Origin of the sequence: Polaribacter sp., from assembly GCF_024639685.1 — a bacterium.
Classification (GTDB): domain Bacteria; phylum Bacteroidota; class Bacteroidia; order Flavobacteriales; family Flavobacteriaceae; genus Polaribacter.
The window spans coordinates 147,339-205,009 of sequence record NZ_JAHEHX010000001.1; the positions used below are offsets into that span (position 1 = coordinate 147,339).

The window sequence follows — 57,671 nt, forward strand, 5'->3', positions numbered from 1 at the left end:
TAAGAAAAATTAAAAGTATCCTCTCCACTAATAGAACTAGAACTATCAAAATAAAATCTAGATCCAGAGTTGCCCCCTGTAGTTGCTAATCTTGTTATTACTATATCTTGTTGTGCATTAAAATCTGCATTAACTTTTATTGTCACAGAAGCATTGGCTGAATTTTCTCCATCAGATACTTCATAAGTAAAATTAACCTCTCCAGAGAAATTTGGAACAGGTGTATAAGTAAAAGTATAATCATTATTTAATGTCAATGTACCCGATTCAGGCCCTTCAATTAAAGAAACTGTTAATTCCTCTCCCTCTAAATCAGCATCGTTAGATCTTACATCAAAAGTTAAAGTTTCATTGTAATTTATAGTAATATAATCATCGTTTGCCAAAACATTTTCTTGTCCTATAAAACTAAAAACGTCTCCAGCTGAAAAGTAACTATTAAATTGATTTGGAAGAAGTATGCTTCCATCTGCAGGAACATTATTAAGAATTTGAGAAATAATGTAATCAGGATTTAATCCTTGATCAAGAAGTGAATTTCCGCCACTCCCTTGCCAACCTATATTACTATAAGAAAAATTAAAAGTATCCTCTCCACTAATAGAACTAGAACTATCAAAATAAAATCTAGATCCAGAGTTGCCCCCTGTAGTTGCTAATCTTGTTATTACTATATCTTGTTGTGCATTAATAATAAAACAAAAAAATAGGGTAAATACTGTAGTAATTTTTTTCATAATAATTTAATTTTAGTAAATATATATATATTAAATAAAAAATTGTGATTTTTTTTGTTAAATAGGTTTTTACCAAAAAATCAAATTTAACACCCTTAAATATCACCAATCTATAGGCTTGTTGGTGGTATGCGAAACACTTGTTACTTTGGGTAATATATAAGGCATTAACTTAATAAGCAACTCAACTCTTTCTTTTGGCTTTAAATTGTCCAAATGCGTTTGTATTTGCTCTAATTCTTGATATAAAACATCTTTAAATACAGACCTTAACTCTTTTGTTAATTTGTTTTGTGTACCCTTCTGTCTTCCTCCATATTTAATCCCTGTTGTATTTGCCATACTATTTAATACTATTATAGATTTATTTATATATAGGTTCTTTTAAATTCTTTTGCATATCTATTAGTTTAATATCCATTAGGTAATAGTAAAACATTACTTTGATGAGGTTTAATAAGGGGTAAGCCATTATAATCCGCTATACCCTCATTATATAACAGTTCCTTTAAAGCGTAGATGTCTATTAGGTTTTGGTAGAAAGAGTTCGAGAATGGAATCGTAAGGGGTACAAATAAAAACCTCAAATAACTGAATACAAGTTAATTGGGGTTTTGTTTTTACATATCTGCACAACTATTGCACAACAAAGCAAAAAAAACGCCAAAAAATCCAATACAACTTCATTTATAAAGACCCCCGGTTACTTTTTAAAAATCACTTTCCTTTTTAGCACTTTTCTGACAAATGTATATATAGTAAAAGAACCGTTAATATTGGGTATTTAATTATGAGTTAACAAAGTTTTTTTGGAAGCTTACAAAAATGACTAGAGAATCGGTAGATAATAAAAAAATGGTCTATTCAGTTTATTTTAATATCTTCAAATAATTATTTTTTAGTGTCATTCCTTTTCAAGTAGATATTATAAATTAAACCAAAAACGATAAGAAATATTCCTAAAAGAGTCCATAAATTATACACTTCACCAAACCAAAAAGCACCTATTACAATCGTTATTACAACTTCTAAATATTTAATTGGGGCTATTAAGTTGGTTTCTTGAGCTTGAAAGGCTTTGGTCATATACAATTGCCCTACATATCCTAATATTCCTGTACTTAAAAACAATACGAATTCTAATAAAGTTGGATTTTGCCAATACCGCACACTCATTAGACCGCCAAAAACAAAGGCCAACACCATAAAATAATTGATAATTACTAAAGGGTGATCTTTATTTCCTATTTTTCGAATAACAACAAAAATTAGCCCCAAAAATACTGCAGAAAATAATACTAAAGTCAATCCTATATAATTAACTTCCGCACCAAAGCCTTTAATAATTAGTACTCCTAAAAATGCAATAACAAACAAAAGCCATTGTACAGGCCTTATTTTTTCTTTTAAAAAAACCAACGCAAAAACAGCTGCAAATATTGGTGCTACATATCTTAAAGAAACTGCTGTGCCTACTGGTAAGTAGTGTAAAGACTGAAAAAAACAAGTTAGAGAAATAACACCAAACACACCCCTTGTAAACAGCAGTTTTCTTTCGTTTCCTAACATGGGTATTTTCTGTTTTAGTAATAAAGGAAGTGTAAAACACAACGTTCCTGTAGACCTAAAAAAAACAATCTGATACACATTAAAATGACTAAGGTACTTTACAAAAGAGCTCATTAACGCAAATGCTAATGCGCTTATAATCATAAATACTATGGGATTGTTTACTTTCAATAGATATTTTGTAATGCACACAAATGTAAATGATTTTTAGGCAAAAAAGAGCAAAAAAAAAGAGCTGATATTATATCGGCTCTTTTTTTGTACAATTTATAAATCCCCCAACTTATAATTGTAATACACTCCAAAGATAATACTTATTTGTTGTTATGTAATTTAAAGTTCGTTTCTTACGATTTATCTGTCGATGAATAACGTTTAAGTATCGATGAGTGGTGAGTCACAATAAGTTTAATTAACTCATTTTAAGGAGTGTAAAAATGGGTCTAAATTATAAGATAACTATAAGTTATTTGAAGAGGTGTTATTAAAATTCTTTAAATGGTTGAATTTTAAAAGTAAGTCGTAAAAAAATTAAATATGAATTTGTCTATTAATTTGCTGATCTAAAGAAATAAAAGTCTCTGTTCTAGAAACTCCTTTTATGTTTTGTATATCTTTATTTAAAAGATGCATTAAATCGTCGTTGTTTTTACAAAGTATTTTTATAAAAATCGCGTAATTACCTGTTGTATAGTGACTTTCAACAATTTCAGGTATTTCATTAAGCCTTTTTATTGCAGAAGAGTATAGACTAGAAGCATCTAAAAAAATACCCACAAAAGCAGTAGTAGTATATCCTAAAGACCTTGGATTTATGACCATTTTATAGCCATCTATAAGTGCTGACTTCTCTAATTTTTTTAATCTTTGATGAATTGCAGCACCAGAAATACCTACTTCTCTTGCAATGCTTAGTATTGGGGTTCTAGCGTCTTCTACTAACCTTTTAATGATAATTTTATCTATGCCATCTATCTTCATAATCATAAATATTTGAGTTAAAGATAAAAAAAAAGAGCTCACCAAATGGCTTGCTCTTTCTTTTATTGTCTTTTCTAAAAAATGAAATGTATTAATTCATCTTAAAATCTTCCATGAATTTGGTGGTATAATTTCCTGAAACATAATCTGGATGATCCATTAGTTGCCTATGAAAAGGAACTGTTGTTTTAACACCTTCTATTACAAACTCGTCTAAAGCTCTTTTCATTTTATTTATTGCTTCTTCTCTCGTTTGTGCAGTTACAATCAATTTAGCAATCATAGAGTCGTAATTTGGCGGTATCATATACCCTGCATACACATGAGTATCTAAACGGATTCCATGACCACCAGGAGTATGTAAAACGGTGATTTTACCGGGTGCTGGTCTAAAATTATTGTAAGGATCTTCAGCATTAATTCTACACTCTATAGAATGCAACTGTGGATAGTAATTCTTACCAGAAATAGGCACACCTGCAGCTACTAAAATTTGCTCACGAATTAAATCGTAGTTTACAACTTCTTCTGTAATTGGGTGCTCTACTTGAATTCTAGTATTCATTTCCATAAAGTAGAAATTTCTGTGCTTGTCTACCAAAAACTCAACAGTTCCTGCACCTTCATATCCAATATATTCTGCAGCTTTTACAGCAGCTTCACCCATTTTTTCTCTTAATTCATCTGTCATGAATGGAGATGGTGTCTCTTCTGTAAGCTTTTGATGACGTCTTTGAACAGAGCAGTCTCTTTCAGACAAATGACATGCTTTACCAAAAGAATCACCAACAATTTGAATTTCGATATGCCTTGGCTCTTCAATGAGTTTTTCCATATACATATCGTTATTCCCAAAGGCAGCTTTACTTTCCTGTCTTGCAGAATCCCAAGCATCTTTTAAGTCCTCTGGTTTCCAAACAGCACGCATTCCTTTACCTCCACCTCCTGCAGAAGCTTTTAACATTACAGGATAACCTGTTTCTACAGCAAGCTTTTCGCACTCTTTGAAGTCTTTAATTACACCTTCAGAGCCAGGTACACAAGGAACTCCTGCAGCTATCATAGTAGATTTTGCATTCGCTTTATCTCCCATTTGGTCTATCATTTTACCAGAAGCACCAATAAATTTAATGTGATGTTCTTCACATAAATTAGAGAATTTTGCGTTTTCTGATAAAAAACCATACCCTGGATGTATAGCATCTGAATTTGTAATTTCTGCAGCTGCAATAATGTTAGACATTTTTAAGTAAGATTCGCTACTTGGAGCAGGTCCAATACAAACTGCTTCATCCGCAAATCTAACATGTAAACTTTCTGCATCTGCCTTAGAATAAACTGCAACAGTTTTTATACCCATTTCTTTACAGGTTCTAATAACACGTAAGGCTATTTCTCCTCTGTTTGCAATTAGTATTTTTTTAAACATCGTATAAGAATTTAAAATGATGAATTTTGGGTGTTAAAATAAATTGGTAACACCAAAAAAGATTCGATATTAAGAAGGATCAACTAAAAATAAAGGTTGATCAAATTCTACTGGTGTCGAATCATCGACTAAAACTTTAACGATTTTACCTGATATTTCAGATTCTATTTCATTAAATAATTTCATTGCTTCAATTACACAAACAGTATCCCCTGTACTAATATCTGTACCAACTTCTACAAAATTTGGTTTGTCTGGCGCTGGTTTTCTGTAAAATGTTCCAATAATTGGAGATTTTACAACAATATACTTGTCTTCATCATTATTAGCTGCAACTGGTGCAGGTGCCTCTGAAACTGGTACTTGTGGCGTAGGCGCTGCAGCTGGCATTTGTGGAATGCCTGCCATTGGCGCAGCTTGTACAATTGTAGTTTCTGGTTTTCCTGAACCTGTTTTAATTGTAATTTTAACATCTTCCATTTCTAACTTTACCTCGCTTGCGCCAGATTTTGCTACAAATTTTATAAGATTTTGAATCTCTTTAATGTCCATGCTTCTTATTTGTTTAGTTGTTGTTATTAAGAATTATACGCCCACTTTAGGTAAATAGCTCCCCATGTGAAGCCACCACCAAAAGCGGCAAAAATTAAGTTATCTCCTTTTTTTAATTGATTTTCATAGTCTGCTAATAAAAGAGGTAAAGTTGCAGATGTGGTATTTCCATATCTATGGATGTTCATCATTACTTTTTCTGAACTAACACCTACTCTATTCGCTGTTGCTTCTATGATTCTTTTATTTGCTTGGTGCGCTACCAACCATTGAATATCTTTTTCTGTAAGGTTATTTCTAGTTAGCATTTTTTCTGAAACACTTGCCATATTAGAAACCGCATATTTAAATACCGTTTTACCTTCTTGGTACACAAAATGTTTATTATTTTTTACGGTATCTTCTGTAGGAGGCATAATAGAGCCACCAGCTTCTATTCTTAAAAAATCTCTCCCCACACCATCACTTCTTAAATATTCGTCTTGTAAACCAAGACCTTCTTCATTTGGCTCAAATAAAGCAGCTCCTGCACCATCTCCAAAGATAATACATGTTGCTCTGTCTGTATAATCTATAATAGAAGACATTTTATCTGCGCCTATCAGTAATACTTTTTTATAGCGACCACTTTCTACGTAACTCGCTGCTGTAGACATTCCATATAAGAAACTAGAACATGCGGCTTGTAAATCGTATGAAAATGCATTTATAGCACCAATATTTGTAGCAACATAAGATGCTGTAGCTGCAACTGGTAAATCTGGTGTAGCTGTAGCTACAATTACTAAGTCAATGTCTTCAGCTTTAGCGTTTGATTTTTGTAGTAAATCTTCGGCAGCTTTAATGGCCATATATGAGGTTCCTAAACCTTCTCCCTTTAGTATTCTTCTTTCTTTAATTCCTGTTCTAGAAGTAATCCATTCGTCATTCGTTTCTACATAGGTTTCTAACTCTTTATTGGTTAGAATATAGTCAGGAACATATTTTCCTACGGCTGTAATTGCTGCAGTTATTTTTGTGATCATTAAGATATATTTCTTAAAATTATAATATTCAAAAGTAGTAAAAAATATTACACTGTTTTACCAAAAAACCATCAAAAAACATAGTTTTTTTGATAAATAACAAAAAAAAACCCTCAAAAATGAGAGTTTTACTGATTGTAAGATAAGCCTATTTTAAGCCTCCGCTGATGCAGACGCTGATTCTAAAACAACTTGACCTCTGTAATATAATTTACCTTCGTGCCAATGTGCTCTGTGGTATAAATGTGCTTCTCCAGTTGTTGGATCTGTAGCTATTTGTTGAGCAGATGCTTTATAATGTGTTCTCCTCTTATCTCTTCTAGTTTTAGATATTTTTCTTTTAGGATGTGCCATTTTATGTCTTTTTTTCTGTTATTAAATTCTTTAATTTATCCCATCTTGGGTCTGTAATTTCTACAGTTTTTTCTTCTTTTATCTCTAGTTCTTTTAATTTATTTAATGCTTCAGACTCCATGGTACCGTCTAATACTTTTGGATGTACTCTTTTGCTTGGAACCGCCAAAACAATCATTTCATAAATAAACTGTGCTACATTAAACTCATAAGCTTCATGAGGTAAAATTAAAATTTCCTCATTATCATCATTAAATTCAGAGCCAAATTTTACAACTAATGGTAATTCTGAATCTATTTCTTGATGATACAATTCGCTTGTAACATCACAAGGGAGCTCTACAGTTCCTTCTGCAATAAATGTAAGCTCAAATAATGTGCTTTTTTTAGTAAAATGTAATGAAACTTTTATGGATGAACTATGATAATCATCAAAATTAAAAGCTTCAAAGAACTTATTATCAATTGTGTAATTAAACTCATGCTTTCCTTCTTTTAATCCTACAAACTGTATGTTGAATTGTTTTAAGTCTTTCATAGTCAAACATCAATTGAGCGTGCAAAGATACAAAAAAATGTATTTCTGTCATGTTTTTATTAAAAAATTAAAAACCTTTTAAATTACTTAGCTTTTAAAGGGTTTTCTGTTAACTCACTATATTCTTTTCTAGATTTATATACCTGAATTGCAGTAAATAAAGCTTCTTTAAATGAAGATGAATTGGCATTGTTTTCTCCTGCAATATCATATCCAGTTCCATGATCTGGTGATGTTCTGATGTGACTTAAACCTGCTGTAAAGTTTACCCCTTTCCCAAAAGATAATGCCTTAAAAGGCGCTAAACCCTGATCATGATAAGTAGCCAAAACACCATCAAACTGTTTATAGGTTTCTGAGCCAAAAAAGCCATCTGCTGCATAAGGCCCAAAAACTAATTTACCCGAATTTGCAATTTCTTTTAGTGTTGGCTTTATAATAGTGTCATCTTCTTCTCCTATAATTCCATTATCTCCACAATGAGGATTTAAAGATAATACTGCTATTTTAGGTTTGTTAATTCCAAAGTCTTGCTGCAAAGAATTGTACATTGTAGCTACCTTACTCTTAATTAAGTTTGGAGTAATCGTTTCTGCTACTTTAGCAATTGGAATATGGCCTGTAATTAAACCAATCCTTAATTCATTTGTCATTAATATCATTAGGCTATTGCCTTCTAGGTTTTCTTCTAAATACTCTGTATGACCAGGTGCTTTAAACGCGTCTGACTGAATATTTTCTTTGTTTATAGGCGCCGTTACCAGTACATCTATCTTATCTTCTTTTAAATGTTTTACTGCAGCTTCTAGAGATTTAAAGGCAAAATTACCAGATTCTTTGGTGGACTTACCTAATTCTATATTAACCTCCTCTTTCCAAATATTTAAAACATTTATTTTGTTATGATTAATTTGGTTTATTGCAGTAATTCCATGAACTGGCATTTGTAAGTTTAATGCTTTTTTATGATAAGAAATAGCCTTTGTAGCACCAAAAAGAACAGGGGTACAAAAATCTAACATTCTTTTATCTTCGAAAGTCTTTAAGATAACCTCTACACCAATCCCATTTAAATCTCCAATTGAGATTCCAACAATTATTTTATCCATTTTATCCATAGTAAACCTTGTAATATGCTTATTTTTGTACTTACAAAAGTAACTAATTTTTAATGATATGTTTACAGGAATAATTGAAACACTTGGTACCGTAAAAAATGTAGTTAAAGAACAAGAAAATGTTCATTTAACCATAGAAAGTGGTATTACTAACGAGTTAAAGGTTGATCAAAGTGTGGCTCATAATGGAGTTTGCTTAACTGTGGTTAATATTAATAACAACGAATATACTGTTACTGCCATTAAAGAAACGTTAGACAAAACCAATATTGGTCAACTAAAAACCTCTGATATTGTAAACCTTGAACGTGCAATGAAATTGGGTGATAGATTAGATGGACATATTGTACAAGGGCACGTAGATGAAACCGGCATTTGTAAAAGTGTTAAAGATGAAAATGGAAGTACTGTATACACGTTTGAGTATATTTCTAATAAAAATAACGTTACTATAGAGAAGGGGTCAATTACAATAAATGGAGTTAGTTTAACAGTCGTGAATTCTACGAAATCTGGGTTTTCTGTAGCTATTATACCTTACACTTGGGAAAATACCACGTTTAAAACTTTACAAGTTGGCGACACTGTTAACTTAGAGTTCGATGTAATTGGCAAATACGTAGCTCGCTTAACAAACTTGTAATAACATTCAATTAGTGGCAGAGTCTAGAGTAAAATACTGTGAAATCTGTAAAAAAGAATTTTCTACTATGTTTAGAATACAATATAAACAACCTAAAAAATGGGTTTTTACTTGTGAACAGTGTTTGTTAAATGTGAAAAAAGATAATCCTCTTTACGTTTATGGAGGCACTTGGAAGAGATAGGGCTATAATTTTTCTTCTTTTTTATGTAAAAATCGAGTTAATTTCATAGAAAGATCTAACAAAATAATTTTAGCATTACCATTTCTCTCTATATGATACATTGCCTCACTGATTTCTTTTTCTATTTCTAGAATATTTTCAGAGTGAACAAATGGTGCAAATTTAGACAACTGAAAGTTGGTTTTTGTTTCCATAAAAACCAAATGCACAGACTTATAGTTCATTAACAACGCTTGCCTAAAGAACTGTAAACAATAGGCTAAAAATTGCTTTTGTGTTTCTCTACCTGTTTTTGCAATAGTATCTGACCAAGAAATTAATTGCTGCACAACTGTAGCATTTCCTTTCGCTTTAAAAGCAGTTCTTATCCAAGCGATAAACCATTCTTCAAAAATTAGATCCGCTGAATCATTATGAAGAATATGAAATGCCTTATTTAAATTCCCCTCTGCCTGTTGTGCAATATTAGCTGCTTTCTTTTCTTCTACTTGATGATTTACAACCAAAGTGTTTGCAATATCTTGTTCCGATAATGCAGGAAAATGTAGCGCTTGGCAACGAGATTTTATGGTATTTATAATCTGCTCTTCGTTTTCTGTTATTAATAAAAAAACGGTTTTTTCTGGTGGCTCTTCAATCAGTTTCAATAATTTATTGGCAGCAGCAATATTCATTTTTTCTGCCATCCAAATTATCATCACTTTAAAGCCGCCTTCATAACTTTTGAGTTTTAATTTTTTTACAACGTCTTCTGCTTCATCAACATTAATTAAACCTTGCTTATTCTCTACTCCTATATGTTGTAACCAATTGAATAAACTCCCATAAGGTTGATGTTCTATAAAATTGCGCCATTCCTCTAAAAACAAATTACTAACAGGGTGTTTCTTTACAACATCGTTAGTCGTTACAGGAAATGCAAAATGCAAGTCTGGATGTTGTAGCTTGTTGCATTTTAAATTACAGGTATCTGCATCTGAAGAAAAATTACACAATAAAAATTGCGCATAAGCAATTGCCATTGGCAGAGTGCCTGAACCTTCTTTACCTACAAATAATTGTGCATGAGGTATTCTACCATTTTCAGCAGATTTTTGAAGGTGATTTTTTATATGTTCCTGACCTATGATTTGGTTGAAAAGCATGAAGCAAATATAGAACTTTAGAAATTTTTTTGGTTGGTTTTTGTTCTTTTAATGTAGTAACTTGTCAAAAAAATAATGATGAAAAAATTATTTCAAATCTTAAATGGACTAGCTTTTGGTGCTGTAATTTTTGTCAACTACCTTTCTAATACTGGCGCAATGGGTGGCAAAACTATTGGTAGTGTGTCAAACAACATACAATCTTTATTTACACCTGCTGGCTATGCTTTTTCTATTTGGGGAATTATTTATTTAGGGTTATTTGGGTTTATTGTTTATCAAGGTAAAGGGTTATTTAGTAAGGTGAAAAACAATGATTTTATTCTTAAAATTGGTCCTTGGTTTATACTATCTTCCATAGCAAATTGTTTGTGGGTTTTTACTTGGATTTATGGATATACAGGACTTTCTTGCCTTTGTATTTTTAGTTTACTTTTTGCATTAATGAAAATTGTTGCACGTTTAAACATTACTGATTTTTTGGTTTTAAAACCTGTAAAAGTGTTAGTGATTTTACCATTTATAATCTACAGTAGCTGGGTAACTGTTGCTAGTGTTGCTAATGTCTCTTCTTATTTGGTAAAAATAAATTGGGATGGCTTTGGTATTAGTTCAATACTTTGGGCCATAATAATGATTGTAGTAGCCAGTTTCATTAATATTATCGTTCTTTTTAAAAAAAATCTAACTGCTTTTCCCTACGTTGGTGCTTGGGCTTTATTCGCAATTGGCATAGCTAATAAATTCAATTATGTAATAGTGGCAAATACCGCGTTTGCATTTGCTGTTCTTCTTCTTATAGCAGGAACATACCATTTATTTCATAAAAATAAACCAATATTTATCAGGGAATAATGACTGCCTGGTTACCTTCGAAAACGATATCTTAACTTTTATAATTTCCACTACTTTAAACTTAAATAAAAAAGTATTTTTGTTTTAAACCGATACAAAACTCATGAAAACCTTAAACGATTTTAATTTTAACAATAAAAAAGCTACAATTAGAGTAGACTTTAATGTCCCATTGAATGCTAATTTTGATGTAACAGATACTACTAGAATACAAGCTGCGAAACATACAATTATAAAAGTTTTAGAAGATGGTGGAAGCTGTATTTTAATGTCTCATTTAGGAAGACCTAAAGGGAAGCAAAATGAATTTTCTTTGCAACATATTATCAAAGATGTTGTAGATGTAATTGGTTGTAATGTGAAATTTGTTGAAGATTGTATAGGTCCCAAAGCAGAGGAAGCTGCAGCTAATTTAGAGCCAGGAGAAATTCTACTTTTAGAAAATTTACGATTTTATGAAGAAGAAAAAAATGGTGATTTAGCCTTTGCAGAGAAACTATCTAAATTGGGAGATATTTATATAAATGATGCTTTTGGAACAGCGCATAGAGCACATGCATCGACTACAATTATTGCTCAATTTTTTGAAGATAAAAAATGTTTTGGAAACTTATTGGCAAGAGAAATTGAAAGTATAGATAAAGTATTAAACAACTCAGAAAAACCAGTTTTAGCAATTTTAGGTGGAGCAAAAGTATCATCTAAAATTACAGTAATCGAAAATATTTTAGACAAAGTAGACCATTTAATTGTTGGTGGTGGTATGACTTTTACTTTTATTAAAGCACAAGGTGGTTCTGTTGGAGATTCTATTTGTGAAGACGATAAAATGGAATTGGCTCTAGAAATTTTAAAACAAGCAAAAGAAAAAGGTGTTGAAGTACATATCCCTGTAGATGTAATTGCCGCAGACGATTTTGATAACAATGCAAATACAAAGGTTGTAGATGTTACTCAAATTCCTGATGGCTGGCAAGGCTTAGATGCTGGCCCAAAATCTCTAGAAAATTTTGACGAAGTTATAAATAAGTGTAAAACTATTTTATGGAACGGCCCTTTAGGTGTTTTTGAAATGGAGTCTTTTGCAAAAGGTACAATTGCACTTGGTAACTCTATAGACAATGCTACTAAAAACGGAGCTTTTTCTTTAGTTGGTGGAGGTGATTCTGTTGCGGCCGTGAAGCAGTTTGGCTTTGCAGATAAGGTAAGCTATGTTTCTACAGGTGGTGGTGCAATGTTAGAAATGTTAGAAGGTAAATCTCTACCAGGTATAGAAGCAATTTTAAAATAATTTTGAAATAAAAATTACATTAAAAGTTGAAAATATAGATTATATTTTCAGCTTTGTTATTCCTAGAATTAACCATTAACATAAAAAAATTCAAATCCGTGAAGTCTTTTTAGTTTTAAAGACGAAATCGAAAAGCAGTGGTTAAAAGTAATTAAGCTTCTTTTCTTATTAGTAAAAACATTTCGTTTTCTATTGCCAAATAGCCCTCATTATAAACATAAAAATAGGTATTTCCTGTTTTAGTCTTATAGATAGATGTAAAGAATTGAAAATCGAAACCTTTGTCATATAATTTGGTTCTAGTTACTTTGATTTTACCTGTAACATTTAAATCAGATAAAATTTTATAATTTTTTCTCAACCTATTATTAATATTTCTAATTAGGTTTTTACTGTCTTTATTTACTTTATTATTATGCGAATTTCTACAATAATCAGAACAGAATTTCTTATCCAATCTACCTTTTATAACTTCTCCACACTCTAAACAACTTCTTTTTTCCATCCAATAAATGTACAACAATTTATTCGATTACAAACGACTACAAATATTTACAACCGAAAGTAAGTGCTTTTAAACCGGTTAAACTTTTGATGGTGTTGCATCTTTGCAGTGTTATAAATGCTAAACGTTTTTTAGTATCTATTTAACAACAAATTAAATTATAACCCTGCATTTAAAAACAGATGCACAAAAACTTATCTTATGAGTACGTTAAGAAACAAATTACAGTTAATTGGAAATTTAGGAAACAACCCAGAAATCATCACTTTAGATAGTGGTAAAAAATTAGCAAAATTCTCTATTGCTACCAATGAAAGTTATAAAAATGCGAATGGTGAAAAAGTAACAGATACTCAATGGCATAATATTGTAGCTTGGAATAAAACTGCAGATATTATAGAAAGGTATCTGCAAAAAGGAAATGAAGTTGCTATAGAAGGTAAACTTACCAGCAGAAACTATGAAACAAAAGAAGGTGAAAAGAGATATGTAACAGAAATTGTCTGCAATGAGTTACTAATGTTAGGCAACAAATAGCTTTATAAAGTCTGGATTTACAATCCAGACTTTTATTTTTTAGAGCTGTAAAAGTTTTACTAACTTCACGTGAAATTTAGCGCACTAAAAATGAAATCTATTCTTAAGCAAAGACTAAAGTACCTCTTATTTTCTTCGTTATCTGTCTTTTTACTTGCATGTCCCACAGAAAAAGAACCTGATACTGATGTTCCCATTTTACCAGATTCTACTAAAAGTGAATTTTATCTTGGTGCAGATTTATCTTATGTAAATGAAATGGAAAACTGTGGAGTAAACTATAAAAATAAATATGGAGATACAGAAGACGTGTTCAAAATTTTTGCTGATGGAGGAAACAATTTAGTTCGTGTTCGTCTATGGCATAAGCCAACTTGGACCAACTACTCTAACTACGAAGATGTAGAAAAAACAATTCAAAGAGCAAAAAACACAAATACAAAAGTACTTTTAGATTTTCATTATTCAGATGATTGGGCAGATCCTGGAAAACAAGAAATACCTAAAGCCTGGTTACCAGTTGTAGACAATTTATCAGTTTTAGGAGATTCTATCTATAATTATACTTATAAAGTTTTAAACAAATTATCACGCAAAAATCTACTGCCAGAAATGGTTCAAGTGGGGAATGAAATTAATTTGATGATACTGCAGAAAGACAATAATGCAAATGCTATGGATTGGTCTAGAAATTCCTATTTAATTAATAAAGGTATAAAAGCAGTAAGAGATTTGTCATTAGCAAAAAACAAGAATATAGAAGTAATGCTGCATATTGCCCAGCCAGAAAATGGAATTTGGTGGTTTAAGGAAGCAAATGAAAATGGAGTTACAGATTTCGATTGGATTGGTTTATCTTATTACCCTAATTGGTCTCAATATACCATTCAAGATGTAACACCTGTTTTAAAAGGATTAATTGACACCTACAATAAAAAATTAATGATTGTAGAAGCAGCCTATCCATTTAGCCTTTTAAATGCAGATAATACAAATAATATTTTAGGAACAGATGCTTTAATTTCTGGGTATGATGCTACTCAAGTTGGGCAATTAAAATATCTTCTAGACTTAAAAACAGCCATAAAAAATTCAGGTGGTTCTGGTTTAGTTTATTGGGAGCCTGCTTGGGTCTCTAACAATTGCTCTACAAGGTGGGGCCAAGGCTCTCATTGGGACAATGCCACTTTATTTGATGCCAATTACAAACCAACCTTAGGTTTCGACTTCTATAGTTCAGAGAATTAAATTATAGAATTGTTAAATTATTTCTGGCATTATTTTCAATTAGAATTTTTTGTAACTTACAAATCAAATTCTAAAAATATTTCCTATGCCAAACTATACGTTAAATATCAATGGAACAAATCAATCTGTTACTACAGATGAAGACACTCCCCTTTTATGGGTTTTAAGAGATGAACTAAATTTAGTAGGCACAAAGTTTGGTTGTGGAATTGCACAATGTGGTGCTTGTACTGTACATTTAGATGGAACAGCTGTAAGAAGTTGTCAAATGAAAGTTTCACTTTTAGATGATGTAAAAATTACAACTATAGAAGGATTATCTGAAGATGGTAAACACCCTGTTCAAGAAGCTTGGAAAGAAATCGATGTTCCACAATGTGGTTATTGTCAATCAGGTCAAATTATGACAGCATCTGCTTTTTTAAACGAAAATAGTAATCCATCTGAAGAAAAAATTAGAGAGGCAATGCATGGTAATATTTGTAGGTGTGCCTCTTATAATAGAATAGAAAAAGCAGTAAAAATAGCTGCAGAAAAAATGTAATCACTAAAGTTTGAAGAACATGAAACTACACAACAAAGATAATTTTAGTAGAAGAAATTTTTTAAAAACCTCAGCTTTAGCGGGTGGTGGTTTACTAATAGGATTTAACTTTTTAACAGCCTGCAAACCAGAAGCAACAATGCCTGTAGATGTGACTAGCTTAAACTTTAACGATTTTAATGCCTTTATTAGAATTTCTGATGAAGGATATGTAACTATTTTTTCTCCAAATCCAGAAATTGGCCAAGGTGTAAAAACAGCAATGCCAATGATTATTGCAGAAGAACTAGATGCAAATTGGAACAAAGTAAGAGTTGAACAAGGTGCTTTAGATACAAAAAAATTTACAAGACAAGTTGCTGGTGGAAGCCAGTCTATTCGTCAAGGATGGGATGCCTTAAGACAAACAGGAGCAACTGCAAGACAAATGCTATTAAATGCTGCAGCCACTAAATGGAATGTAGATGTATCTACTTTAAAAACTTCTAAAGGAATTATTACCAACGCAAATGGAGACGAATTTAATTACGGAGATGTTGTAAAGGAAGCTGCTTTATTGGAGGTTCCAGAAGATGTTAAGCTAAAAGAAACCAAAGACTTTACCATTATTGGTAAAGATGCTATTAATGTAGATATAGATAAAATTATTACAGGGAAACCATTATTTGGTTTAGATTACAAAGCAGATAATATGATGATTGCATCTGTTTTAAGACCACCTGCATTTGGGCAAAAATTAGTAGATTTTGATGATACTAAAGCAAAAGCAGTAAATGGAGTTGTAGATGTCCTAAAGTTTGGTGATAAAATAGCTGTTTTAGCAAATTCTACTTGGTCTGCAATGAAAGGTAAGAAAGCATTATCTGCAAATTGGAAATCTGAAAAACCAGAAAGCACTAAAAATCATGATGAAATTTTAACCAATATTTTAGATGGTAAAAAGTTTAACACAAGAAGAGAAGATGGTAATGTAAAAAAAGCCTTTACTGATGCAGACAAAGTAATTGAAAGAACCTATCATGCTCCTTTTTTACCCCACAACTGTTTAGAACCTATGAATTTTTATGCAGATGTTACTGCAGATAAAGTGCATTTAGTTGGGCCAATTCAAACTCCTCAATGGACAGTGAATAGAGTTGCACAATTATTAAACAGAAAACCAGAAACTATTCATTGCGAAATGACAAGAATGGGTGGTGGTTTTGGTAGGCGCTTGTATGGAGATTTTGCACTAGAAGCAGCAGAAATTTCAGATATTACCAAACAGCCTATTAAAGTAGTCTTCTCTAGAGAAGATGACATGACAGCTGGTACCTATAGACCTGCAAGTAAATACAGAATTAAAGCTTCTTTAAAAAGTGGTAAAGTTTCTGGATATTACTTAAAAGAGGCTGCCATAAACGGAAATATGTATGGTGCTATTACCAACTTTTTCCCTGCAGGTTGTATCCCAAACTATAAAGTAGATACAGAAAGCCATGCAAGTAATATAACTACAGGAGCTTGGAGAGCACCTTACACAAATTTCCTAGCCTTTGCAGAACAAACCTTTTTTGATGAATTGGCAAATGAATTAGGAGTAGATACCATTCAACTAAGATTAGATCTATTACAAAATGTGAAAAATACTACTGATGAAAAGATAGAATATTCTGGTCAAAGAATGGAAGACACCATTAAATTGGTAAGAGAAAAAGCAAATTGGGGTAACACTAAAGAAGGAATTTACCAAGGTTTTGCTGCTTATTACAGCCATAATACACATGTTGCAGAAATTGCTGACATTTCATTAAAGGATGAGTATCCTATTATAGAAAAGGTAACAGTTGCTGTAGACTGTGGAATTTTAGTGAATCCTACAGGTGCTAAAAATCAAGTTGAAGGCGGCGTCTTAGATGGTATTGGACATGCTATGTATGCTGATTTTTCATTTAAAGATGGTAAGCCAGAACATAAAAACTTCGATACTTATAGACTTATTAGAATGCAAGAAGCGCCTAAAGTAGAGGTCTATTTTGTAGAGAATGATAAAAAACCCACAGGTTTAGGAGAACCTGGTTTACCACCTGCAGGTGGTGCTATTGCAAATGCTATTAATGCTGCATTAGGTCAAAGATTATACAGCCAACCTTTTGTTAAAGAATTAAAGAAAAACACTGTTTTAGGATAATATAATGCAACCATTTTTCTTATCCTTTCCAGACTTTAATTTATACAGCACACCATTAATAATACTTGTGTTTCAAGAAAAGAAAAATGGAGTGTTATTACCAAAGTGTACAAAGTAAACAGGATAGGTTTACGAAAACTACTGGTAGAAATAAAAGCAGATAATAAAGATAAGACTGTAAAATTATTTCAATAAAATATTATTTTAAAAGTAAATCTCTTGTGCTAAACGAAACGTATTGGCGTGCGCATCAACAACAATATTAACATCTTTAGAATAACCACCCCCCATAGAACACATAACAGGAATCTGCTTATCAAAACAAGTTTTTAAAACAAACTCATCTCTTGATGCACATCCCTCTAAACTCATACCAAGTTTCCCTAATTTATCTGTAGCTAAAACGTCTACACCACATAAATAATAAATAAAATCTGGTTGTTCTTGGGCAATTAATCTGGGTAAGGTTTCTTTTAAAATCGATAGAAAATCAACATCATTTGTATCATTTTCTAAAGCAATATCTAAATCTGATTTTTCTTTAACAAAAGGATAGTTACTTTTACCATGCATAGAAAAAGTAAAAACAGAAGTGTCATTTTCAAAAATTTCTGCTGTTCCATTTCCTTGATGTACGTCTAAATCTACAATAAGTATTTTGCTTGCTAAATTCTTGTCCTGAAGGTATTTTGCAGCAACAGCTTGGTCATTTAACATACAAAAAGCTTCTCCTCTATTAGAAAAAGCATGGTGTGTGCCTCCTGCTATATTCATGGCAATTCCGTTTTGCAAAGCAAATTCAGAGGCTTTCATGGTACCATCTGCAATTACCATTTCTCTTTCTATGAGTACTTCAGAAAGAGGGAAACCTATTTTTCTGGCTGCTTTTTGATCTAAAGTAATATTTAATAAATCGAAAAAATACTCTGGCTCATGAACTGTAAAAAAATGCTTGTTATCTGGTATTTCTGGTTCAAAAAAATTATCAGCTGTACAAGTGCCTTCGTACAAGAGTTGTTCAGGTAGCAAATCGTATTTTATCATCGGAAAACGATGCCCTTCTTTTAAAAAGTGATGATAAATAGGATGATGCGCTATCTTTAACATTAGCTCACTGCTTGACCGTTTTTAACTGCTTTTTCTGGTGCTACAAAAGCCAATTTACCATCTGGAGTATCTGTCATTAAAATCATTCCTTGACTTTCTGCTCCTCTAATTTTTCTGGGTGCTAAGTTTACCAAAACAGAAACCTGTTGGCCAATAATATCTTGTGGAGAAAAGCTTTCTGCAATACCAGAAACAATGGTTCTTGTATCTACACCCACATCAACCTTAAGTTTCAACAATTTTTTAGTTTTTGCTACTTTTTCAGCCTCTAAAATGGTACCAATTCTAATATCTAATTTGGTAAAATCATCAAACTCTACAGTTTCTTTTTGGGGCTCTACTACTTTGTTTTCTTGTTCATTTGCCAACTTTGTAGCTTGTAGTTTTTCTAACTGAGCATCAATCGTTTTATCTTCTATTTTAGAGAATAACAATTCTCCTTTATGTATTTGATGTGCTGCTTCAATTAGAATGTTTTTATCAGAAATATCATCCCAAGAAATAGAGGTTTCTAAATTTAAAATACCCTTTAACTTTGTTGATGTAAATGGTAAAAATGGCTCTGCAACCACTGCTAATGCTGCAGAAATTTGCAAGGCTACATACATTATTGTTTGTACACGTTCTTCATCCGCCTTAATAACTTTCCAAGGTTCTTCATCTGCCAAATACTTGTTACCCAATCTTGCCAAATTCATTAATTCTTGACTTGCTTCTCTAAATCTGTATCTTTCTACAGATTTGCCAATTACGTTTGGAAACTCTTTTACAGCAGCTAAAACATCTTCATCTACTTCTGTAAAATCATTTGGTGTAGGTACAATTCCTGAATAATATTTGTTAGTTAAAACTACAACTCTGTTAATAAAGTTACCAAAAATGGCAACCAATTCATTGTTATTTTTTGCCTGAAAATCTTTCCAAGTAAAATCGTTGTCTTTGCTTTCTGGTGCGTTTGCAGTTAATGTGTAACGCAAAACATCTTGCTGATTTGGAAAGTCTTCTAAATACTCATGCAACCAAACTGCCCAGTTTTTAGAGGTTGATAATTTATTGCCTTCTAAATTTAAAAATTCATTGGCTGGTACATTATCAGGTAAAACATAATCTCCATGTGCTTTTAACATACTTGGAAAAATAATACAGTGAAAAACAATGTTGTCTTTCCCTATAAAATGTACCAATTTAGTATCATCATTTTTCCAATAATCTTCCCAGTTTTTACCTTCTCTTGCAGCCCATTCTTTAGTTGATGAGATGTATCCAATAGGTGCATCAAACCAAACATAAAGCACTTTACCTTCTGCACCTTCTACAGGCACAGGAATTCCCCAATCTAAATCTCTAGTTACAGCTCTTGGTCTTAAACCATCATCTACCCAAGATTTTACTTGGCCATACACATTTGGTTTCCAATCTTTTTTATGCCCTTCTAAAATCCATTTTCTTAAAAAATCTTCATGCTTATCTAAAGGTAAAAACCAATGTTTTGTTTCTTTTACGGTTGGTACATTACCCGTAATTGCAGATTTAGGGTTAATTAAATCTGTTGCATTATGACTTGTACCACAATTTTCACATTGATCTCCATAACTTTCTTCAAAACCACATTTTGGGCAAGTTCCAACAACAAATCTGTCTGCTAAAAATTGGTGTGCTTCAGCATCATACAATTGTGCAGTAACCTCTTCTACAAAATCACCTTCATTGTACATTTTTACAAAAAAATCTGAAGCAGTTTTATGGTGAATTTCTGCTGATGTTCTTGAGTAGTTATCAAAAGAAATACCAAAATCCTCAAAAGATTTTTTAATAATAGTATGGTACTTATCTATAATATTTTGTGGAGAAACACCCTCTTTTTTTGCTCTCATTGGTATTGCTACTCCATGTTCATCTGAACCAGAAATATAGGCTACGTCTTTACCTTTTAAACGTAAATAACGTGCGTAAATATCTGCAGGTACATAAACCCCTGCTAAATGACCAATATGAATTGGACCATTTGTATAGGGTAAAGCTGCTGTAATTGTATATCTTTTTGGAGCACTCATAGTGTTTCTCTTAATTTTTTGGAATCATTTTTGAAGGTACAAAAGTACGAAAACATGGTTTTAAAAACCATCGAAAATTGATACATTTACATTGGGTGTTTTTTAAACACTGTAATGCATAAATGAATAACGTTTTTAATGTTTAAACAAATACTAATTGTTGCCTTTTTGCTGATTTTTTTATCGGTAAAAGCACAAGAAAATTTAGATAGCTTACGCCTAAAACCAAACCCAATTGTCTTTGGTGATTTTAGTCTAGGTTACTCAAATGGATTTATCAGAGGGTTTGCAATAGGTGGTTCTATAAATTATCAGAACAAGAATAATTTATTCACATTTAGAGCATTACAAGTAATTAACATTAAAAAAATTGATTTCTTTTTAATAATTCCAATCAACATAGAAAGTGAAACCATGACAGAATACTCACTATTATATGGAAAAAGATATATAGAGGACGGATTTTCGTATCATTTTTCTGGCGGAATTTCTTACACTTCTTATGACAGAAGTTTTGAGAATGATAATTTAACCATAGATTATGTTGGTTTTCCTATAGAAACTGGGGTTAGTTGGTTTAAAAATAAAAAAACCGATTTAGAATTTTTTACGGTTTAATCCCTGTTGGTAAACCTACTAGTTTTGCAAGATCTATTGGTTTTAAGCTACATGCAAATATTGCTAAAAGATCATATGTTGGTTTAGGTCTAACTTTTGGTTTGGGTTGGCACAAAATTTATACAAATGAGAAATAAGACTTATATTTTTTTACTTTTAATTAGCTTTGGGTTTACACATGCTCAAGAAAAAATGATTACTCCCCCTTTTCTAAAAGCTGGAGATACTATTGCAATTGTAGCTCCTGCTGGTATTTTAAAAAATAGACAAGCCACCATTTTAAAAGCCAAACAACTAGCTGAAAGTTGGGGCTTACATGTGGTTGTTGGACAGAATATTTACAATAATAACAATCATTTTGCAGGCTCTGATGAAGAAAGAACTGCTGATTTTCAGGATGCTTTAGATAATTATAGTGTAAAAGCAATTTGGGCTGCTAGAGGTGGTTATGGCTCTGTGAGAATTTTAGATGCATTAGATTTTACCGAGTTTAAAAATAATCCTAAATGGATTATTGGTTATTCTGATATTACTGCCTTTCACAATCATGTAAATAACCTAGGTATACAGACTTTACATGCAATGATGGCTACAAGTCTTGAACAAAAACAAAAAGTAATTGAAAAAACGATAACTAGTTTTAAAACTGCTCTTTTTGGAGATGATATATCTTATTCTATTAAAAACTCAAGCTACAATAGAACCTTAGGCAAAACAAGTTTGGAAGGTGAATTGATTGGTGGAAATTTAGCAATACAAGCCTCTATGTTAGGTTCTAAAAGCCAAATGCATACAGATAATAAAATTCTATTTATAGAAGAAATTGGGGAATATAAATATGCCATAGATAGAATGTTACAAAGCTTAAAACGAGCTGGCTATTTTAAAAATTTAAGTGCAGTAGTTATTGGTGACATGTCTTTGATTAAGAAAAACTCTACAAAATGGGGTAGTTCTATTGAGCAACTTATTTTAGATGTTGTTCCTAAAAACATACCTGTAATTTTTAATTTTCCTGCAGGTCATGAAGCAGATAATAGAGCTTTGATTTTTGGGAGAACTTTAAAAATTAATATTACTAAAGAAACATCTATTTTTTCTTTTTATTAGATTTCTATTTCTTCTAAAACTTTATTAGACAACTCTTTTCCGTTTTTATCAATTTTAAAAGAAGGATTCAACAAACTTTTGGTATAAAAATAAATGAGTGGGCCTATTAATTATACGTGCATAAAAGGCACAAAAAATAAAATTTCTCTAGTAACTGTTTTAGTATACCAACTAGCATGTATGGAGCAATATACATCGTAGACAAGAACAGCAAAAAACTTAACCATTTACTGGGTTTATTATTGTATAAAAATCCTTTTCTTAATAGTAAGAATGAAAACACAATACCATGAAAAAAGAAGATTAAAAGTAATGAGCTTTTTTGTCCAAAACCAAAAGGAAAATTCATGCCATAAAAATAGGCATTAATTTGTAAATTCACCTTATGGCACAACATAATGAACTTGGGAAAAAAGGAGAACAATTAGCTATCAATTTTTTACTAAAAAATGACTATAAAATTCTTGAAAAAAACTATCGGTATTTAAAGGCTGAAGTAGATATTATTGCCCAAAAAGATGATATTCTTATTGCTGTAGAGGTTAAAACCAGAACCTCAGCATATTTTGGAAACCCTCAAGACTCTGTAAATCCGAAAAAAATAAAACTACTAACATCTGCAATAGATTTCTATGTTACCAATAATGATTTAGATGTAGAAGTACGTTTTGATATTATTGCTATTATCACCAATAAAAAAGAAACCAAGATAGAACACCTTGAAGATGCATTTTTACATTTTTAGAGTTTCTCTACAAATGTTTTTACATCATTGATATCGTTTGGCTTGGCAACAATCTTTTTATTCTTGTCTAAAATAATATAGGTAGGGGTTGCATTTATTTGATAAATTCTAGCAGTTTTATTTTCCCATTTATTTAAACCCAACACATTATGCCACCCTTTTAAATTTGCTTTGGTAAACGTTTGCCAAATAGAAGCGTCTTTTTCTAACGCAAACCCCACTACTTTAATATTCGATTTCGGTTTCATGTACCTATGCAACTGAGGAATTTCCCTTAAGCAATGAGAACAACTTGTACTCCAAAAAACCAACACATAATGATTTGCATCATTTAAAGTAGAGAGTTTAACTGTTCTTTCATTTTCTGTCCAGGAAAAATCTGGAGCAATTCTACCAATTTCTGTGGCAAACAGTGCCTCTTTTTCTTTTTTAAACTTCGCATCTTGCAAAGCAACAGGAAGCTTGCTATAATGTTCTTTAAATAAGAAATCGATAATTTCTATATTTTTAGAAGCTTCAAATTGATCTACCAAAAACGCTATAATATCTCTCTTGTAGCTTTTATCAGAAATTTTAGAAAGCACTGTATTAACAGACTTCTTATATAACTTCTGCTGCTCTACTAAATCATCTGAATAATTAATATAAAATATGTAATCTAAAGTTCTGTTGGTAAGAAAAGGAGAGTTTCTTAAGGTTTTGTTAGAAAAATCTAAACGATCAAAAAAAGTTCCTTTTATACTTGATAAATACGCATCTACCGAATTGAAAATAGTGGGTGAGTTCACCCTTAAACTAGCACTAATTACTGGAGCTATGTATCTGTTTTTTGCAAGCTTATCGTATTTCACTTGTACCTTATTTAAATTGCTATAAGCACTTTTATATGCATCTGCTAAATTTAAACTTGGATCTTGTAAAACTGCAACCTGAATACTATCTAAGCTTTGCTGTGCTTTAGAAATATCACCTAAATAATTACGATACAATTTATTTTCTTCACTAATTGAAAAGGCTATAGATTCTTGTGGATACTCTGGATTAAAAATAAAGGTAACGTCTTCGTTATTGTAATAAAAATCGACAAAACCTGCTCCTTCTAATTTATAATTTGCTCTATAAACACCAGGTTTTGCAGTTGCTGGTAGCTGAAATTCAAACCTTCCAACTGCTTCTTGCTTTCCTCCAATTAAAGTGCTATCAGTTTTAATTTTTGTGTTATTTACAAATACCTGTTTTGTACCTTCTAACTTGTATAAAATTAACCAGTCAGATTCCAATTTAGGACTCATTACACCCTTTACAGAATGTTGAGCATACATAAATGAAGTCGCAAATAGCAATAATGACAGTAATTTCTTTAGCATATTAATTAGTTTAAATTTGTGTAATTTTTTCAAGAAGCATTCCAAAAATACTATTTCTCTTTTTAAATAGGTATATTGTAACATTAAATATATACTTATGAGCTTTTCTGATAAAACAATTTGGGTTACTGGAGCCTCTTCTGGAATAGGAAAAGCATTAGCCATAGAATTAGCAGAGCAAGGAGCGCAGTTAGTTTTATCTTCTAGAAAAAAGCAAGATTTAGAATTGGTTAAAAACGCTTGTAAAAACTCTAATAAAGTTAAGATAATTCCTTTAGATTTAGAAGATTTTACCAATTTGAAACCTGTTACAAAAGAAGCAATTGCTTCATTTGGTAAAATTGATATTCTTGTAAATAATGGAGGAATAAGTCAGCGCTCTTTAGTAATAGATACCGATATTCAGGTTGATAAACGAATTATGGATATAAACTATTTAGGAAACGTAGCTTTAGCTAAGGCTTTGTTACCTCATTTTATTGCTAATAAAAGTGGACAATTCGTGATAACCACAAGTATTGTTGGTAAAATAGGTACACCTTTAAGATCTAGTTATGCTGCCAGCAAACATGCATTACATGGTTTTTATGATAGTTTAAGAGCAGAACATTTTAATGATAATATAGCTGTAACCTTAGTATGCCCAGGTTTTGTAAATACAAATATTTCTAAAAATGCACTAACTGGTGATGGTTTTCCACAAGATAAAATGGATAATGCCACAGCAAATGGTATTAAGCCAGATCGATTTGCAAAGTTGATGGCTAAAGCTATAAAGGATAAGAAAGAAGAAGTTTATATTTCTGGAGCCAAAGAAAAGTTGGGCGTTTACGTAAAGCGTTGGATGCCTAAAATTTTCTCTTTTATGATTCGTAAAATGAGTGTAACCTAAGGTTTAAAAGTAGTTTAAAGCCTCAAAATAGGTAACAATGGCTTCTTTCATTAATACAGTTTGTTCACCAGGTTTTAAATTCGGTAAATCTGTAAGTATTTTGTAATGAGGCCAACCATCATCATCAAAATAAACGAACTCATAATAACCATAAGGTTCTAATAACTTGCAAATGGCAATGTGCATTAGATTCATTTTTTCGTCTTTTTTAAAAGTTCTGTGACCTTGCCCTAATTCTTGAACACCTATTAAATAAATAATACCATCTACATTTAGGTCATCTCCATCTGAAAAATCTTCAGATAGTTTGCTTACTAAAAGACTCCATTTTTCTTTTAAAGTATTCTCTTTTGTCATTTTTGATATTAAAATGTAAAGATACAATGTGCATTTTTAATTTGATAAAATATACTGTAGATTTACACAAATTATAAACCATGAATGTAATTGATATTATCATTATTGTCATATTACTTTTTGCAGCTGTAAGAGGTTTTATGAGTGGTCTTTTTGCATCAATTGCATCATTGGTTGCTATAGTTGCTGGCGTTTTTTGTGCCATTCACTATTCTTACTATATAGAATATGCGTTAAATGACTCTGTTTTAGAATGGTCTCATCAAACAAATAAAATTGTAGCATTTGCTGTTACTTTTTTAGCAGTTGTTTTGGCCATTATTTTCGTTGGAAAATTACTTACAAAGTTAGCAGATATTACTGCTTTGGGTTTGTTAAATAAAATTCTTGGAGCCATTTTTGGAACCTTAAAATGGTCTTTAATTTTAAGCGTACTCTTTTTATTCTTTGAGAAGTTTAATAAAACTATTCCTTTTGTTGATGAAGAAATGTTAGATGAGTCTGTACTATTTTATCCTATTAAATCTATTGTACCAACCTTAATTCCTGCAATTATGGATGAAGAGAATCCTTCTTTAAAGTTTATTAAAGCTTAAATATCAGCCACAAAAAAAGCCGAGTTTAAAACTCAGCTTTTATTATAATATTGAATATTCTTATTACAACATTGTTACTTTACCAGTTTGTAAAGAGTATACTCCTCCTACAATTTTAACAGCATCAGAACTTTCTAAATCTGCTAAAATTTCGCTTCGTTCTCTAATTCTATCAATTGTTAAAAGCACATTATTCTCTACAGTTTTTGCGACAAATTTAGGATTTGCAGAAGTATTATCGCCATCTATTTCTTTTGCTGATTTTTTTACAGCTGGCATAATATTGGCTAATAAATGTGTAATGTTCCCTAATTTAACATCATCACAAGCAGCTTTTACAGCGCCACAACTTTCATGACCTAATACTAAAACTAGTTTACTTCCAGCAACTGCACATGAGTATTCTAAACTACCTAAAATATCCTCATTTTCGAAATTACCAGCAACTCTAGCTACAAAAACATCGCCTATTGCTTGATCAAAAACTTGCTCTACAGGAACTCTAGAATCTATACAAGAAAGCACAACTGCTTTTGGGTATTGACCAGTAGTAGTTTGTTGTACTAAATCTAAATACGAAACCTCTTCTAAATCATTATTGATAAAACGTTCATTACCTGCTAATAGATCTGTTAAAACATCATCTGGAGTTAAATTGTCTTGTACTTGCTTATTTATGGCTGTATTTCTCATGCTTTTTTATGATTTTTTTCCAATTTAAAGAATTCTATAAAACTTTCTGGATTATCTACAATTCCTCTCTCAGAGATTATTTTAATATCAATGTGTCTTTCATTTGCTTTTACTGCAAAGTCTTCTAAAATTTCTATAATATCATTATCTAAATAAATGGTTTTTCTAACATCTAACTCTAAATACGTATTTTCTGGTAAACTGTCTAATTCATTTAAAATAGCTCCCTTATTGAAGAAAGTTACTTGCTCTGCTAGCGTCATTTTAATACGGTTTTTACCATCACTTTTATCTTCTATGTGCAAAAAGTGAGAGTTTTGGAAACTTTTGATAAGGATAATAACAATACCCACTGCTAAACCTAAAGCAATACCTACAAGTAAATCTGTAAATACAATACCTACAACTGTTACTGTAAATGGAATAAATTGTTTCCACCCTAAATCCCACATTTTCTTGAATAACGCTGGTTTTGCTAACTTATAACCAACAATTAATAAGATTGCTGCTAAAACAGAAAGTGGAATTTTATTTAATAATGTTGGTATTAAGATTACCGAAATCAATAATAAAAAACCATGAAATATTGCAGATAATTTAGTTCGACCTCCAGATTGAATGTTGGCAGAACTTCTTACAATTACTTGTGTTACAGGTAAACCACCAATTAAACCAGATAAAATATTACCTGTACCTTGAGCTAGTAATTCTCTATTTGTTGGTGTTACATTTTTATGCGGATCTAATTTATCTGTAGCCTCTACACATAAAAGTGTTTCTAAACTTGCTACTAATGCAATTGTAAAACCAACTACCCAAATTTGAGGGTTTGTAATTGCTGCAAAATTAGGAAAACTGAATTGACCCAAAAATGAATCGAAACTATCAGGAACTGGAACACTTACTAAATGCTCTGAACTAATCCCAAATTTAGAGGTAGAATCTGTAAGTATATAATATACAATACCAAAAACTACAGCTACTAATGGCCCTTGAATTAATTGAAAAAACTTTCCTTTTTTTGATAAGACATTACTCCATAGAATTAAAATTCCAAGACCAACAATACCAACTACTGTAGAACCTAAACTTATGTTATTTATTGATTTAAAAATTTCAGAAAATGTATTTTCTCCATCTACTTGAAAAAAAGCAAAATCTCCTTCAGGATCTGCATCATACCCAAAAAAGTGTGGTATTTGCTTTAGAATAATTATAATTCCAATACCTGTTAACATTCCTTTAATTACAGAGGATGGAAAATAATAACCAATAATACCTGCTTTTAAAATTCCGAAAATTAACTGAATTACACCTCCAATAACTACAGCTACCAAAAAGTTTTCATAACCACCTAAGGTACCAATTGCCGTTAAAACAATTGCTGCTAGACCTGCAGCAGGTCCACTAACACCAATTTTAGAACCAGATAACGCACCAACTACAATACCACCAACAATACCTGCTATTAAACCAGAAAATAAGGGAGCACCACTTGCTAATGCTATACCTAAACAAAGTGGCAATGCCACAAAAAACACTACAACACTTGCAGGTAAGTCACTCTTTAAATACTTAAACATAAATTTTACTTTGTATTAATTGAACTCATTTTCATTGATAAAAACGAGAGAAATTTTTGATTGATTGATTTTGCTTCGTTTTAAGGAAACAATGCAATATAGTGAGAAAAAGATATTTTTAAGTGAATTTAATAATTATATTTCGTCTAACTCTTTAATTTCGTTAGCTACAATCCAGCCAATTTTACCATCTGCTAACTTAATTTTTTTCCAGTTATCTATAGTATCTAAAACAGTGACCTTAGTACCTTCATGCAAGGTAAATAGCTCTTCTGAATTTAGGGTTGGCGCATTCATCACCTCTGTTTCTTCTGCAAAAACAATAGCAATTTTGTTGTTATTTGCTAGAGAATGTTGGTTAAATGTAATAAAGAAGGTAATGATTAAAAAGAGGTAACTAAGCATACTTATAACAAAGAAAAATCTTTTTGTGCCTGGTCTATTAGAAAAATAGAAAAGTAAAAATAAAATACTACCTAAAATTGCAAAAGAAACAACTACTATAGCCCACTCATTGTATGATAGTTTTTGAATATAATTTATATTTATTTTTTGAAAGAAGGTTTTTGGCAATTCTTCTATAGTGTCTAAAGCTAACCTCTTAGCAAAAACTAAATTGTTTTTTACATCTTCATTGTCTGGATCGATTTGTAGTGCCTTTTCGTAATAAAAAATTGCAGGACCAACCTGATTCAATTTATAATGTGCATTCCCTAGATTATAAAATAATTCAGGAGAAACTAAATTGTTACTTTCTAACGTTTTGTAGAATTCAATAGCTTTTTCATAATTCTGCTGTTTGTACATTTCATTAGCAGAATTAAAAATCTTTTGCTCATCTTGAGCATAAAATACCTGAGCAACTAGCAGTAATAAAAATAGGATTTTCTTCATCTTATAACTGTTTATCTAATTCAACGATTACTTGTTTAGCTCTTTCATACTCTTGTTTCATTTCTGTATCTGTAACAGGCGTATATCTTGCAAAATCAGATGCTTTTAAAACATCTATAAATTGTTTTATAGTTGCATCATTAATGTTTCTTTTCTGTAAAATTTGGGTGATGTTTTCTTTACTAATATCACTTATTTCAAAACCTAATTTCGCTTTTAAGTAATTGTGTAGAGCACGTTCTAAAGCTTCATAAAAAGCTTCTTTTTTACCCAATTGCTTTTGAGCTGCTGACAGGTATTTTTTAGCTAATTTTTCTGCTTTTCTAAAGCGTAAGCCAACAACATCACTTTTTCTCTTTTGGTTGTTTTTACCAATTATAATAGCTAATGGAATCAATAATAGTGGTAAAATTAAAAGAATGTAGAATAAATAAGATTGGTAAAAATCACTGTCATATTTAATTTCTAAATCGGTTTTAGTTTGTATGTATCTAAAACTTTTTCCAGAGGAAACTACATTTTTCTGTTGAGGGTTTGTGTTATCTGTAGTTGTAATTAATTCTTTACCTTCTAACACATCTACATATAAATCGTCTGTATTTATAGTGTTATATTTTTTTGCTTTAGGATCAAAATAAGAGAAAGAAATGTCTGGTAATTTATATTTCCCTTTGTATTGTGGTACTACAGTATACGTATCTGAAAAAGATCCAGATAAACCATTACTTGTTATTCTTACGCTTTCTTTTCTTTCTGGTTGATAAGTTTCTAGCTCTTTTGGAGTTTTTACTGTGGGCAACTCAAATAACTTTAAGTTTCCTCTACCATTTACTGCTACTTTTATTTCTGATGATTCATTCGCTTTTAAAACATCTTTACTTAAACTAACATCAAAATTAAATTGCCCAACAGCACCTGTAAAATTCTCTGGCTTACCTTCTAAAGGAAGGCTTTTAGGCTGGATTATTTTTTTAACTGAAGAAAAATCTTTTTTAATATTCTTAGTAATTATATTTCCAAAGAAATCAGCTCTGCCTGTTGGTACACCAATTACAATATCCATTTTCATTGGTTCTATTGTTAGTTTACCCGTTCTTGTAGGAATCAATAATGCTTTTTGGAGCACAATATATCTATAGTTTTCTCCATTATATTTTCCCATTTTAACGGGGAAACCGTTTATTTTAATTTCCTGATTCCAAAAACCATTATACTGTGGAGCCTCTGTTATAGAGGTGTCGTACACACTTATATTTTCGCTAACATATAATCTGTATTCTACATAAACGCCCTCACCAACATATGGTCTAGATTTGGACACCTCTGCAACTAAATGAATATTTTGCGCTGCAATATAATCTGGATCATTAGGGTTTTCTGGAGTTGCAATAGGCTCTGTAACAATAATTTTCATCATTTTTGAATCTATTGTACCACCATTAATGTTAATGCTTGCAGGCTTTATTATTAATTCTCCTTGTCTTTTTGGTTTTAAAATATATGAGTAAGACTGTGAAAAACTTACTTTACCATTAATCCAAGATTGACTAACAGATTGACTCGGTCCTTGAATAACGCTAAATCCTGTAAAATCTGGTGCTTTAAAATTATCTGCACCTTGTTTATTTATAGAATATTCAATTCGTAAGCGCTGGTTTAATCCTAACTTATTTTTACTCACAGCAACACTTAATTCTGCTTTTTGCGCAGTAATAGAAAGTGTACATAGGGTTATGAATAGTAATATGTAAAATCTCAACTTCATCGTCTTTCTAAATTGTTGGTTTTACCAATCTTTTTCTTGTTTAGTTTTTTTGCCTTTTGCCTTTTTCGCATTCATTTTCTTTTGCGTTTTCTTTTCCTCATTATTTAAGCTTTCTAGCAACTGCTTAATTTGCTGAGGAGACATTTTTCCTTGTTGAGGTTTAGGCTTTTTGTTCTGATCTTTTTTATCGTCTTTTTTAGGATCTTGTTTTTTGTCTTTATCTCCTTCACCATCTTTATCATCTTTCTTATCCTTATCTTCACCTTCTTTCTTGTCCTTATCTTGATCCTTATTTTTATCGTTTTTCTTGTCCTTATCTTGATCTTTTTGATCTTTCTTATCTTTGTTATCCTTGTTTTGATCGTCTTTATTTTGCTGATTTTCTTTTTCTAATAATTGCTGAGCTACAGCTAAATTGTAACGCGTTTCCTCATCTGTTGGGTTATTTCGTAATGCGTTTTTATAGGAATCTACTGCTCCTTGGTAATTTTTAGTTTCCATATGAGCATTTCCAATGTTATGATAGGCTTGCGCTTTCGTTAACTTATCTTCTGCAGTTTTTGCAGTTAATTCATATTGAGGTAAAGCCTCTTTAAAGTTTTTATTTTTATACAAAGCATTACCTAAATTGTAACTTGCCTTATCATAATAAGAACTGTTGCTTAATGCTTTTTTGTAAGCTACAGAAGCATCTGTATATTGCTTGTTTTGGTATAATTCATTTCCTTGCCTAACCATACTTCTAGCTTTACGTTGCAAAGCTGTAGAGTCTTTTTGAGCTGAGATTTCTTTGATAGAGAACAGCATCAAAAAGAGAATTGATATTTTTAAATACGTTTTCATATTATTTTTCATTTAAAGGTTCTTCATTAAATAAATCAATCTTTTTTACCCATCTAGTCTTCTTATCGAATAAGAAAATATCAAAAATTAAAAATATTAGCCCTACTCCTAAAAACCATTGAAATTGGTCTTTATAATCTGAAAATTGTTTGGTTTCAAACTCATTTTTTTGAGCATTTGCTATAATGTCAGAAATTGTAGCTACAGGTTTTTCTGTAATATTACCATTTACATATTTACCATCACCTGCATCAGAAATGTCTTTTAGAACATTTGCATTTAATCTAGTAATAACAGTCTCTCCTTTATTATCTTTTTTATACCCAATCATAGCGCCATTTAAACGCATCGGAATTGGGCCTCCTTTTTCTGTTCCTACACCTATTGTGTAAATTTTTACGCCCTCATTAGATAAATTTTGTGCTACTTGCTTAGTTTCTTCTTGATGATCCTCTCCGTCTGAAATAATGATTAAAAAACGATTGGTTTGCTCATCATTATTATAATAGGTTTTAGCCAATTCCAGAGCTTCGTTAATAGCTGTTCCTTGACTTGATACCATGTCTGGATTTGCATTTTGCAAAAACATATTTGCAGCTGCATGATCTGTTGTAATTGGTAATAGTGGATAAGAATTACCGGCATAAATAATAACACCAACTCTGTCTGAGCCTAATTTATCGATAATTTTAGAAATAATCTGTTTTGCCTTTTCTAATCTGTTTGGTGCTATATCTTCTGCCAACATACTTTTAGAAACATCTAACGCAAAAACAACATCTACACCTTCTCTTTTTACCGTTTTTAATTTTGAACCCATTTTTGGATTTACCAAAGAAATTATTAAGAAGGAAATTCCTAACACAAACATAATCAACTTTAAATTAGATTTAAAAACCGATGAATTTGGTGCTATTTTTTGTAGTAATTCTGGGTTAGAAAATTTACGTTGAGTTCTTTTTTTCCACCATAAAACCAATAAGTAGATTACAATCATAACTGGTATGATTGCTAATGCATAAAAATAAATTGGTTCTTCTAATCTGTACATTTATATAAAACTCTTAAATAATGTGTTTCTTAATAAAAATTCTAACAACAATAAACCTAAAGCTAAGAATACCAAATCTCTATACATTTCTTGGTAATTATAGTATTTAAATTCTTCAATCTTAGTTTTTTCTAACGAATCAATTTCATCATAAATTTCTTTTAATGATGTATTGTCTGTAGCTCTAAAATATTTTCCTTGTGTTTCTTTTGCAATATTTTTTAACAAATCTTCATCTATTTGCACTTGTTGTTTTCTAAAGTTGAGCATACCTGTTCTTGGGTCTTTACTCCAAGGAAAATCAGCCATACCATTTGTACCTATTCCAATTGTATATACCTTAATACCAAGTTCTTTTGCTAATTCTGTTGCAGTTGTTGGATCTATGTTACCTGCATTATTTACACCATCTGTTAGTAGTATAATAACCTTACTTTTGGCTTTACTATCTTTTAATCTGTTTACACCAGAACCTAAACCCATACCAATTGCTGTACCTCCTTCTAATTGCCCCCATTGTAAACGATCTATGGTTCTTTTTACGATAGTTTTATCGCTAGTAATTGGTGTTTGTGTAAAGCTTTCACCAGCATAAACTACAATACCAATTCTATCATTTGGCCTTCTATCTACAAAATCTACAGCTACTTTTTTAAGTGCTTCTAGCCTGTTTGGTTTTAAATCTCTGGCTAACATACTTGCAGAAACATCAATAGCCATAACTATATCTATACCTCTGTTTGTTTTTGTTCTCTTACTTACAGAAACATTTCTAGGTCTTGCAAGAGCTAAAATTATAGCTGCTAAAGCTAATAATCTTAAAACGTATAAAACTGGTTTTAACTTCGCTAAAAAACTGGTTTTAGTTTTAAAACCTTTGGTACTTGGTAAAGTTAACACTGCTGCATCTCTTTTACGAACAAAGAAATACCAAACTGCTAATAATGGTATTAGTATTAACAACCATAAAAACGCCGGATTTAAAAACTCAAAATTACTCCAATTCATCATCTTTGCTAATAATTTTAGGTTTTAAGTCACTAAGAATGACTTCTGCATCTCTTCTATCTTCTTCAATTTCTATGGCCAATGGCTTAGATTTAGCAAATTTTACTAAATCTGCTTCTTGAAATAGTGCTTTTAACTTTTTAATCGAATCGATAGAGGTTCTTATGCTTTCAGAGGAATGAAAATCAGTTAATGTTGCTATAACTTCGTCTGATGTTTTTTCTAAAGCAGGTACATTTAATTCACGTTCTATATAACCACGAATTATTTCTGTGAGCTCACTATAATATTGCTTGGTTTTATTATTCTGCCACAATAATTTTTCGTCAAGTTCATTTAATTTATATATAGCCTCTTCGTAAGGAGTTAACGCTCTATAAGTTACCTCTTCTTCTTCTGTTTTTCTTTTTCTGATGACAAACCAGTAAATCCAAAAACCTATGATTAATAATGCTGCAATAAGCAAATAGATATAAACCTTAAAATCATCAAACACATAAGGCTCTTTTTTAATCGTTTTTATTGGGTATTTTTTAATTTGAGTTGTATCTACTGCAACTGTAGCTACATTAACTAAAAGAGAATCTGTTAAATAGGCTTGATTCTTAATAAATACTTGTTGTTGTGGAATATAATAGGCTCCACTATCAAAACCAGTTAAGATATATTTCTGTATTAATTGATTGTTTATTGTATCTGTTTTTACAGAATCTATTACCTCTAAACCTTTTAAATCTAATTTTGGTAAAATTACATTTTCGGTTTCATTTATAACAAGTTTATACTTAAACTGCTCTCCAATTCTAATAGAAGATGTTTCTATACTAGCACTAACCATAGAAGTTTGAGTATACCCCACTACAGATAGAAATAACAAAATGTATAAAATAATTTTTTTCATTGCTTACCTTACCTTTCTTTATGTTTAAAATAACCTAGTAATTTTTTCACGTAACTCTCATCAACCCTAGTATTTATTGTACCTGCCCCACTTCTTTGAAAAGTGTTAGTGTAATAATCTGTTAATCGTATGGCGTTAGCTTTATAATTATTTCTTGTTGTTCTAGAGGATGTATTTACATATTGAATAGCCCCAGTTTCTGAATCTAACATAGGTACCATTCCTAAATTAGGAATTTCCTCATCGTGCTTATCATACACTCTAATACCTGTTAAATCATGTTTTTTAGCCGCAATTTTTGCTGTTTTTTCATAATCATCGTCCATAAAATCAGATAACATAAAAACAATTGCTCTCTTTTTTAAAACACTAGATAAAAACTTTAAGGCTACAGAAATATTGGTTTTTTTACTTTTAGGCTTAAACTCAATTAATTCTCTAATAATTCTTAGAACATGACTTTTACCTTTTTTAGGTGGTATATATAGTTCTATATCATCAGAAAATAAAACTAGCCCAACTTTATCATTATTCTGAGTTGCAGAAAAAGCTAATGTTGCAGCAATTTCTGTAATGGTATCTTTCTTAAATTGATTACTAGTGCCAAAAAATTCTGATCCAGATACATCTACCATCAATAACATTGTCAGTTCACGTTCTTCTTCAAAAACCTTAACGTAAGGTTCATTATAACGCGCTGTAACATTCCAATCAATAGTTCTAACATCATCTCCAAATTGGTATTGGCGTACTTCAGAAAAAGTCATACCTCGCCCTTTAAAAGAGGAATGATATTCACCTCCAAAAATATCATTAGACAAACGTTTTGTCTTAATTTCTATTTTACGAACTTTCTTAAGTATATCTTTTGTATCCATTGTTTTAAGCTGTTGGCTTTTTGCGTTTTGCTGTTGGCTAATTGCTAAATGCTAAGAGCTAATTCTAAGGTACTTCTACTTCGTTTATAATTTGATTGATGATTTCTACTGATGTTACATTTTCTGCTTCAGCTTCATAAGTAATACCAATTCTGTGACGTAAAACATCACCAACTACAGCTCTAACGTCTTCTGGAATTACATACCCTCTTCTTTTAATAAAAGCATAACATTTAGCTGCTTTTGCTAAATTGATACTCCCTCTAGGTGATGCTCCAAAACTTATTAAATCTTTTAAGTTTGGTAAGTTGTATTTTTCTGGATAACGTGTTGCGAATATGATTTCTAGAATATATTTTTCTATCTTCTCATCCATATAAACCTCATTAACAACTTCTCTTGCTTTGTTAATTTGGTCTACAGATATTACTGGATTAACTGATGCAAAACCACCACTTAAATTTTGACGCATAATAACTTGCTCATCCTGAATTTTTGGGTAATCTATAACCACCTTAAGCATAAATCTATCTACTTGTGCTTCTGGCAAAGGGTAAGTACCTTCTTGTTCTACCGGGTTTTGAGTTGCCATTACTAAAAATGGTTCATCTAACTTAAAAGTAGTATCTCCAATAGTAATTTGGCGTTCTTGCATTGCTTCTAACAAAGCAGATTGCACTTTTGCTGGTGCTCTGTTAATTTCATCTGCCAAAACAAAGTTTGCAAAAATTGGTCCTTTTTTAATAGAAAAATCGTTGTCTTTCATATTATAAATCATAGTACCAACAACATCTGCAGGTAATAAATCTGGCGTGAATTGCACCCTGCTAAAAGAACCTTGCACCGCTTTTGATAAGGTGTTAATTGCTAAAGTTTTTGCCAAACCAGGCACACCTTCTAAAAGAATATGACCATTACCTAACAAACCAATTAACAAACTTTCTATCATTTGTTTTTGACCCACGATTACTTTATTCATTTCTAAAGTAAGTATGTCTATGAAAGCACTTTCTCTCTCTATTTTTTCATTAATTGCTCTAACATCTACGTCCATTGTATAATTATGAATTGATTATTACTATTTTAAGAAAAACAAAGCTACAATTTTAACAAATTTTTTCTGTTAAAACAAGGTTAAAGATTTTGGTATATTTACTAGTAATGATAGGGCTTTCAGTTAAATTTTTCTAAACGAAATGTAGCTGAATTGAACTCGCCAAATGTAAAATAATGTATCCAATCTCCAAGATTTATGTATTTGCTATTTTCTTGTAATTTTATTTCTAAAGGTAAGTGCCTATGCCCAAAAACAAAATAATCATAATGATTTTGAGTTAATTTTCTTTTGCAATATTGCACTAACCACTCATTATCTTCTCCTAAAAAGTTTGCATCTTCATCTCCAGAAATCATTTTATTTTTAACAGACATATATTGCCCTAAGCGAACGCCTAAATCTGGATGAAGCCATTGAAACATAAATTTAAATAAAGGAAAAGTAAACACTTTTTTCATGCGTTTATAACCTTTATCTCCAGGTCCTAAGCCATCTCCATGACCAATTAAAAATTTTTTATTATCAATTAAAAACTCTTGTGGATGGTGATAAACTGTAATGTTTAATTCATTTTTAAAATAGTCTTTCATCCATAGATCATGGTTTCCTACAAAGAAATAAATAGGAACTCCGGCATCAGAAATTTCTGCTAATTTTCCTAAAGTCCGCACAAAACCTTTTGGAACTACTGTTTTATATTCAAACCAAAAGTCAAATAAATCTCCTAATAAAAAAATAGCGGTAGCATTATCTTTAATACTATCTAACCAAGATACAAATTTTCTTTCTCTATGAAGACTTTGCAAATGGTTAGGTGCTCCTAAATGTTGATCTGAAGCAAAGTAGACTTTTTTATTTTTTGAAGTATTAATTGAAATCATTATCACAAAGAAAAGCTATTCCTTTTTACTATCCAACTCTAATACCTTTTGCAACATTTTGTCATCTTTGTGCATAATTCTATAAAAACCTTCATCACCAAAAAGCACATTGGCTATAGATGCGTTTAGATACGGTTTGATGGTTTTTTCTGTTCTAAATGATGGAGTTACTTTGTCTTTTATAGAGGATAAATAGTTTTCAAAAACCTCATTATCTAAATCGAATTGATTAACAAAAGTGTCAATTGTCCAATCATTCAACTCTTTTCTATGCTCATCTACGTAATCAAAAGCAAAATTATTTATAGTATTAAAATAAAAATTTGACATATAAGTAGTCGTATCTATTGGCACAAAAATATCTGGAATAATACCTCCCCCTCCAAAAACTATTTTACCTTTTGGTGTTTTGTATTGCAGAGAATCTACAACTTTAATACTATCTTTATTTAACAACTCTCCGCTTAAAATTCTTTTCTGGTAATCTCTATAATAGCTTTTATTCCCATTAGCTGAATAAGGCTTTTGAATTGACCTTCCTGTTGGTGTAAAATATCTTGCTGTTGTTAAACGAACTGCAGAACCATCTCCTAAATCCATTTCTATTTGTACTAAACCTTTACCAAAAGAACGTCTTCCAATAATGGTACCCTTGTCATTATCTTGTAAAGCACCTGCTACAATTTCAGAGGCTGACGCAGAGTTTTCGTCAATTAAAACATATAAATTTCCTTTTTGAAAAGAGCCCATTTCTGTAGCGTAAAAGTTTTCTATTTTGTCTTTATTGTCTTTTGTGAATACGATAAGTTTACCATCCTCTAAAAATTCATCTATAATCCTATTTGCAATTTCTATAAATCCCCCTCCATTGCCTCTTAAATCTAAAACTAAAGCTCTTATATTATTCTTTTTAAGGGTGGTTAAGGAATTTTTAAATTCGACAAATGTATTTCTTGCAAAGCGATCTAACTTAACATAACCCACAGAATCAGAAAGCATATAAGCAAGATCTACACTTTTTATGTTTACCTTACCTCTTTTAATAGCTACTTGGAATAAAGAGTCATTACTTTTTCTGTATACTGTTAAATTTATAGATGTATTTGGTTTTCCTTTTAAAAACTTTGGCACAAGCCCGCTTCTTAAGTTTTTACCATAAAGAGTGTCCTTATTTGCAATTAAAATACGGTCCCCTGCTTTTATTCCTTCTTGTATACTTGGCCCGTCTTTTATAGGCTGAATAACAGTTATTGTATCTCTTATCATTCTAAACTGCACACCAATGCCTACAAAATTTCCTTGCATACTCTCAGTTACGGCTTGTAGATTTTCTTTTGGAATATATATAGAATGTGGATCTAATTTTCCTAACATTTGAGTTATAGCTCCATCTAATAAATCTTCTGTGTTAACTTTATCTACATAATCTTCTTTGATAAAATTAATGAGTTTTTTTATTTTTATTTCTTGAGAATTTTGTTTGGAAAAAGAAAATATTTCATTTGTATTTCCTCCCAAAAAAACACCTATTAGTATGCCAAAAACTAATGCAATCGCAAAGTAAAGCGGTAAATTATTCCTATTCATAAGGCAAGTAAGTTAATGAAACGCCTGCTTTCTTTAAAAAATCTAATCCTGAAGGATCTTTGTAAGCGTTGGCATAAACCACTCTTTTAATTCCAGCCTGATGAATTAATTTACTACACTGAGTACATGGTGATAATGTAATATATAATGTTGCATTTTTTGCTGACTGTGTAGAAGACGCAACCTTTAGAATAGCATTAGCCTCTGCGTGAAGAACTTCCCATTTTGTTGCACCAGATTCATCTTCACAACAATTATCAAACCCAGTAGGTGTTCCGTTAAAGCCGTCTGAAATAATCATTCTATCTTTTACAATTAAAGCGCCTACTTGTTTGCGTTTACAATTAGATAATTTCCCCCATTCTAAAGCCATTTTTAAATAAGCTTTGTCATATTTTAATTGTTTTTCTTCGGTCATAGTTCGAAAGTAAATAGATTTATATAGATTAAGCGTTAATTCTATTACAAAATTTAATTACCAAAAAACACGGGCTAACATCATTTGAATTGCAAAACCAATTACAATTGATGAAGTGACCATAATCCAATCTCTCCTAGAAACCTTAAATAAACCTTGTAAAAAAGCACCTATGATTAAAATGCCTAGCACAATTATAATTTGCGCTGCCTCTATACCTAACGCAAACTCTATAAGTGGCTGTAATTTATTTTCCTCCTGACCAATCATCATTTTAAAATAGTTAGAAAAACCCAAACCATGAATTAGACCAAATAAGAAAGCAAAAAATAAATTTATCTTGGTGTTCTTAGAGAGGGTGTTTTTTGAGACAATTACATTTAGAACTCCTGTAATGAATATAGTTAACGGAATTAAAAATTCAATAACATCTATTGGAAATTGAACCAGCTTATAGGCTGCCAAAGCCAAAGTAATAGAATGTCCAATAGTAAATAAGGTAACTAACCACAACACTTTTTGCCATACTTTAAAATTAAATACAACAGCTAAAACAATTAAAAATAAAATATGATCATAAGCAGAAAAGTCTAAAACATGAGTTAGCCCCATCTTAAAGTATAAAATAAAATCTTCCATAAAAAGTGTTTTTGTCTACTCAAAAATAATGAAAACATCAAAAGAAAACGATGAGAAATGAAATTTTTTGAGCATAAAAAAGCCGTAACATTTATATGTTACGGCTTTTGTACTGAAGATGGGACTTGAACCCATACGAGCATTACTGCTCACTGGATTTTAAGTCCAGCGTGTCTACCAATTCCACCACTTCAGCATGAAATATTATTTGGTATAGAGCGAAAGACGGGATTTGAACCCGCGACCCTCACCTTGGCAAGGTGATGCTCTACCCCTGAGCTACTTTCGCAGTCTTATTTTAATGAACTTACTCTAATTTATTATTAGAGAGGTGCAAATATAATAAGTTTTATGAACTCTACAAGTAGTTTTTTAATTTTATTCAATAAAATAATAAAGGGTTAAAACATAAATGTCTTAACCCTTTTTATATGAAGATAGTGTCTATTATCTGAGTGTTGGTGAATAGTTTGTAGGATAGTCTCCTGCAACTGCTAAACCTCCTGTTGCAGTGCCAAAATTAGTACCAAAACCTGTATCAATAGCTTCTAATATTTTATTAGCCATTAATGCATTACCTCTTGCTGTTAAATGAACTCCATCTAAACTAATTAAACCACCAGTAACTAAAGAAGTTGTCATTGTATAATCATCAAACATAATTCCTGTAGAAGCTTCAGCTAAAACATCTTTAAGATCAGCTAAAACTACATTTGGGTTTGAGTTTGCAACAGCTGCTATTGTTGCATTATAAGCATCTGTAGCGTTTTTAATTGCTGTTTGTTCTTGTGGTGTTAAAACCCAGTTATCTGCTAAAGGAACCGAAACTCCATTAATTGCTAATGGGTTACCTCCAACTGTTGTACCTAAAACAGCAGAACTTGCTAATAATAGTAAATCATCTGCTGTAGCCTGTCTCATATTTGTTAACGCTGGATTTATCAAAGATAAATCTGTTAGATCTTCGTCTAAAATTAACACTGCATTTTGACCCGCAGCAAAGTTTACTTTTCTTCTATCCACTTCAGCTTGATCAAAATTTGCCAATAAAGCCAATAATGGTGGAGAAAGTTGTCCCGCATTTTTTGCTGCTAATATTTGATCTAAACCCCCATTGTAAGCAGCAAAAGCACCATTAAGTGCACCTGCTCTTCCTCCATCTAAAGGAATTGCATTATAAGGTACAGTAGTAAAGTTTGCTAAATCTGTAATGTATGGCACATTAACAACAATTCCTTTTGCGCCGTTTGCTGTTAAAGCAGTAACCATACCACTAAATACGCTCGCAAACACATTTGGGTCAGTTATATCTGAACCTCCGTAAGTTGCTGGGTTAAGATTTCCTGTTTGGTCTACTCCAGAACCTCCTGAAAGCGCATAACCTAATACATCATTACCACCAACTTCTGATAAAGTAAAAAATGTTGGGTTCTGTGCCAAAGCATCTCCCAAAACTGTGGCAGTTGCACTCGATGCCATTCTTCCAAAATATGGATTCAGTTGCCCATAACCGGCAAAAGTTAAATGAAAACTTTTTGCACCTGGTGCACCAAAGTTATTAAATGGCCCACCAGAAGCAGGCACTCCTAATTGCGTTGTTGGAGTTGCTGGTAATCTTGCTGGCCCAGCTGCTCCATTAAAAAAGAATCTTGGCGGTTGCACAGCAGCTCCGTTAAAAACTAATCCTCCAATATTATCACTCATTAAAGGTTGACTAAAATTAGTCCCAAATTTTGAAGCTAGTATATTCGGAAATGAATTTTCTTGTGCTGCAGCAAACATTGCTCCGTCAGTATATCCAGCAGTAAAAGAAGCACCTACTGCAACATAACTAGAAAAATCTAATCCGTTTGTGTTTAATTCTACTACAGGTAAAACTTCTGCAGCAATTGCATCCAATTCATTATCTACATCACAAGAGATAACTCCTAATGATAAAAGAAACAACCCTATATATTTATAATTTTTCATAAAATATCTTAATTATTTATTAGTTATTAATTGTCCAAGAAAGGTAATATTGAGAACCAATTGCACCAATTCCAGGAGCACTTAAGTATTCTTGACCTGTTAAATTAGATCCTCCTAATTTAAATACAGATTTCCAACTTGGTACTGCATAATTAATTTGAGCATCTAATACAACTCTTTCTTCTATTGTACCATCAATGAAAGTAGACTCCCATCTGTATTCGTCTTGCCATCTTGCATTAAAATTAAAACCGAAGTTTTTAAACAAGTTTGTTTTACCAAATTGTAATTTTAATTTGTGCTCTGGTGTATTAAAACCAGCTTCAAAATCTGGGTTTGCTGCTTGATCAAAATCAAATTGAGCATAAGTATAGTTTACACCTAAATCAAACCCGTTTAAAATCTTAGTATTTAAACCAATTGTAGCTCCATAAGAACTAATATCTGCAGTAGAGTTTGTATATAATTGAAATACTTTAAAACCACCAACTGCATTGTAAGGTACAAGTACATTTGTATTTGCTATGAAATCTTCATATTGGTTGTAGTATAAACTTAAATCTACAGTTACTCTTTGAGAACCTGGCTTTAATAATCCTCTGTAACCAACTTCGTAAGCTGTTACTTTTTCTGGGGTTACAAAACCTACGTTTGCTTTAGCAGTTCCACCACTTGCTACAGTAAGTGCATTTGCATAAACATCTCTACCAGTTATCGTATAAGTAGTTCCTGCATCTTGAAAAGTGGTACTGAATCTATCTAAGTTATCTTCTACACCCCCTAATAAAATTGCGTTACCAACATCTAAACCAATATATTGATCTTGCGTTGTTGGGTTTCTGAATCCTGTTTGGAAAGAAGCTCTAAAGTTTTGATTTTTATCTTCTCCTGCAGCATATGCAAATGATACTCTTGGTGAAAAGTTTCCATCAAAGTTTTGTGCTTTATCATATCTTAAAGAAGCTGTTACTTTTAAACGATCTTCTTCTAAAAATTTCTTCTGAGCTTGGGTGTAAATACCATATTCATCATAGTTAATAGGCCCATTTGCATCTGTAAATATATTACCAAAAGAATTTAACGAATATCTTCTGTAAGAAGCTCCAACTTGAACTTCAACAAAATCAATTACATCTTGAAAATTATAATTTGCATCTCCATGATATAGTTTAGTTTGATCTCTAAATTTTGCTCCAGTAATTAGGTTTGGATCAGCAATAATCCTTTCAAAAGATTGTTGAAATTCTGGAGAACCAGGCAAATATCTTCCAGATTCTGCTGTTTGTCTTGCGACTGCATGTGCTTGATCTGAAGTTAAACCTCCTAAAGTACCTTGTAAATACGCTCCTGTATATTCACCAAACCAAGTGTTATCATCTTTCCAATCTCTATTCACATTTAATGCTGCAAATAACGTGTTGTAAGAATCTCCTGCATCTTCTGACGTCATATAACCTCTTACGAAGAAGTTCTTCCCTCTTGCTTCTAACTTGTGTTGTTGCATTAAAAAGTTTTGAATGCTATATTTTTGCCCACCTAAATACTGCGTATCTCCTGTACCAATTTTTGAGTTCCAAATAAGTTCTAAACGATCATCTCCATAAGGACGATAATTTAAAGAAGCGCCAAATTTAACACTTGAAACTCCATAATCCATTAAATCTCTTTCGTTGTAACCTGTTCTACTAATTTTTTCACTTGGTATAAGTGCAGCAGCTCCATTAGGAATAACACCTAATGATTCTAAAGTTTGAGCAACTCCTCTAATGTTTGTAGAAACAACATCACCATATACATTGACCCCATTATAATTTCTATCAGTCTGTCTGTTTCCAGCAATATATTCGTCTCCATTTGTATTTCTATAATCTGTTGCAAACCAATCAGTACCTTCCAGTACTGATAATGTAGCTTTTGCTGCAAATTTTTCTGAAAACTTATAGGCCATTCTGATATTAAAATCTGAAAACTCATTATTCCCACCAGCTTCTTGACTTGTAATTCCCCCTTTAAGTGATACACTTATTCCTGGAGAATCAAAAGGATTTTTACTGGTCATAAACATAATACCATTAAATGCATTCGCACCATATAATGCTGAAGATGCACCTGGTAATAATTCTACTGTTTTCACATCTAACTCAGACATTCCTAATAAATTACCCAAGGCAAAATTTAATGCTGGTGATGAGTTATCCATACCATCAACCAATTGCATAAAACGTGTATTTGCAAATGTTGCAAAACCTCTTGTGTTTACCGACTTAAACGTTAAACTGTTTGTATTTACGTCTACTCCTTTTAAATTTTGTAAACCATCGTAAAAAGAAGGTGAAGATGTGTTTTTAATAGCTCTAGTATCCATTCTTTCTACAGTTACTGGAGATTCCATAATACGCTCTGGAGTTCTAGATGCAGAAAGAACAATTTCATCTAAAGATGTTTCATTTTCAGAAAGCAAGACAACTATTTTTTGATTGTTTTTTGTTATTTGAATCTTTTCCTCTTTAAACCCCAACATTGTTATTTCTAACGTAAAAGGAGGTTTATCAATAGTGTTTAAAACAAACTTTCCGTCAAAATCAGTATTTGTACCTACTGCTTTTCTAGATATTTTAATATTTGCTCCAGGAAGTGTTTCACCTGTTTTAGCGTCCTTAACCACACCTGTTACAGTGGTTTGCGCTCCCATTGATAAACTAGCAAGAGCTATAAATACCAAGAGTAAAGTCTTTTTTATCATAATTTGATTTGTTTATTAACTGTACGCAAAATACAATTTTTTTTGAATTTCAGAATAAATCATTCTATAAATTATCATTTTTACAAAATTTACAACAATAAATTAATAAATAACTGCTGTTAAAAACAGGAACTAAAATGCAACTATTCATTTCTATATATTGTACATTTGTAGTGTAAAATCTTATTTTCTTGAAAATTTTTCAAAAAACATCAAGCTTTTCGTCAGAGGAGAAAACTTTTGTAACAATTGGTACTTTTGATGGTGTGCATTTTGGACATCAAAAAATTATAGAAAAACTAGTTTTTGAAGCAAGAAAAATGCAAAAAAAATCGGTTTTACTAACCTTCTTTCCTCATCCAAGAATGGTCTTACAAAAAGACGCTTCTATAGAACTGATAAATACCATAGAAGAAAGAGCAACATTACTAAAAAAAACAGGGTTAGATTACCTCATCATTCATCCTTTTAGTAAAGAATTCTCTAGAACAACGGCCTTAGAATTCGTGAGAGATGTTTTAGTAAATCAACTAAATATTTCGAAACTTATTATTGGGTATGACCATCACTTTGGTAAAAATAGAGAAGGCAACATAACTCAACTCAGGGAATATAGTCATTTATACAATTTTGAAGTAGAAGAGATCCCTGCACAAGATATCGATGATGTTTCTGTAAGCTCTACTAAAATTAGACATGCATTACATTCAGGGAGCCTAAAAACGGCGAATAACTATTTAGGGTATAATTTTATGCTTAATGGAAATGTCGTAAATGGTAAAAAATTAGGGGGCAAAATTGGCTACCCAACAGCAAACATTGATGTTAAAGAAACTTACAAGTTGGTGCCTAAGACGGGTGTGTATGTAATAAAATCTTTAATGGATAAAGAAATTATATTTGGAATGATGAATATAGGAAACAGACCTACTATAAATGGCAATCATCAAACCATAGAAGTGCATTTTTTTGATTTTAACAAAGATCTGTATCACAAAAAATTAACCATAGAATTACTTTATTTTTTAAGAGATGAACAGAGATTTGATTCTTTAGAATTGCTAATTAACCAACTTAAAAAAGACGAATTAATTGCCAGAGGTTACATTAAAAACAATCTCTAGAAGTAGATTGCCAAAGTCTTAATCTTCGTGTATATTTGTGGCTTATAAAACATCGAAAAAATGTTACAAATACAGTTTATTAGAGAAAACAAAACCAAAGTTTTAGAAGGTTTAGCAAAACGCAATTTTGCTGATGCTGAAACAATTATTGAACAAGTTTTAACTGCAGATGAAAACAGAAGAGCAACTCAGGTTACTCTTGATAATACATTAGCAGAGTCTAATAAACTATCCAAAGAAATTGGAAATTTATACAAGAGTGGAAAAGCCCAAGAAGCGAATGTTTTAAAAGAAAAAACAGTACAGTTAAAAGAAAGTTCTAAAGAACTATCTGAGAAACTATCTGAATTTTCTAATGAATTAGATCAACTTTTATATCAAATACCAAATATTCCTCATGCTTCTGTAAAAGCAGGAACTTCTGAAGAAGATAATGAAAACATTTTTAGTGAAGGTATTATTCCTAATTTAGGTGAAAATGCACTTCCTCATTGGGAATTAGCTAAGAAATACGACATTATCGATTTTGAATTAGGTACAAAAATCTCTGGAGCTGGTTTTCCCGTTTATAAAGGCAAAGGTGCAAGATTGCAACGTGCATTAATCAATTATTTTTTAGATAAAAATACTGCAGCTGGTTATACAGAAGTGCAAGTACCTCATCTGGTAAATACGGCTTCGGCAACTGCAACTGGGCAATTGCCAGATAAAGATGGACAAATGTATCACTCTACTGTAGATGATTTATATTTAATTCCTACAGCAGAAGTCCCAATTACTAATATTTTTCGCGGTGATTTAGTACAAGAATCAGATTTTCCAATTACGTTAACTGGTTATACCCCTTGTTTTAGAAGAGAAGCTGGTAGTTATGGTGCTCACGTTCGTGGTTTAAACAGGTTACACCAATTTGATAAAGTAGAAATTGTAAGGGTAGAACATCCAGAGAATTCTTACAAAGCTTTAGATGGAATGGTTGAACATATTAAAGATATTTTAAGAGAACTTAAATTACCTTATAGAATTTTACGTTTATGTGGTGGAGACACAGGTTTTACATCTGCATTAACGTTCGATTTTGAATTGTTTTCTACTGCTCAAGACAGATGGTTAGAAATTAGCTCTGCATCTAACTTCGAAACATTTCAAGCCAACAGGTTAAAACTACGCTTTAAAAACAAGGAAGGTAAAAGCGAATTAGCACACACATTAAATGGAAGCTCTTTGGCTTTACCGCGTGTTTTAGCTGGTATTTTAGAGAACTATCAAACAGAAGATGGAATTCAAGTTCCGGAAGTCTTAATTCCTTATACTGGTTTTGATATGATTAATTAGCAATAATTGCTCCCATTAATCTTTTGTATTTATTCATCTCTAAAAGCGAGTTTAAATAAGCACTTATTTGTCTGTTTTTCATAAACTCTATTGAGCTAGATTTTGCGTTTTCATATTTGTTAGTTAGATCTTTCATAATCTTAATAGTTTCGTTCTTGATTAAAAAAACAATATTCGTACCAGAATTTTACAAACAATTCTTCTAAATAAGGTTTATTTAATAAAAGTTAACATTTATGTTGATTATCTTTGAAGAGTATGAAACAATTTTTCTTCGCTTTTTTTCTGTTAATTAGCTGCTTATCTTTTGCTCAAAATGAAAGTCAGAACAGTTTTTATTTAGCAGAAACTTACTATAGAAAAGGAGAATATGAAAAAGCAACACAGATTTTTGAAAAACTTTATCAAAAGAGCTCTTTCAATACTACTTATTTAACACGTTTAATTTCTTGTTACCAAGAAACAGATAAATTTAGTATTGCAGAAGATCTATTACAAAATAGAATCAAGAAAAATACAACACATAACTATCTGTATGTCTTGTTAGGTTATAATTACCAAAGGCAACAATTAAAAGAGTTGGCTCAGGTTAATTATGACAAAGCCATAAACTCATTAGAGGAATTTGCCAATTATGGAGGAATTATTGGTCGCCTATTTAAAGATTATAATCTGTTAGATAATGCAATTCTAGCTTATGAAAAAGCGATGCAGAAAAACCCTAATGGAAACTACAATTTTCAAATTGCACAGATTTATGGAGAAAAAGGGCAGTATGAAAAAATGTTTGAATCTTATATAAATTTACTAGATAAAAATGATTCATATTTAGATTTAGTTCAAAGATATACAAGCAGATACATTACAGATGATGCTGAAAATGAAACTAATATTGTTTTTAGAAAGACTCTTTTAAGAAAGGCTACAAGTAATCCTAAAAACGAATGGAACATACTTTTAAGTTGGCTATTTGCAAAACAAAAAGATTACAACAAAGCGTTCATTCAAGAAAAAGCATTGTATCAAAGAAATAATGGTGGTTTAGCAGAAATTTTCAATTTAGGTAAAATTGCATTCGATAATGCAGATTATGAAGCTGCAAACAAATGTTTTCAATTTGTTAATGAAAATGCATTTTTAGTAGAAGAAAGGATTGATGCCAATGTTTACCTTGCAAAAATTGCTGTAGCAAACAAAAACTTGGAAACCGAAAAATTATTTCAACAATTATTTACGGAGTTTGGTAAAAATCAACGAACAATTGACCTACAAGTAACCTATGCAAACTATTTAACCTTTAGTAAAAACGAACCTCTACAAGCAACAAAAGTTTTAGAAGAAGCATTAACCTGTGCCAGCTCTAAATTCGAGAGAGGAAACATCAAATTAAAATTAGGTGATGTTTTAGTTTTTAGAGGTAAATTCAATAAAGCATTAATTTACTTTTCTCAAATTCAAACACAATTAAAAGGGTCTGAATTAGCACAAGAAGCACGTTTTAAAATAGCACAAACTAGTTATTTTAAAGGAGATTTTAGTTGGGCTAAAGCCCAACTAAAGGTATTAAAAAGCGCTACAACACAGCTTATAGCTAATGACGCTGTAGATTTATTTTTAAGAATAACAGATAATGAACCAGTAGATTCTATTCCTTCAGGGTTAAAACAACTAGCGCAAGCAGAATTGTTATCTTATCAAAATAAAAACAAAGAAGGTTTAGAAGTTATAAAGAATTTATTTGCCTCTAAAGATTTATTTGTAAATGGTTTAGTGGCTGGAGAAGTAATTTATGATGATGCTCTTTTTCTACAAGCCAAATTGCAGATTAAAGAAAGCCAATATTTAGAAGCAATATTAAGCTTAGAAAAAATTATTGCAGCAGACAATCAAGGTTTTTTAGTAGACGATATTTACTTTTTAATGGCAGAAACCTACAATTATCAGTTAAATGATAAAGAAAAAGCAAAAGAGTTCTATCAAAAAATTATCTTTGAGCATCCTTCTAGTGTTTATTTGGTAGACGCTAGAAAAAAATTCAGAAAATTAAGAGGAGATAACCTTTAAAAAAAATAAAATGTACATATACAACGTAACTATAAATGTAGACGATGCTGTTCATGAAGAGTGGTTAACTTGGATGGAAACCAACATTATAGATGTTTTAAATACAGGCAAGTTTATATCAGCAAAATTCACGCAGATTATGGTAGAAGAAGAAATGGGTGGTAAATCTTATTCTGTGCAATATACTGCAGAGACTAAAGGCGATTTAGAAAATTATTACTCAGAAAATGCTGAAGCTTTACGTATAAAAACAAGTGAAAAATTTGGTGATAAAATATTAGCTTTTAGAACCGAATTAAAGTTGATAAAAGAATTCTACCCAACAGCAACGAGCAACTAAAGTATGTCTGTAAAAGCAAAAAAACACTTAGGTCAACATTTCTTAACAAATGAAAGTATTGCAAAAGATATTGCAGATGCTTTAACCGAAAATGGGTACAATCATGTATTAGAAATTGGACCAGGAATGGGTGTTTTAACCAAATACTTATTGCAGAAAAAACCAAAAACCACAGTTTTAGAGTTAGACAGAGAATCTGTGGCATATTTAAAAGTGGTGTTTCCAATAGAGCAGCTTCATTTAAATACAACTTCAGACAATTTTAACATTATAGAAGGTGATTTTTTAAAAAAAGATTTACAAACTCTTTTCAATAAAGATCAAGTAGCTATTATTGGTAATTTTCCTTACAATATTTCTACGCAAATTGTTTTTAAAGCTATTGAGAACAGAGATTTTGTGCCAGAATTTGCTGGTATGTTTCAAAAAGAAGTAGCCAAAAGAATTACAGAAAAAGAAGGCTCTAAAGTTTACGGAATTCTATCTGTATTAACTCAAGCTTTCTATGACGTAGAATATTTATTTACTGTACCACCAACTGTATTTAATCCACCACCAAAAGTAGATTCAGGAGTAATTAGACTAATCAGAAAAAAAGATTACAGTTTGCCTGTAGATGAAAAACTATTTTTTAGAGTGGTAAAAACAGCATTTAATCAGCGAAGAAAAATGCTACGGTCTAGTTTAAAAACCTTTAAACTTTCGGATTCTTTAAAAGAAGAACCTATATTTGCGAAAAGACCAGAACAATTGTCTGTTCAAGAATTTATTTCACTAACGAAAAAAATAGCAAATAATGCCATTTGATATTTCAGACGACTTTTTAGATAATCTATCAGAATTAATTACATTAGATAAGTCTAAAGAAATTACTGCCCTATTTGCTGAGGTTCACTTTGCAGACATTGCAGAAGTCTTAGATGAAGTAGATTTTGACGAAGCTATTTACATTATTAAACTCTTAGATAGCGAAAAAACATCAGAAATTCTTACTGAATTAGATGAAGACATTCGTGAAAAAATTCTAGAAAACTTATCAGCCCAAGAAATTGCAGATGAAGTAGGAGAGATGGACTCTGATGACGCTGCTGATATAATTGGTGAATTATCTGTTGAAAGACAAAATAGGGTAATAAGCGCCTTAGAAGACGATGAGTTAGCCGCAGATATTAAAGAACTTTTATCGTACGAAGAAAACACTGCAGGTGCTTTAATGGCAAAAGAATTGGTAAAGGTTTACGAAACTTGGACAGTTGCTGGATGTATGCGTAGAATACGTGGCCAAGCTAAAGAAGTAACAAGGGTGCATTCTATTTACGTAGTGGATAAAGAAGAAAAATTAGTTGGAAGACTTTCTTTAAAAGATTTGATTATTGCAAAATCAGATCAAAAAATAGCAGAAATTGCAAAAGACAAAGTAGATGCTGTAAATGTTTCTGAAGATGATGAGGAAATAGCAAAAATTATGGCAAAGTACGATTTAGAAGCCATCCCTGTTGTAGATGACAACCATGTATTATTGGGTAGAATTACTATTGATGATATTGTAGATGTAATTAGAGATGAAGCTGACAAAGATTACCAAATGGCTGCAGGTTTTTCTCAAGATGTAGAAGTTAATGATAGTATTTGGGAAATTACAAAAGCACGTTTACCTTGGTTAATTTTAGCGCTTTTTGGTGGGTTTATTTCAGTATCAGTACTAGGTAGTTTTGATAGTGCAATGGATCAATACCCAGAACTTTTTTTCTTTACACCATTAATTGCAGCAATGGCCGGTAATGTTGGTGTACAATCTTCTGCAATTATAGTGCAAGGATTGGCCAATGACAGCCTGAAAGGTTCTCTTTTTAGACGGTTATTAAAAGAAATTTTACAAGGACTATTAAATGGAGCGGTTTTAGCTGGTTTATTATTGTCTGCAGGAATGTTATTTCTTGGGTTTCCTTTAAACTTAGGATTTACTGTAGCAGCGTCTTTAGTATCTGTAATTATAATTGCTTCAATAGTAGGAACGTTTATCCCCATTATATTAGCAAAAAAGGGAATAGACCCTGCATTAGCAACTGGACCTTTTATTACAACCAGCAATGATATTTTAGGAATTCTAATTTACTTTACAATAGCACAATTGGTTCTAGGGTTTTAAAAAAGTCTAACTGAATAATCAGAAAGACTTTTTTCTCTTTTTCATTTTGGCATAAAATTTACCTAAAACTTACACCTACAATTAATCCCATTTTTTATTTAATAAGACTGTATAAATCTATGAAAGAAAACACACTAAAAAAAGTAAAAAAAAATATGTAGGTTATTTTCTTTCTCATCTATCAAAATAATTTATTTCTTAAAAATAATTTTTTTTATCTTAAAAAAGAAATTTCTATAAGAGTTTTTGAAATAAATCCCAAATTACAATACCTGTCGTCACAGAGATATTTAAAGAATGTTTGGTTCCAAGTTGGGGAATTTCGATACAAAAATCGCTAACATTTATCACTTCTTGCTGCACTCCTTTTACCTCATTTCCCATCACAATTGCGTATTTTTCAGCCTTTTTAGGCAAGAAGGCGTCTAGTTTTGTAGCGTTTTCAGCCTGTTCTATAGAAAGTACTTTTACGTTGGCTGTCTTTAATTTTTTAATGATATCTAACGTATTTTCTACATACTCCCAATCTACAGATTCTGTTGCCCCTAAAGCTGTTTTATGAATATCTTTGTTGGGTGGTGTTGCAGTAATACCGCACAAGTAAATTTTCTCAATTAAAAAAGCATCACTAGTTCTAAAAACTGAGCCAATATTATTTAAGCTTCGTACATTGTCTAACACCACAATTAAGGGTGTTTTATCAACTGCTTTAAATTCATCAACCGAAATTCTATCTAACTCATTATTTTTTAATTTCCTCATTTTGTTTGGTTGTTGGTTTGTAGTTTTAGTTGATGGTAATTGAACTCACAACCAAAAACTAAACACTAACAACTATATTTTATATCTTCGCAAAACTAATTGAAAATTTCCAAAAACTTGGCAAAATCAAAAACGAAAAAGGTTACACCTTTAATGAAACAGTACAATAACATCAAGATTAAATATCCTGATGCCATGTTACTTTTTCGTGTTGGAGATTTCTATGAAACTTTTGGAGAAGATGCTAAAAAAGCAGCGCAAGTATTAGGCATTACATTAACTAAAAGAGGTGCTGGCTCAGATTCTGAAACGGCTTTGGCTGGCTTTCCTCATCATTCTTTAAATACCTATTTGCCAAAGTTGGTGAAAGCAGGAATGCGTGTTGCTATTTGCGATCAATTAGAAGATCCAAAAATGACCAAAACCATTGTAAAACGTGGAGTGACAGAATTGGTTACGCCTGGTGTTTCTTTAAATGATGAAGTTTTACAAAGTAAAAGTAATAACTTTTTAGCGGCTGTACATTTTGATAAAAAACAACTGGGAATATCATTTCTTGATGTTTCTACAGGTGAATTTTTAGTAGCTCAAGGAACTGCTGAATACATAGATAAATTGCTGCAAAATTTCAGTCCAAGTGAAGTTTTAGTTCAGAAGCAAAACAAGCAACAATTTTTAGAATTATTTGAGAATAGATACTACACATTTTACCTAGATGATTGGTTATACCAAAAGGAATATGCTAACGAAACTTTACAAAATCATTTTGAAGTAAAAACGCTAAAAGGTTTTGGAGTTCAAGATTTAAAAAACGGAATTATTGCAGCTGGTGCAGTGTTGTATTATTTATCAGAAACACAACACAATCAGTTAAAACACATTCAAAATATCAGCAGAATTGCAGAAGATAATTATGTTTGGATGGATCGTTTTACAGTAAGAAATTTAGAACTGTACAATCCAAATTCTGTAAATGCAGTAACGCTTTTGGATGTTATTGATAAAACCATTTCACCTATGGGTGGACGTTTATTAAAACGTTGGTTGGCTTTACCATTAAAAAATATTGATGAAATTAAAAATCGTCACGAACTCGTAAAGTTTTTTATAGATTCTGATGAATTTTCTCAAACTGTAACGTACCAATTAAAACAAATTTCTGATTTAGAAAGACTCATTTCTAAAGTGGCTACAGGCAAAGCTTCACCAAGAGAAATTGTATTGTTAAAAGATTCTTTGAGAGCAATTTTACCGATAAAAATTGAAGCAGAGAAGAGTAAAAATAAAGCTGTTCAGAATTTAGGAAAACAACTTCACACTTGTGAAAATTTAATCACTAAAATTTCTGAAACCTTGTTTGATGATGCTCCTGTAAACATCAATAAAGGAAATGCAATTGCCAACAATGTACATCAAGAATTAGACGATTTGCGTGCAATTTCATCATCAGGAAAACAGTTTTTAGATGAACTGTTGGCTCGCGAAACTGAAGCTACAGGAATTACAAGTTTAAAAATTGCTTTCAATAATGTTTTTGGCTATTACATTGAGGTCAGAAACACACATAAAGATAAAGTTCCTGAACAATGGATTAGAAAACAGACTTTAGTTTCTGCAGAAAGATACATTACTGAAGAGCTTAAAGAATACGAAGCCAAAATCTTAGGTGCTGAAGAAAAGATTGCCAAATTAGAACAAGAAATTTTCTCAAAATTATTACAATACATCATTCAGTTTGTAGATGTAGTTCAAGAAAATGCGCAGATTATTGCAAAAATAGACTGTTTGTTGTCCTTTTCTATTTTAGCTGTTGAACATAATTACGTGCGTCCAATTATGGATGAAAGTACAGATTTAGACATTAAAAACGGAAGGCATCCTGTTATAGAAAAACAACTTCCAATTGATCAAACGTATATTGCAAACGATGTTGTTTTAAACAGAAATCAGCAACAAATTATTATGATTACTGGGCCAAATATGTCTGGTAAATCTGCCATTTTAAGACAAACTGCTTTAATTGTTTTATTGGCACAAATGGGTAGTTATGTGCCTGCTCAAAATGCAAAAATCGGAATTGTAGATAAAATTTTTACCAGAGTTGGTGCTAGTGACAATATTTCTATGGGCGAATCTACATTTATGGTAGAAATGAACGAAACTGCATCTATCTTAAATAACGTTTCTGAGCGCAGTTTAATTTTATTAGATGAAATTGGTAGAGGAACCTCTACTTATGATGGTATCTCTATTGCTTGGGCCATTTCTGAGTTCTTGCACGAACATCCATCAAAAGCAAAAACATTATTTGCTACTCATTATCACGAATTGAATGAAATGACTACAACTTTTGAGCGCATTAAAAACTTTAATGTATCTGTAAAAGAGTTGGAAGACAACATTATTTTCTTACGTAGACTAGTTTCTGGAGGCTCTAACCACAGTTTTGGTATTCACGTAGCCAAATTAGCAGGAATGCCAAATATGGTGATTCATAGAGCGAATAAAATATTGGCTCAATTAGAAAAAAACAACAAAAACGCAGAAGTTAAAGAGGTTTTAAAACAATCTCAACACGAAGAAATGCAACTCAGTTTTTTTCAGTTAGATGATCCTTTATTGGAAAATATTCGCGAAGAAATTTTAGCAACAAATATTGATACACTAACACCTATTGAAGCTTTAATGAAACTAAATGAGATTAAGCGTATGTTGAGTAAGTAAAATGGTAAATAATCTAGAACAAGGCTTTTTTGGTATAGGAATTCAGAATGGAAAAACACCTGAAAACTTAGGCGTTCTTTGGAGATCTGCCCAAAATATGGGTGCAAGTTTTATTTTTACCATTGGTAATAGATATGCAAAACAAGCTTGTGAAACGCATAAAGCAACTGGTGCAATGCCCTATTTTCACTATGAAAACTTCGATGATTTTTTTAACAACTTACCAAAAGGTGCAATGTTAGTTGGTGTAGAATTAGATGAAAAATCGCTTCAATTAGAGATATTTAAGCACCCAAAACGTTGTGTGTATTTACTAGGAGCAGAAGATCATGGGTTATCTAAATTAGCCATTGATAAATCGCATAATTTAGTAAAATTTAAATCTGAATTAAGTTTAAATGTTTCTGTGGCTGGCAGTATTGTAATGTATGATAGACAAACAAAATTAAATTTCCAATAGCATTTAATCAAAAAAACTCTTTTTATTAATTTTAACATACACAAATGGTGAGATTATTACTAGAAAAGAAACAATATCAAAAAATAAATTTTTAGGTAGAAAGTAGTTCAGTATTAAGTAAGTACCTTAAATACTAAAAACTAAGGTAAGTTTTTTGTTTTGGGAATAAGTAAATGCTGCTAAAATCAACATTAAAAGCCCAACAATTGCATATATTTCTTTTACACTTAAATCTATCATTAGCCTAAATATAATAAAAATAAATACTCTTTTATTTTTCAGAGACTTCACTTCAAAAGAGTTGAAACTAGTATAAAATTGTAAACTTCTTTCTAATAAAATTAAAAATTTGAAAATGTTTCTAAATTATTTATTAGAATAAACTATATCTTTGTAGTATGTTAAGTACACATTTCCTTTTTATTGGTACTCCAGAGATTTTTGTAATCATGTTAATAGTGGTTATGGTTTTTGGAGCAGATAAAATACCTGAAATCGCAAGAGGTTTAGGTAAGGGAATACGTCAGGTTAAAGATGCAACCAATGACATCAAAAAAGAAATTAACGAGAGTGCTAAATTAAATGATTTAGACTTAGATGTTACCAAAGACATTACTAAAGAAGTTAACAACGTTAAAGATAAGTTAGACGACTTTAAAGGCCCTGTCAAGAGGAAAAGATAGTGTTACTAAAGTTTCACTCTGCTTATCGTTAATCCATCTCTAATAGGTAGCAACACGGTTTCTATTCTATCATCTGTGTTTAATAATTTATTATAAGCCAATAATTCTTTGGTATCAGTATCTTTTGGATCTAATTTTTCTATAACTTTTCCACTCCAAAGTACATTATCAGATAAAATAATGCCTCCTGGTTTCATTTTGTCGATTATCAAATGAAAGTAATTGGAGTAATTAGACTTATCTGCATCAATAAAAACCAAATCGAACTTTTCTTCAATGTTTGGTATAATTTCTAAGGCATTACCAACTTTTTGTACAATCTGATTTCTATAACCTGACTTTTCGAAATATTTATTTTGAAGTGTTTCTAACTCTTCATTTTTATCTAAAGTAATTATTGTGCCTTCTTTTTGTAAACCTTCTGCAAAACATAAAGCAGAATACCCTGTATAAGTTCCTATTTCTAAAATATGCTTTGGGTTTATTAACTTTGATATAATAGAAAGCAACCTTCCTTGATAAGCACCACTAATCATTCTTGGGTTGAGAACTTTTTGCCAAGTTTCTCTACTTAATTCTTTTAGAATTTGTGGTTCTTGTTGCGAATGTTCTACAACATAATCATCTAATTTTTCTGGAAGGAAATGCATGTTTTAATTTTTATCAAAAATAAAAAAACAGACATTATATTTTTATAAAAATCTGTTTCTATTTAATTCCAAAAAAAACACAGTTAAAATTATGGTTTGTCTAAGTTTTAGCTTCTTTGATCTTTTGTTTTAAAACCTCTTTTTCTTCGGAAGTTAAACAATGATGTACTTTTTTACAAGCCTCTGCTTGTTTCTTG

57 protein-coding genes and 2 tRNA genes (1 of these 59 only partly in view) are annotated in these 57,671 nt (G+C 31.2%); 21 read left to right on the top strand and 38 right to left on the bottom strand.

From position 1 onward, the window contains the following. From Q0L44_RS00700 to pdxA, 10 genes are all read right to left on the bottom strand, one after another. Positions 1 to 737, bottom strand: a 737-nt coding sequence (locus Q0L44_RS00700) for a cadherin-like domain-containing protein (protein WP_296633911.1), incomplete at its 3' end; no start/stop codon positions are given. Positions 738 to 839: 102 nt separating this feature from the next. Continuing rightward, a complete protein-coding gene (locus Q0L44_RS00705) occupies positions 840 to 1,079 on the bottom strand; it encodes a hypothetical protein (RefSeq protein ID WP_296633914.1) in 240 nt (79 codons plus the stop codon). A gap of 549 nt (positions 1,080 to 1,628) precedes the next feature. Continuing rightward, positions 1,629 to 2,450 (bottom strand): DMT family transporter, encoded by an 822-nt coding sequence (locus Q0L44_RS00710; protein ID WP_296633917.1) that lies wholly within the window; start codon positions 2,448 to 2,450, stop codon positions 1,629 to 1,631. A 387-nt stretch (positions 2,451 to 2,837) separates the two neighbouring features. Continuing rightward, positions 2,838 to 3,287: an Lrp/AsnC ligand binding domain-containing protein gene (locus tag Q0L44_RS00715; protein WP_296633920.1), complete on the bottom strand. Its 450-nt coding sequence runs from the start codon at positions 3,285 to 3,287 to the stop codon at positions 2,838 to 2,840. Positions 3,288 to 3,378: 91 nt separating this feature from the next. After that, positions 3,379 to 4,716: an acetyl-CoA carboxylase biotin carboxylase subunit gene (gene accC / locus Q0L44_RS00720; RefSeq protein WP_296633923.1), complete on the bottom strand. Its 1,338-nt coding sequence runs from the start codon at positions 4,714 to 4,716 to the stop codon at positions 3,379 to 3,381. A gap of 69 nt (positions 4,717 to 4,785) precedes the next feature. Further along, the gene (accB, locus tag Q0L44_RS00725; protein ID WP_296633926.1) at positions 4,786 to 5,268 is read right to left on the bottom strand and encodes an acetyl-CoA carboxylase biotin carboxyl carrier protein; all 483 of its coding nucleotides are present in this window, start codon (positions 5,266 to 5,268) and stop codon (positions 4,786 to 4,788) included. Positions 5,269 to 5,294: 26 nt separating this feature from the next. Continuing rightward, the gene (locus tag Q0L44_RS00730) at positions 5,295 to 6,290 is read right to left on the bottom strand and encodes a beta-ketoacyl-ACP synthase III (RefSeq protein ID WP_296634188.1); all 996 of its coding nucleotides are present in this window, start codon (positions 6,288 to 6,290) and stop codon (positions 5,295 to 5,297) included. A gap of 156 nt (positions 6,291 to 6,446) precedes the next feature. Next, the gene (gene rpmF / locus Q0L44_RS00735; RefSeq protein WP_296633929.1) at positions 6,447 to 6,647 is read right to left on the bottom strand and encodes a 50S ribosomal protein L32; all 201 of its coding nucleotides are present in this window, start codon (positions 6,645 to 6,647) and stop codon (positions 6,447 to 6,449) included. A 1-nt stretch (position 6,648) separates the two neighbouring features. Then, entirely contained in the window at positions 6,649 to 7,185 is a 537-nt protein-coding gene (locus Q0L44_RS00740) for a DUF177 domain-containing protein (protein ID WP_296633931.1), read from the bottom strand. An 83-nt stretch (positions 7,186 to 7,268) separates the two neighbouring features. Beyond that, positions 7,269 to 8,303, bottom strand: a complete 1,035-nt coding sequence (gene pdxA, locus Q0L44_RS00745; RefSeq protein ID WP_296633933.1) for a 4-hydroxythreonine-4-phosphate dehydrogenase PdxA — start codon at positions 8,301 to 8,303, stop codon at positions 7,269 to 7,271. 58 nt (positions 8,304 to 8,361) lie between these two features. On the opposite strand from pdxA, the gene Q0L44_RS00750 reads away from it, so the two are divergent. Then, positions 8,362 to 8,946, top strand: a complete 585-nt coding sequence (locus Q0L44_RS00750) for a riboflavin synthase (RefSeq protein ID WP_296633936.1) — start codon at positions 8,362 to 8,364, stop codon at positions 8,944 to 8,946. Positions 8,947 to 9,132: 186 nt separating this feature from the next. Here the strand turns inward: Q0L44_RS00750 and Q0L44_RS00755 are convergent, their stop codons facing one another. Next, a complete protein-coding gene (locus tag Q0L44_RS00755) occupies positions 9,133 to 10,275 on the bottom strand; it encodes a DNA polymerase III subunit delta' (RefSeq protein ID WP_296633938.1) in 1,143 nt (380 codons plus the stop codon). A 78-nt stretch (positions 10,276 to 10,353) separates the two neighbouring features. Here Q0L44_RS00755 and Q0L44_RS00760 point away from each other — a divergent pair, with 78 nt between their 5' ends. Continuing rightward, on the top strand, positions 10,354 to 11,130 hold the full coding sequence (locus tag Q0L44_RS00760) for a tryptophan-rich sensory protein (RefSeq protein ID WP_296633941.1): 777 nt from the start codon (positions 10,354 to 10,356) through the stop codon (positions 11,128 to 11,130). Positions 11,131 to 11,233: 103 nt separating this feature from the next. After that, on the top strand, positions 11,234 to 12,421 hold the full coding sequence (locus Q0L44_RS00765; RefSeq protein ID WP_296633942.1) for a phosphoglycerate kinase: 1,188 nt from the start codon (positions 11,234 to 11,236) through the stop codon (positions 12,419 to 12,421). A 151-nt stretch (positions 12,422 to 12,572) separates the two neighbouring features. On the opposite strand, the gene Q0L44_RS00770 is transcribed toward Q0L44_RS00765, so the two are convergent. After that, the gene (locus tag Q0L44_RS00770; protein ID WP_296633945.1) at positions 12,573 to 12,926 is read right to left on the bottom strand and encodes a hypothetical protein; all 354 of its coding nucleotides are present in this window, start codon (positions 12,924 to 12,926) and stop codon (positions 12,573 to 12,575) included. Between the two features lie 201 nt (positions 12,927 to 13,127). On the opposite strand from Q0L44_RS00770, the gene ssb reads away from it, so the two are divergent. The 4 genes from ssb (at position 13,128) to Q0L44_RS00790 (ending at position 17,425) form a co-directional block, all read left to right on the top strand. Then, positions 13,128 to 13,463, top strand: coding sequence for a single-stranded DNA-binding protein (ssb, locus tag Q0L44_RS00775; RefSeq protein WP_296633947.1), 336 nt, complete (start codon positions 13,128 to 13,130; stop codon positions 13,461 to 13,463). 90 nt (positions 13,464 to 13,553) lie between these two features. Beyond that, positions 13,554 to 14,711 (top strand): glycosyl hydrolase 53 family protein, encoded by a 1,158-nt coding sequence (locus Q0L44_RS00780; protein ID WP_296633950.1) that lies wholly within the window; start codon positions 13,554 to 13,556, stop codon positions 14,709 to 14,711. 85 nt (positions 14,712 to 14,796) lie between these two features. Further along, complete coding sequence (locus tag Q0L44_RS00785; RefSeq protein ID WP_296633952.1) at positions 14,797 to 15,255, top strand: (2Fe-2S)-binding protein; 459 nt, start codon at positions 14,797 to 14,799, stop codon at positions 15,253 to 15,255. A gap of 19 nt (positions 15,256 to 15,274) precedes the next feature. Next, positions 15,275 to 17,425, top strand: coding sequence for a molybdopterin cofactor-binding domain-containing protein (locus Q0L44_RS00790; RefSeq protein WP_296633954.1), 2,151 nt, complete (start codon positions 15,275 to 15,277; stop codon positions 17,423 to 17,425). Between the two features lie 204 nt (positions 17,426 to 17,629). Here Q0L44_RS00790 and Q0L44_RS00795 read toward each other — a convergent pair whose 3' ends face one another. Continuing rightward, positions 17,630 to 18,532 (bottom strand): histone deacetylase, encoded by a 903-nt coding sequence (locus Q0L44_RS00795; protein ID WP_296633957.1) that lies wholly within the window; start codon positions 18,530 to 18,532, stop codon positions 17,630 to 17,632. Continuing rightward, entirely contained in the window at positions 18,532 to 20,601 is a 2,070-nt protein-coding gene (gene metG, locus Q0L44_RS00800) for a methionine--tRNA ligase (protein ID WP_296634191.1), read from the bottom strand. Before metG ends, Q0L44_RS00795 begins: the two co-directional genes overlap by 1 nt. A gap of 123 nt (positions 20,602 to 20,724) precedes the next feature. Between metG and Q0L44_RS00805 the strand changes: the two genes are divergently transcribed. The 3 genes from Q0L44_RS00805 (at position 20,725) to Q0L44_RS00815 (ending at position 23,059) form a co-directional block, all read left to right on the top strand. Then, positions 20,725 to 21,204, top strand: a complete 480-nt coding sequence (locus Q0L44_RS00805; RefSeq protein ID WP_296633958.1) for a hypothetical protein — start codon at positions 20,725 to 20,727, stop codon at positions 21,202 to 21,204. Between the two features lie 126 nt (positions 21,205 to 21,330). Beyond that, positions 21,331 to 22,314 (top strand): LD-carboxypeptidase, encoded by a 984-nt coding sequence (locus Q0L44_RS00810; protein WP_296633960.1) that lies wholly within the window; start codon positions 21,331 to 21,333, stop codon positions 22,312 to 22,314. Between the two features lie 385 nt (positions 22,315 to 22,699). Then, complete coding sequence (locus tag Q0L44_RS00815; RefSeq protein ID WP_296633962.1) at positions 22,700 to 23,059, top strand: YraN family protein; 360 nt, start codon at positions 22,700 to 22,702, stop codon at positions 23,057 to 23,059. Here the strand turns inward: Q0L44_RS00815 and Q0L44_RS00820 are convergent. Next, the gene (locus Q0L44_RS00820; RefSeq protein ID WP_296633965.1) at positions 23,056 to 24,426 is read right to left on the bottom strand and encodes a TlpA disulfide reductase family protein; all 1,371 of its coding nucleotides are present in this window, start codon (positions 24,424 to 24,426) and stop codon (positions 23,056 to 23,058) included. The genes Q0L44_RS00815 and Q0L44_RS00820 overlap by 4 nt on opposite strands. A 97-nt stretch (positions 24,427 to 24,523) precedes the next feature. Between Q0L44_RS00820 and Q0L44_RS00825 the strand changes: the two genes are divergently transcribed. Beyond that, a complete protein-coding gene (locus Q0L44_RS00825; RefSeq protein WP_296633968.1) occupies positions 24,524 to 25,318 on the top strand; it encodes an SDR family oxidoreductase in 795 nt (264 codons plus the stop codon). Positions 25,319 to 25,321: 3 nt separating this feature from the next. Here Q0L44_RS00825 and Q0L44_RS00830 read toward each other — a convergent pair whose 3' ends face one another. Then, the gene (locus Q0L44_RS00830; protein ID WP_296633971.1) at positions 25,322 to 25,675 is read right to left on the bottom strand and encodes a hypothetical protein; all 354 of its coding nucleotides are present in this window, start codon (positions 25,673 to 25,675) and stop codon (positions 25,322 to 25,324) included. Between the two features lie 80 nt (positions 25,676 to 25,755). Between Q0L44_RS00830 and Q0L44_RS00835 the strand changes: the two genes are divergently transcribed. After that, entirely contained in the window at positions 25,756 to 26,271 is a 516-nt protein-coding gene (locus tag Q0L44_RS00835; RefSeq protein WP_296633972.1) for a CvpA family protein, read from the top strand. Between the two features lie 63 nt (positions 26,272 to 26,334). Here the strand turns inward: Q0L44_RS00835 and Q0L44_RS00840 are convergent, their stop codons facing one another. The 18 genes from Q0L44_RS00840 to Q0L44_RS00925 form a co-directional block, all read right to left on the bottom strand. Continuing rightward, the gene (locus tag Q0L44_RS00840; protein WP_296633975.1) at positions 26,335 to 26,964 is read right to left on the bottom strand and encodes a carbonic anhydrase family protein; all 630 of its coding nucleotides are present in this window, start codon (positions 26,962 to 26,964) and stop codon (positions 26,335 to 26,337) included. Then, positions 26,961 to 28,547 (bottom strand): SulP family inorganic anion transporter, encoded by a 1,587-nt coding sequence (locus Q0L44_RS00845; RefSeq protein WP_296633978.1) that lies wholly within the window; start codon positions 28,545 to 28,547, stop codon positions 26,961 to 26,963. Before Q0L44_RS00845 ends, Q0L44_RS00840 begins: the two co-directional genes overlap by 4 nt. 135 nt (positions 28,548 to 28,682) lie before the next feature. Next, positions 28,683 to 29,441, bottom strand: coding sequence for a tetratricopeptide repeat protein (locus Q0L44_RS00850; protein WP_296633980.1), 759 nt, complete (start codon positions 29,439 to 29,441; stop codon positions 28,683 to 28,685). Between the two features lies 1 nt (position 29,442). Next, the gene (locus tag Q0L44_RS00855) at positions 29,443 to 31,206 is read right to left on the bottom strand and encodes a BatD family protein (RefSeq protein WP_296633981.1); all 1,764 of its coding nucleotides are present in this window, start codon (positions 31,204 to 31,206) and stop codon (positions 29,443 to 29,445) included. A 21-nt stretch (positions 31,207 to 31,227) separates the two neighbouring features. Further along, complete coding sequence (locus tag Q0L44_RS00860; RefSeq protein ID WP_296633983.1) at positions 31,228 to 32,049, bottom strand: tetratricopeptide repeat protein; 822 nt, start codon at positions 32,047 to 32,049, stop codon at positions 31,228 to 31,230. 1 nt (position 32,050) lies between these two features. Next, complete coding sequence (locus tag Q0L44_RS00865; protein WP_296633985.1) at positions 32,051 to 33,100, bottom strand: VWA domain-containing protein; 1,050 nt, start codon at positions 33,098 to 33,100, stop codon at positions 32,051 to 32,053. After that, complete coding sequence (locus tag Q0L44_RS00870) at positions 33,101 to 34,108, bottom strand: VWA domain-containing protein (protein WP_296634194.1); 1,008 nt, start codon at positions 34,106 to 34,108, stop codon at positions 33,101 to 33,103. Beyond that, the gene (locus tag Q0L44_RS00875; protein WP_296633987.1) at positions 34,095 to 35,009 is read right to left on the bottom strand and encodes a hypothetical protein; all 915 of its coding nucleotides are present in this window, start codon (positions 35,007 to 35,009) and stop codon (positions 34,095 to 34,097) included. The genes Q0L44_RS00870 and Q0L44_RS00875 overlap by 14 nt, the downstream gene beginning before the upstream one ends. Positions 35,010 to 35,017: 8 nt before the next feature. Beyond that, positions 35,018 to 35,887 carry a DUF58 domain-containing protein gene (locus Q0L44_RS00880; RefSeq protein ID WP_296633991.1) on the bottom strand — a complete coding sequence of 290 codons (870 nt, stop codon included), beginning with the start codon at positions 35,885 to 35,887 and terminating at the stop codon, positions 35,018 to 35,020. A 64-nt stretch (positions 35,888 to 35,951) separates the two neighbouring features. After that, a complete protein-coding gene (locus Q0L44_RS00885) occupies positions 35,952 to 36,941 on the bottom strand; it encodes a MoxR family ATPase (protein WP_296633993.1) in 990 nt (329 codons plus the stop codon). A 119-nt stretch (positions 36,942 to 37,060) separates the two neighbouring features. After that, complete coding sequence (locus Q0L44_RS00890; protein ID WP_296633996.1) at positions 37,061 to 37,825, bottom strand: UDP-2,3-diacylglucosamine diphosphatase; 765 nt, start codon at positions 37,823 to 37,825, stop codon at positions 37,061 to 37,063. Positions 37,826 to 37,840: 15 nt separating this feature from the next. Then, positions 37,841 to 39,412: a S41 family peptidase gene (locus tag Q0L44_RS00895; RefSeq protein ID WP_296633998.1), complete on the bottom strand. Its 1,572-nt coding sequence runs from the start codon at positions 39,410 to 39,412 to the stop codon at positions 37,841 to 37,843. After that, a complete protein-coding gene (locus tag Q0L44_RS00900; RefSeq protein ID WP_296634001.1) occupies positions 39,405 to 39,830 on the bottom strand; it encodes a dCMP deaminase family protein in 426 nt (141 codons plus the stop codon). Before Q0L44_RS00900 ends, Q0L44_RS00895 begins: the two co-directional genes overlap by 8 nt. Before the next feature lie 57 nt (positions 39,831 to 39,887). Then, on the bottom strand, positions 39,888 to 40,469 hold the full coding sequence (locus Q0L44_RS00905) for a HupE/UreJ family protein (RefSeq protein WP_296634003.1): 582 nt from the start codon (positions 40,467 to 40,469) through the stop codon (positions 39,888 to 39,890). A gap of 110 nt (positions 40,470 to 40,579) precedes the next feature. Continuing rightward, positions 40,580 to 40,665, bottom strand: a tRNA-Leu gene (locus Q0L44_RS00910). Positions 40,666 to 40,686: 21 nt separating this feature from the next. After that, positions 40,687 to 40,758 (bottom strand) — tRNA-Gly (locus Q0L44_RS00915). A 158-nt stretch (positions 40,759 to 40,916) separates the two neighbouring features. Beyond that, complete coding sequence (locus tag Q0L44_RS00920; RefSeq protein WP_296634005.1) at positions 40,917 to 42,440, bottom strand: G-D-S-L family lipolytic protein; 1,524 nt, start codon at positions 42,438 to 42,440, stop codon at positions 40,917 to 40,919. A 19-nt stretch (positions 42,441 to 42,459) separates the two neighbouring features. Next, the gene (locus Q0L44_RS00925; protein WP_296634008.1) at positions 42,460 to 45,183 is read right to left on the bottom strand and encodes a TonB-dependent receptor; all 2,724 of its coding nucleotides are present in this window, start codon (positions 45,181 to 45,183) and stop codon (positions 42,460 to 42,462) included. Between the two features lie 191 nt (positions 45,184 to 45,374). On the opposite strand from Q0L44_RS00925, the gene Q0L44_RS00930 reads away from it, so the two are divergent. Both Q0L44_RS00930 and serS read left to right on the top strand, forming a co-directional pair. Then, entirely contained in the window at positions 45,375 to 46,307 is a 933-nt protein-coding gene (locus Q0L44_RS00930; protein ID WP_296634011.1) for a bifunctional riboflavin kinase/FAD synthetase, read from the top strand. 60 nt (positions 46,308 to 46,367) lie between these two features. Then, complete coding sequence (gene serS / locus Q0L44_RS00935; RefSeq protein WP_296634013.1) at positions 46,368 to 47,642, top strand: serine--tRNA ligase; 1,275 nt, start codon at positions 46,368 to 46,370, stop codon at positions 47,640 to 47,642. Here serS and Q0L44_RS00940 read toward each other — a convergent pair. Further along, positions 47,635 to 47,778 (bottom strand): hypothetical protein, encoded by a 144-nt coding sequence (locus Q0L44_RS00940; RefSeq protein WP_296634015.1) that lies wholly within the window; start codon positions 47,776 to 47,778, stop codon positions 47,635 to 47,637. The two genes, serS and Q0L44_RS00940, sit on opposite strands and share 8 nt — an antisense overlap. A gap of 122 nt (positions 47,779 to 47,900) precedes the next feature. Here Q0L44_RS00940 and Q0L44_RS00945 point away from each other — a divergent pair, with 122 nt between their 5' ends. The 4 genes from Q0L44_RS00945 to mgtE are packed head-to-tail and all read left to right on the top strand — an operon-like array spanning position 47,901 to position 52,195. After that, complete coding sequence (locus tag Q0L44_RS00945) at positions 47,901 to 49,706, top strand: tetratricopeptide repeat protein (protein ID WP_296634018.1); 1,806 nt, start codon at positions 47,901 to 47,903, stop codon at positions 49,704 to 49,706. Between the two features lie 10 nt (positions 49,707 to 49,716). Further along, complete coding sequence (locus Q0L44_RS00950; RefSeq protein WP_296634021.1) at positions 49,717 to 50,046, top strand: DUF4286 family protein; 330 nt, start codon at positions 49,717 to 49,719, stop codon at positions 50,044 to 50,046. A 3-nt stretch (positions 50,047 to 50,049) separates the two neighbouring features. Next, positions 50,050 to 50,853, top strand: coding sequence for a 16S rRNA (adenine(1518)-N(6)/adenine(1519)-N(6))-dimethyltransferase RsmA (rsmA, locus tag Q0L44_RS00955; RefSeq protein ID WP_296634024.1), 804 nt, complete (start codon positions 50,050 to 50,052; stop codon positions 50,851 to 50,853). Then, a complete protein-coding gene (mgtE, locus tag Q0L44_RS00960) occupies positions 50,843 to 52,195 on the top strand; it encodes a magnesium transporter (protein WP_296634026.1) in 1,353 nt (450 codons plus the stop codon). Before rsmA ends, mgtE begins: the two co-directional genes overlap by 11 nt. Before the next feature lie 234 nt (positions 52,196 to 52,429). On the opposite strand, the gene Q0L44_RS00965 is transcribed toward mgtE, so the two are convergent. Further along, on the bottom strand, positions 52,430 to 52,957 hold the full coding sequence (locus Q0L44_RS00965; protein WP_296634029.1) for an RNA methyltransferase: 528 nt from the start codon (positions 52,955 to 52,957) through the stop codon (positions 52,430 to 52,432). Positions 52,958 to 53,074: 117 nt separating this feature from the next. Here Q0L44_RS00965 and mutS point away from each other — a divergent pair, with 117 nt between their 5' ends. From mutS to tatA, 3 genes are all read left to right on the top strand, one after another. Continuing rightward, positions 53,075 to 55,681 (top strand): DNA mismatch repair protein MutS, encoded by a 2,607-nt coding sequence (gene mutS / locus Q0L44_RS00970; RefSeq protein WP_296634031.1) that lies wholly within the window; start codon positions 53,075 to 53,077, stop codon positions 55,679 to 55,681. 1 nt (position 55,682) lies between these two features. Further along, on the top strand, positions 55,683 to 56,141 hold the full coding sequence (locus Q0L44_RS00975; RefSeq protein WP_296634034.1) for an RNA methyltransferase: 459 nt from the start codon (positions 55,683 to 55,685) through the stop codon (positions 56,139 to 56,141). Positions 56,142 to 56,539: 398 nt separating this feature from the next. Beyond that, positions 56,540 to 56,824 carry a twin-arginine translocase TatA/TatE family subunit gene (tatA, locus tag Q0L44_RS00980; protein WP_296634037.1) on the top strand — a complete coding sequence of 95 codons (285 nt, stop codon included), beginning with the start codon at positions 56,540 to 56,542 and terminating at the stop codon, positions 56,822 to 56,824. A 5-nt stretch (positions 56,825 to 56,829) separates the two neighbouring features. Here tatA and Q0L44_RS00985 read toward each other — a convergent pair whose 3' ends face one another. Beyond that, positions 56,830 to 57,474 carry an O-methyltransferase gene (locus tag Q0L44_RS00985; protein ID WP_296634040.1) on the bottom strand — a complete coding sequence of 215 codons (645 nt, stop codon included), beginning with the start codon at positions 57,472 to 57,474 and terminating at the stop codon, positions 56,830 to 56,832. Positions 57,475 to 57,574: 100 nt separating this feature from the next. Continuing rightward, positions 57,575 to 57,671 carry the end of a hypothetical protein gene (locus Q0L44_RS00990; RefSeq protein WP_296634043.1) on the bottom strand. 167 nt of this gene lie beyond the right edge of the window, so the window shows 97 of its 264 coding nt (coding positions 168-264); its start codon lies beyond the right edge, outside the window; its stop codon occupies positions 57,575 to 57,577.

Coding starts and splice junctions, on each gene's coding strand:
- Q0L44_RS00705 (WP_296633914.1), bottom strand. CDS start 1,079: ATGGCAAATACAACAGGGATTAAATATGGAGGAAGACAGAAGGGTACA.
- Q0L44_RS00710 (WP_296633917.1), bottom strand. CDS start 2,450: ATGATTATAAGCGCATTAGCATTTGCGTTAATGAGCTCTTTTGTAAAG.
- Q0L44_RS00715 (WP_296633920.1), bottom strand. CDS start 3,287: ATGAAGATAGATGGCATAGATAAAATTATCATTAAAAGGTTAGTAGAA.
- accC (WP_296633923.1), bottom strand. CDS start 4,716: ATGTTTAAAAAAATACTAATTGCAAACAGAGGAGAAATAGCCTTACGT.
- accB (WP_296633926.1), bottom strand. CDS start 5,268: ATGGACATTAAAGAGATTCAAAATCTTATAAAATTTGTAGCAAAATCT.
- rpmF (WP_296633929.1), bottom strand. CDS start 6,647: ATGGCACATCCTAAAAGAAAAATATCTAAAACTAGAAGAGATAAGAGG.
- Q0L44_RS00740 (WP_296633931.1), bottom strand. CDS start 7,185: ATGAAAGACTTAAAACAATTCAACATACAGTTTGTAGGATTAAAAGAA.
- pdxA (WP_296633933.1), bottom strand. CDS start 8,303: ATGGATAAAATGGATAAAATAATTGTTGGAATCTCAATTGGAGATTTA.
- Q0L44_RS00750 (WP_296633936.1), top strand. CDS start 8,362: ATGTTTACAGGAATAATTGAAACACTTGGTACCGTAAAAAATGTAGTT.
- Q0L44_RS00755 (WP_296633938.1), bottom strand. CDS start 10,275: ATGCTTTTCAACCAAATCATAGGTCAGGAACATATAAAAAATCACCTT.
- Q0L44_RS00760 (WP_296633941.1), top strand. CDS start 10,354: ATGAAAAAATTATTTCAAATCTTAAATGGACTAGCTTTTGGTGCTGTA.
- Q0L44_RS00765 (WP_296633942.1), top strand. CDS start 11,234: ATGAAAACCTTAAACGATTTTAATTTTAACAATAAAAAAGCTACAATT.
- Q0L44_RS00770 (WP_296633945.1), bottom strand. CDS start 12,926: ATGGAAAAAAGAAGTTGTTTAGAGTGTGGAGAAGTTATAAAAGGTAGA.
- ssb (WP_296633947.1), top strand. CDS start 13,128: ATGAGTACGTTAAGAAACAAATTACAGTTAATTGGAAATTTAGGAAAC.
- Q0L44_RS00780 (WP_296633950.1), top strand. CDS start 13,554: ATGAAATCTATTCTTAAGCAAAGACTAAAGTACCTCTTATTTTCTTCG.
- Q0L44_RS00785 (WP_296633952.1), top strand. CDS start 14,797: ATGCCAAACTATACGTTAAATATCAATGGAACAAATCAATCTGTTACT.
- Q0L44_RS00790 (WP_296633954.1), top strand. CDS start 15,275: ATGAAACTACACAACAAAGATAATTTTAGTAGAAGAAATTTTTTAAAA.
- Q0L44_RS00795 (WP_296633957.1), bottom strand. CDS start 18,532: ATGTTAAAGATAGCGCATCATCCTATTTATCATCACTTTTTAAAAGAA.
- Q0L44_RS00805 (WP_296633958.1), top strand. CDS start 20,725: ATGTTTAAACAAATACTAATTGTTGCCTTTTTGCTGATTTTTTTATCG.
- Q0L44_RS00810 (WP_296633960.1), top strand. CDS start 21,331: ATGAGAAATAAGACTTATATTTTTTTACTTTTAATTAGCTTTGGGTTT.
- Q0L44_RS00815 (WP_296633962.1), top strand. CDS start 22,700: ATGGCACAACATAATGAACTTGGGAAAAAAGGAGAACAATTAGCTATC.
- Q0L44_RS00820 (WP_296633965.1), bottom strand. CDS start 24,426: ATGCTAAAGAAATTACTGTCATTATTGCTATTTGCGACTTCATTTATG.
- Q0L44_RS00825 (WP_296633968.1), top strand. CDS start 24,524: ATGAGCTTTTCTGATAAAACAATTTGGGTTACTGGAGCCTCTTCTGGA.
- Q0L44_RS00830 (WP_296633971.1), bottom strand. CDS start 25,675: ATGACAAAAGAGAATACTTTAAAAGAAAAATGGAGTCTTTTAGTAAGC.
- Q0L44_RS00835 (WP_296633972.1), top strand. CDS start 25,756: ATGAATGTAATTGATATTATCATTATTGTCATATTACTTTTTGCAGCT.
- Q0L44_RS00840 (WP_296633975.1), bottom strand. CDS start 26,964: ATGAGAAATACAGCCATAAATAAGCAAGTACAAGACAATTTAACTCCA.
- Q0L44_RS00845 (WP_296633978.1), bottom strand. CDS start 28,547: ATGTTTAAGTATTTAAAGAGTGACTTACCTGCAAGTGTTGTAGTGTTT.
- Q0L44_RS00850 (WP_296633980.1), bottom strand. CDS start 29,441: ATGAAGAAAATCCTATTTTTATTACTGCTAGTTGCTCAGGTATTTTAT.
- Q0L44_RS00855 (WP_296633981.1), bottom strand. CDS start 31,206: ATGAAGTTGAGATTTTACATATTACTATTCATAACCCTATGTACACTT.
- Q0L44_RS00860 (WP_296633983.1), bottom strand. CDS start 32,049: ATGAAAACGTATTTAAAAATATCAATTCTCTTTTTGATGCTGTTCTCT.
- Q0L44_RS00865 (WP_296633985.1), bottom strand. CDS start 33,100: ATGTACAGATTAGAAGAACCAATTTATTTTTATGCATTAGCAATCATA.
- Q0L44_RS00870 (WP_296634194.1), bottom strand. CDS start 34,108: ATGAATTGGAGTAATTTTGAGTTTTTAAATCCGGCGTTTTTATGGTTG.
- Q0L44_RS00875 (WP_296633987.1), bottom strand. CDS start 35,009: ATGAAAAAAATTATTTTATACATTTTGTTATTTCTATCTGTAGTGGGG.
- Q0L44_RS00880 (WP_296633991.1), bottom strand. CDS start 35,887: ATGGATACAAAAGATATACTTAAGAAAGTTCGTAAAATAGAAATTAAG.
- Q0L44_RS00885 (WP_296633993.1), bottom strand. CDS start 36,941: ATGGACGTAGATGTTAGAGCAATTAATGAAAAAATAGAGAGAGAAAGT.
- Q0L44_RS00890 (WP_296633996.1), bottom strand. CDS start 37,825: ATGATTTCAATTAATACTTCAAAAAATAAAAAAGTCTACTTTGCTTCA.
- Q0L44_RS00895 (WP_296633998.1), bottom strand. CDS start 39,412: ATGAATAGGAATAATTTACCGCTTTACTTTGCGATTGCATTAGTTTTT.
- Q0L44_RS00900 (WP_296634001.1), bottom strand. CDS start 39,830: ATGACCGAAGAAAAACAATTAAAATATGACAAAGCTTATTTAAAAATG.
- Q0L44_RS00905 (WP_296634003.1), bottom strand. CDS start 40,469: ATGGAAGATTTTATTTTATACTTTAAGATGGGGCTAACTCATGTTTTA.
- Q0L44_RS00920 (WP_296634005.1), bottom strand. CDS start 42,440: ATGAAAAATTATAAATATATAGGGTTGTTTCTTTTATCATTAGGAGTT.
- Q0L44_RS00925 (WP_296634008.1), bottom strand. CDS start 45,183: ATGATAAAAAAGACTTTACTCTTGGTATTTATAGCTCTTGCTAGTTTA.
- serS (WP_296634013.1), top strand. CDS start 46,368: ATGTTACAAATACAGTTTATTAGAGAAAACAAAACCAAAGTTTTAGAA.
- Q0L44_RS00940 (WP_296634015.1), bottom strand. CDS start 47,778: ATGAAAGATCTAACTAACAAATATGAAAACGCAAAATCTAGCTCAATA.
- Q0L44_RS00945 (WP_296634018.1), top strand. CDS start 47,901: ATGAAACAATTTTTCTTCGCTTTTTTTCTGTTAATTAGCTGCTTATCT.
- Q0L44_RS00950 (WP_296634021.1), top strand. CDS start 49,717: ATGTACATATACAACGTAACTATAAATGTAGACGATGCTGTTCATGAA.
- rsmA (WP_296634024.1), top strand. CDS start 50,050: ATGTCTGTAAAAGCAAAAAAACACTTAGGTCAACATTTCTTAACAAAT.
- mgtE (WP_296634026.1), top strand. CDS start 50,843: ATGCCATTTGATATTTCAGACGACTTTTTAGATAATCTATCAGAATTA.
- Q0L44_RS00965 (WP_296634029.1), bottom strand. CDS start 52,957: ATGAGGAAATTAAAAAATAATGAGTTAGATAGAATTTCGGTTGATGAA.
- Q0L44_RS00975 (WP_296634034.1), top strand. CDS start 55,683: ATGGTAAATAATCTAGAACAAGGCTTTTTTGGTATAGGAATTCAGAAT.
- tatA (WP_296634037.1), top strand. CDS start 56,540: ATGTTAAGTACACATTTCCTTTTTATTGGTACTCCAGAGATTTTTGTA.
- Q0L44_RS00985 (WP_296634040.1), bottom strand. CDS start 57,474: ATGCATTTCCTTCCAGAAAAATTAGATGATTATGTTGTAGAACATTCG.